Here is a 57,671-nt window from a genome sequence, read left to right as displayed (position 1 = left end):
ATTATTCATCTCTTCGAGCATGGCTTCACGGCTGATCATCGTTGTGTTAACCCGAATGCTGACAGCAGGCGGTTCATTGTTAGCTTTACAAATGGCCTCCGCCGCTTCCACCCCATACTGTTCAATCCAGCGCTCCACAAGCCACTTCGGATGAGAGTGACGAAGAGAAATCGCCTCCGCCGGAGGCAGATTCTCAGGGATAACGAGCTCTTCCTTTTGCCGGAGTATATTCCGCAGGACGCCGTTAACCATCCCCGATATTCCTTGGTGACCGCGTTTTTTAGCCAATTTCACAGCTTCGCTAACCACGGCGTGATCCGGAATCCGGTCGAGGTACATAATCTGATACAAGCTCAAGCGAAGGAGCGCCCGAACCCAGGGCTGCAGCTTAGTTGTGCCTTTTTTAACAAAGCGGTCCAGGAAATAATCCAGCGTGTTCAAACGGGATATGGTTCCATATACAAGCTCCGTTGCAAGGCCTGCATCCCCTTTTTCAAGTGCGGCTTTCTGGAGCTCCTTGTTTAAGAGCAGATTGCTGTAAGCTCCTTCTTGCTCTACCTGAGTCAGCACATTCAGGGCGAGTTCCCTTGCGGACACTGCACGTCTTTTGGGAGCATCGTTTCCTCGTCCGCTCACGTCAGCACCGTCCCGGTGGTCATGCTTGTCCCGCGGACAAATTGCGAAGCTTCCATCGCTTTTTTACCGCTTGGTTGAACCATCAATAACGTTAGTGTTCCGTCACCGGTCTTCACTACGATTCCTGTCTCTTTCAGTTCAAGCACGGTTCCCGGAGCCGCCTGGCTAGAAGATGCACTGGAACCTTCCGGAAGCGCCGACGACCATACCTTGAACACCTCGCCGTTCCAAAGTGTAAAGCCGCCAGAAAAAGGTACGAGTCCGCGGATCTGGTTGTAGATTTCCCGGGATGTTCGGCTCCAATCAATCTTCTCGTCCTCACGCGTCAGATTCGGGGCATATGTTGATTCTGCGTCATTCTGAGGTTCAGCCTGCACCTTGCCGCCGGTTAAACGGGGGAGCTGTTCCTTTAACAGAGCAGCGCCTGCAATGCTAAGCTTGTTGAACATCGTTCCTGCAGTATCGTCATCCTCAATCGGAACCTGGACACGGGCAATCATATCACCTGTATCCAGCCCCTCAGCCATATACATCAACGTAATGCCGGTAACCTTCTCGCCGTTAATAATAGAGCGCTGGATTGGAGCACCTCCCCGGTACTTAGGGAGGAGCGAGCCGTGCACATTAAGACAGCCAAGCGGCGGCATATCCAGTACCGATTTCGGCAAAATCTGCCCATATGCCGCAGTCACAATCATGTCCGGCTGATATTTAGACAGCTCTTCAACAGCTTCAGGGCTGCGCAGACGCTGCGGCTGCAGCACAGGGATACCGTGGCGAAGAGCAGCTTCTTTTACAGGTGTAGGTGTAAGCACCTTTTTACGTCCCTGTGGACGGTCGGGCTGCGTTACAACAGCCGAGATGTTATAGCCTTCAGCTACCAGCATATCGAGGCATGGCACTGCGAACGCCGGTGTGCCCATGAATACGATATTCATCGATTCTCCAGCTCCCTCCGTGGAGGACGATTCGGGTCAAATTCATACACCCGTTCAGCGACGTCGGTAAACAGCACTCCATTCAGATGATCGATCTCATGCTGAAATGCACGGGATAGAAGTCCTGTCGCTATTACAATCAACTCGTTTCCTTCGCGATCGAGACCCTTGACTTTCACCTGCTCAGCACGGCGCACATCACCGTTCCAGCCCGGAATACTAAGGCAGCCTTCTGGGCCGAACTGCTCCCCTTCGCTCTCCAGAATTTCCGGGTTAATCATCTTGATTAGTCCATGCTCATCACCAGCATCTACGACGATAAGACGTTTTAGAATCCCCACTTGAGGTGCGGCAAGGCCGACACCATCCGCATCGTACATTGTATCTGCCATATCATCGAGCAGCTTCTGAACATTGGGGGTGATTTTTGTAACTTCCTTAGCTTTCTTATGCAGTACTTCATCTGGTTCCTTAACAATAATACGTATTGCCATTATGACACCTTCCTCACGCTTTTCATTCAATATATGCAGTATTACATTAACATTTGCGGGTCCACGTCGATACTGATCTGCAAGCTCGCGTCCCCTGCTGAATCCTGCAGCTCCTCAGCAACTTGCCGGACAAGCGAGACAGCATCCATCGTTCCCCGCCATTTTATCATACATTGGAATCTGTATCTATTTTTTAACCGCGGAATAGGCGAGGCGACAGGCCCGAGAATATCCAGTGCATCTGCGGCAAACCGGTCCAGACTTCCGAACCAGCCTCTCTGATCTGCCCTGCTCTTCAGCTCCGCTGCATAATTTTCTGCCACCCGAACAAGCAGCGGAAGCTGCTCATGGGACAACGTTACCAGTATAAGTCTGCAGTATGGCGGATAATGCAGCGCTTTTCGGTGCTTAAGCTCATCCTTCACGAAAGCTAAGTAGTCATGCCCGCTCGCATGAATAATCGAATAGTGCTCCGGTGTATAGGATTGAATGACAACCTCTCCCGGCAACTGGTGACGGCCGGCACGACCTGCAACCTGAGTAAGCAGCTGAAATGTCTTCTCTGCTGCCCTGAAATCAGGCAGGTTCAATGCCGAGTCTGCAGTAATTACACCGACAAGGGTTACATCCGGAAAGTCCAGGCCTTTGGCTACCATCTGTGTTCCGAGCAGAACATCTGCCTTCTTGTCTCTAAATTGCTTCAGCAGCTTCTCGTGTGACCCCTTCTCTGTCGTCGTATCCACATCCATTCGAATGACGCGTATTCCGGGGAACAGCTTGGCCAGCTCTTCCTCGACGCGCTGTGTACCTGTTCCGAAGAAGCGAATATGCTCGCTTCCGCATTCCGGGCATGTTTCCGGCGCCTGCTCGGCATGGCCGCAGTAGTGACAGCGAAGATTATTGGATTTTTGGTGGTAGGTCAGCGAAATATCGCATTCCGGGCAGCCAGCTACATACCCGCAGCTGCGGCACATCACAAATGTAGAGTGGCCGCGCCGGTTCAAGAGCAGTACCGTCTGTTCCCCCTTTTCCAGGCGCTTTGAAATTGCCGCGTGAAGCGGACGGCTGAACATCGAGCGGTTGCCGTCTTTCAGCTCCTCACGCATATCCACAACCTCTACCTTTGGCAGACGATTCCCAAGCGCACGGCTTGGCATCTCCAGCAGCTGCGGTGCAAATCCTTCCTGGGCCTGTGACCTCGCAGCATGATAGCTCTCAAGTGACGGTGTAGCCGAGCCCAGGATAACAACCGCTCCTGTCTCAGAAGCCCGGCGGACCGCCACATCTCTGGCATGATACTTCGGTGTCTCCTCTTGCTTATAGGATGTTTCGTGCTCTTCATCCATAATAATCAGACCAAGACGTTCAAAAGGAGCGAACACCGCCGATCGCGCTCCGACAACGACCGAAGCCCGGCCTTCATGAATCTTTCTCCATTCGTCATAACGCTCACCAACCGAAAGCCGGCTGTGCATAACAGCAACCAGATCACCGAAGCGTCCTTTAAAACGTTCCACCATTTGAGGTGTAAGAGATATTTCCGGCACGAGTACGATCGCTTGCCTTTCCTGCTCCAAACAACGCTGAATGGTCTGAAGATAAATTTCCGTCTTCCCGCTTCCGGTAACCCCATGCAATAAGAACACGTCGTGAGTCAAATCATCCAGCTTATGAACAATCGTGTCATACACACGCTGCTGTTCCTGAGTAAGCACAAGCGGCTTCGTCGGTTCGAAATCCCTGCCCTTATATGGATCGCGGAATACCTCCATGTCCAGGATGCGAATCAATCCTTTGTCGGCTAACCCCTTGACGGTTCCGGCTGTCACACCGAGCGTAGCCAGCACTTCCTTCATAGAGACGGGAAGCAAGGCTTCCATCTCAACGATAAATTCAAGGACCTCTCTCTGGCGCTGAGCTTTGGCGGGAAATGATTGCAGGGCTTCTCGGGCTTCAGTGACGTCTACCGCCAGTTCCACGGCCTTCATCGTCTTTTTCTGAAGCTTGTCCTTAATTTGCTGGTGCTCTCTCAGCAGTCCCCGTGACAAGAGTGCTTTTATACGTTCCGCATGATCAGGAAAAGCCCGGTTCATCTGCTGAAGCGAAACTTCTCCGTGCTGCTTAACAAATGCAATAATTGCCTGCTCGGTATCATTCTCAGGATACAACGCAAACAGCCCGCCCTCCGGATCGTTATCCTCCTCCGGGTTTCCAAGCGAGATGTAACGCTCTGCTTTACCTTTCAGTGCAGTTGGAAGCATCGATTGTAATACTGTAATTTGCCGGCATGCATAACGATCCTTCATCCATTCACTAAGCTTGATCAGCTCGGGTGAAAGAGGAGGAGCGAAATCCAGAACCTCCTGAATCGGCTTCATTTTGGCATAACTTATCTCAGATCGGGGATGAAGAGATACCACGAACCCCTGCAGTGTCCGGTGTCCGAACGGAACACCCACCCTGCTGCCGACTTCAACCCATGGCCGTAACCGTTCGGGAATCAGGTAATCAAACGGCCGGTCGGTGTCCTTGGAAGGTACATCAACAATGACTCTGGCCATTTCCATGTGCATCAGGATTCCCCCTTTGTCATCCGTTCAGCTGCCAAGGCAAGCAGGCGCCGCGCCACATCCTCCTTGGACATTAACGGAAGATGTAAAGCGAGCCCTTCCGCATCGTAAATATGAACGCTGTTCGTATCCGTCCCAAATCCGACACCGGATTTCGTTACATCGTTCGCTACAACAAGGTCACAGTTTTTACGGCGAAGCTTATCCATGGCATACTGCTCTACAGAGTCGGTCTCTGCAGCAAAACCGATAAGGAACTGTTTCTGTTTATACTTGCCCAGCGTCTCTAGAATATCTGTCGTTTTAACCAGTTCCAGTGTCATCTTCTCTCCCTGCTTCTTCAGCTTGGAGGAAGCTGTCTTCAAAGGCCGGTAATCAGCAACTGCTGCAGCTTTAATGATAAGATCACTGTCATCGAACTCCCGCATCACCGCATCGTACATATCCTGCGCTGACTCTACCCGTTCTGTCTTTACACCCTCTGGGGGTGAAACATCGGTATGTGCCGCAATCAAATGGACATCCGCTCCCATGTCTTTAGCCGCCTTAGCAATGGCAAAGCCCATTTTACCTGAGGAATCATTCGTAATGTAACGAACAGGATCAATCCGTTCAATCGTCCCTCCTGCCGTTACAATTACTTTTTTTCCTTCCAGAAGTCCAGGTGCCTTTGCTTCGTTAGCCATCGACCACTCTGTTGTCTCCTGCTGTTCGAAGAACCGCTCAACGACTTCCACAATCGTCTCCGGCTCCTCCATACGTCCCTTACCCACATATCCGCACGCGAGAAGCCCTTCCCCCGGCTCGATCATCGATACGCCGCGTGATACCAGGGTCTCCATATTCGCAACCACGGCAGGATGGGTATACATGTGAACATTCATCGCTGGAGAAATCATAACGGGCGCTGTCGTTGCAAGCAGTGTCGTTGTTAGCATATCATCGGCAAGGCCGTGAGCCATTTTACCGATTACATTGGCAGTTGCCGGGGCCACCAATACCAAGTCTGCCATATCTGCAAGATGTATATGGGATACCACTGACGGATCACGTTCATCGAAAGTATCGCTATAAACCGGGTTTTTAGTCAACGACTGCAGTGTCAGCTCAGTAATGAACTGTTTAGCCGATTCTGTCATAATCACATGAACATCGGCCCCCTTCTGGACAAGTCTGCTGCACAGCATAGCCGCTTTGTATGCCGCAATACCGCCCGTGACGCCAAGGACAATAACTTTACCGTTTAACATGACTGCTCCCCCCCGCTTTCTATATGAAAACAACAAAGAAGCAAAGCTTTATTAACAAAGCCGCTTCTTCCGTATTCCTACTATAATCCAACTTTACTCTCCTGCAGTTCCCAAAAAAATAACAACCTTGCGGTTGTCACATTTTTGGGCATTGCGTTATGAAGCTGTTATCGAGGAAACTACTCCTCGCCTTTTTCAACGCGAAGATAATCGCCGTAAATTTCCTCAAGAGCAACGCCCACTGGCTTGTGGGACTTAGGGTTTTTAAGCTCGGAGACTTCTCCTTCACGAAGCTGACGCGCGCGGCGGGAAGCTGCAACAACGAGCGAATATTTACTGTCTACTTTGTTCATCATTTCATCAATGGATGGATATAGCATAGTTACAAGCACCTCATTTTTTTATACTGAATATCTGACACCGTAAAAATATACTTCAGTTATTACTTCATAACTTTACAGTGTTCGGCAATAATAATAGATTCTATTCGTTTGCATGCGAGATTAATTTCATCATTGACTACCGCATAATCATAATGCCGAATCAATTCCAATTCATCAACCGCCACAGACATCCGATGATCGATTGTCGCCTGATTTTCCGTGCCACGCCCTACAATCCGATCCTTCAGTTCATCCAGAGATGGAGGAGTCAGGAAAATGAATACTCCGTCAGGGAATTTTTCTTTTACTTTCAAAGCGCCCTGAACTTCAATTTCCAAAATAATATCTTTCCCACTAGCAATGGTCTCTTCGACAAAATCACGCGGGGTCCCATAAAAATTACCAACATACTCCGCGTATTCCAAGAGCTCATCGTTCTCGATCATGGACAGAAACTCTTCACGTTCTTTGAAGAAATAATTCACACCATCCACTTCGCCCATACGCGGTTTTCTCGTTGTTGCTGATACCGAGTATACCAAATTTGGAATTCGTGGACGCAACGCGCTGCATACCGTTCCTTTTCCTACACCGGATGGACCGGACAATACTATTAATAATCCCTTTGACATAATACTCCCCATCTTTATTCGTCGTTGTCATCATCTTTGCTGGATAGACGGTGAGCAACCGTTTCCGGCTGCACAGCCGATAAAATGACATGATCACTATCGGTTATGATAACAGCCCTTGTCCGGCGGCCGTAAGTGGCGTCAATCAGCATATGACGATCCCTTGCTTCTTGAATGATTCGTTTAATCGGAGCAGATTCGGGGCTCACGATCGAAATGATTCGGTTGGCCGATACGATATTCCCGAAGCCGATATTAATGAGTTTGATTGCCATATTGCGGTTGCTCCCCCTATACATTTGACTCTATTTGCCGAATAAGCCTGCTCATTCCACATTTGAGGCTTGTTCACGAATCTTCTCCAGTTCCGCTTTCATTTCGACAACACGGTTTACCAGAGTCAGATGATTGGCTTTCGATCCAATCGTATTGACTTCCCTGTTCATTTCCTGGATAAGAAAATCCAGCTTGCGTCCCGCGGGCCCATTCTGATGAAGCAGCTGCCTGCACTGTTCAAAATGACTATTTAAACGAGTCAATTCCTCATCAATATTAGAGCGTTCCGCAAACAAAGCTATTTCCATTCCAAATTTATGTTCATCGAAAGTCAACGAGCCGTCTTTCAAGACCTCCAGTCGCTGACGCAGGCGTGTCCGGTATTCCTCTGTCACCGTTGGCGCAAGGACCACCATTTCCGCTTGCAAGAGCTGCAGACGTTCAATACGCTGCTCAATATCCTTGGTTAAGTGAGATCCCTCAGTACTGCGCATCTCCACTAGCCCATCTAGTGCCTGGTTAAGTCCGCTTCGCAGCATTTCACCCCACCGCTCACGGTCCTCTTCATCCGGCTGTTCATTTCGACTAACCAAAATATCTGGCAGTGCAAGAAGTTCACTAATTGTAAGTTTTCCTTCAATGCCGTAGAGCTTCATATCATCTGCGGCTTTCAAATAAGTCTTAATCAAGGCATGATTAAGGACCGCCGAGGCGCTCTCGTCGTCGCTCTCTTTATTAACGTAAACATCGATCCGCCCTCGTGAAATGCGGGACTGTACGATCCTTCTCAAGGAATCTTCAAAGGAAGCCCATTCACGCGGCATATGAAATAAGATTTCACAATACCGGTGATTTACAGACTTCACTTCAAAGGTAATCGTATACCCCTCAAATTTGACAGCGGATTGACCAAATCCGGTCATGCTTAATGACATCGGAATCACATCCGTTACACTATTGTAATTGAAAATTATTAATGAAACAAGGGGGACAATCGGCGTCCTGATAACTCCCATACGTATTCTGTGAGCTGAACACTCATCTCATAAAACATAAACGGAGTCATCAAATATATACCATTGAAATGCTTGATTGCAACATCCAGCAATTCCTTGGCGATTTTCACTCCCATAGCCCGGCCTTCTTCACCTTCAAGCCCAGACATTCGTTCCCGTACTTCATCGGACAATTGAATACCCGGCACCTCATTGTGAAGATACTCTGCATTGCGTCCGCTTGCGAGCGGCATGATGCCGACAAATATTGGAATGTCCAAATGTTTGGTAGCCTCACGGAGCCGGCCAAAGAGCTCTGGGTCATAGATCGGCTGAGTCATAACATAGTCAGCACCGCTGGCAATTTTCTTCTCCAGACGCTGCACCGCTTTATCGAGATGCTTTACATTCGGGTTAAATGCGGCTCCTATAACAAACTTCGCTTTCTGCTTCAGCGGTTTACCGGAGAAGGCAATTCCCTCATTAAGCTGTCTGATCATTCTTATAATTTCGAAGGAGGTCAAGTCGTACACTGAACTGGAACCGGGCAAATCTCCAAAACGGGCAGGATCACCCGTTACGGCCAGCACATGATCAATACCCAGCGCATCAAAGCCCATCATATGAGATTGTGTTCCAATCATGTTCCGATCCCGGCACGCGATATGAATCAAAGGCCGGATTCCAGTACGGCTATGAGCAAGATGCCCAAGCGCCATATTGCTCATCCGTGTAACCGCGAGTGAATTGTCAGCCAGTGTCAATGCGTCAACCCCGGCTCTTTTGAGCGCCTCTGCTCCCTTCATGAACTTGGTAATATCCAGATCACGAGGAGGATCAAGCTCTACAATAACAGTATGCCGTTCTTTAACAATATCAACCAGCGTAGGTTCTCCGTTTCGTTCAGCAGCTTCACCTTGTTCCAGAGATTCATGCAGTACAAATCTGCCTCTTTCCCCTTCCTCGGGCTCCGGGAGAGGTGCAGGAACATAATTTCGGAGGGCCGCAGAAATTTCCGCGATATGTTCAGGGGTCGTCCCGCAGCATCCGCCAATGATACGTGCTCCCATTTCGGCAAACTTCAGTGACATCTTGCCGAAATATTCCGGACTGGCTCCATAACGGTACTCTCCATCCACATAATCGGCAATCCCCGCGTTCGGATATATAGACACAGGCAGCGATTTGAATCCTTGCAAAGTCTCCAATGCACGAAGCATACCGTTTGGTCCTGTCCGGCAATTGAAACCGAACACATCAGCGCCTTCCTGCTCAACGATACGAAGAGCTTCAGTCATGGTATACCCATCAAGAGTCCGGGCAATATCCTCTACTGCAAATTGCGAGATAACCGGTACATCACTGATCTGCCGCACCTGCGATAATGCGAGTATCATTTCCTCAACATCATAAAATGTTTCTAGCAATATGCCGTCCACACCCTCGGTTAACAAAGCGTGAAACTGCTGTGCGAAATGCCGCTTTAGCTCATGTGTTGATATATTATTCCGTTTGCCGCTTCGGATCGAACCAACTGCTCCCAGAACATATCCATTCTTGCCTGCAGCTTCTCTCGCGATCCGCACTCCCGCCCGGTTAATCTCTTCCACCTTGGATTCGAGCCCATACTTGGATAACTTATCGTAGTTTGCCGAGAAAGTGTTACTTTCGAGGACCTGCGCACCTGCATCCATATACTGCCGATGCACATCTCCCACAACCTCCGGTGAGATCAGATTTAACTCCTCATAAGAAATTCCAACCGGAAAACCCTTTTGATATAAAAAAGTACCCATTGCGCCGTCCCCAACCAGAACCTTATTCCCCCAAGCTTGCCGCAAATCCAGTCTCATCGTGTGCTCCCCCCGCCCTGACTTTATTTTCATATAAATGTATCATAAATGCTTTATAAAGATAAAGAGACAAAGGGAGGGCTTCTTCTTTCTCTTCCGGGAAAACTTCTAAGCAATTCGGTAATGTTCTGTTCAGGCCTTATCTTTTTCATAGGTTTCAGGTAGTCCATATTGAGGCCTATTAATCCGCCAGCAAACCTTCATACACCATTTCTGCAGAACCCGTCATGTACACATGGTTATCCTCCTCAATCCATTCGATGAACAGGTCACCGCCGTTAAGCGAAATGACCGCAGAGCGGCCTGTATTCCCGTTCAGTACCGATGCCACTAGAGTCGCACATGCACCTGTTCCACAAGCCATTGTAGGTCCGGCCCCCCGCTCCCATACACGCATATCCACGTGATCTCTCGAATGAACGGTTGCAAATTCAACATTAATCTTTTTTGGAAAAAGAGGATGACTTTCAAGCTTCGGTCCCCATAAAGACAAATCAAAATGAACAGCATCATCCACATAAATCACACAGTGAGGATTACCCATCGACACTGCGGTAAACCTGAATTCCCTGCCCTCCACCTCAATCGGATGGTCCAAAACCGGACTCAGGTTCACGGTAGTAGGAATTTTCAGGCCTTCTAATATGGGCTCTCCCATATCAACACGTACTCTTTCAACTGCATCCCCTTCGAACAGGAGACTAACCTTCTGTGCCCCTGCCCCTAATGTTTCAATCGTGATTTCACTTCTATTCGTATATCCGTAGTCATAAAGATATTTAGCCACGCAGCGAATGGCATTTCCGCATTGCTCAGCTTCTGTTCCGTCCGAGTTGATTATCCTCATTCTAAAATCAGCTCTGTCCGACGGCAAAATATATACAAGTCCATCGGCACCAATCCCAAAATAACGGTTGCACCATTTTACAGCTAGCTCAGCAGCATTAACAGGCAGTTCCGTCTCGCCATATACGATAATAAAATCATTCCCAAGCCCGTTCATTTTCGTAAAAATCATAATAAATCCCATCTCCTCTGCGGCTGTTGATAGAAATCAGCATACCGCAGCAAGATGGGATTTCAAATTTACTTTATACCGAAAGGTTTGCACTTTTCGTCATCATATTCCGCCGATTACGATGACGTCTTCCTCCCCATACGCTGCCTGCTCCCATTAAAAATGTTGGAATGCCTGCTGCAACGAGCGTAATTGCCCATTCTCTTAACCCGAGCGGAACCGTCTTGAAGATTGGCTGCAATGCTTCAATATACATAACTCCCAGCATCAGAAGCACAGATGACAGAACAGCTAATACCAAATATTTATTCTGGAACGGATTCCGGTGAAAAATGGAGCGGGAGCTCCGGCAATCAAACACATGAATCAATTGCGCCATAACAAGCGTTGCAAAAGCAACAGATTGTGCCTTGGCCAGCTGTCCGGCCTGATCAGGTGCTGTGCGAAGCGTAAGCCAGAATGCACCGAGTGTACACAAGCCGATCAGCACACCGCGGCTGATAATCTTCCAGCCAAGTCGTCTTGCAAATATGTTCTCCTTCGCCCCCCGGGGCTTATGTTCCATGAGATCCTTCTCCGGTTGATCAACACCGAGTGCCATCGCAGGAAGCCCGTCCGTCACCAGATTCACCCACAATATCTGGATCGGTACCAATGGCAGCGGCAAGCCCATCATCATCGCAAAAAACATCGTCAGTATCTCGCCGACATTGGAGGCGAGAAGATACCTGATAAACTTGCGGATATTCTCATAAATGCTTCGCCCCTCTTCGATTGCAGCAACAATCGTTGAGAAGTTATCATCACTCAGCACAAGGGCAGACGCCTCTTTTGTTACATCCGTTCCCGTAATTCCCATCGATATTCCGATATCAGCCGCCTTGATTGCAGGCGCGTCATTCACCCCGTCCCCGGTCATCGCCACAACATGGCCTTTCCGTTGAAGCGACTTCACAATTCTCAGCTTGTGCTCAGGAGAGACCCGGGCATAGACATAGATCTGATCCACCTTGGCATCCAGCTCTTTATCATCCAGCCGGGACAGCTCCTGCCCTGTCATGGAAAGGCCGTTTCGCGGCATAATTCCAAGCTGGCCTGCGATCGCTTCCGCTGTTGTACGGTGATCTCCTGTAATCATAACGGTCTTGATTCCAGCACGCCGGCATGTTGAGATTGCATCACGGACTTCACGGCGCGGCGGATCGATCATACCGGCAAGACCTGCAAATATTAACTGGGATTCCGCTTCCTTCTCCGTCTCCGGTTTATCGTATGAACGAAGATCACGGTAAGCCATGCCAAGCACTCTTAGTGCCGAAGAAGCCATCAATTCGTTCGCTGCAAGCACCTTTTGCCGAAGTGTTCCCGTCAAAGGCACAACATTGCCATCCCATAAGATATAAGCACAGGCATCCAGCAGCACATCCGGAGCACCTTTGGCGCATATCAGCCTTCCTCCCTGATGACTGACAATGACTGACATCAGCTTGCGCTCCGAATCGAATGGAAATTCCTTATCCCGCTTGTATGCTGCGGCAAGTGCATTTTGGCTGAGTCCCATCTTGGCAGATAGCGTCAACAGTGCCCCTTCTGTCGGGTCCCCCTTGAGCTCCCAGCTCGAAACCGCCTCTTCACTCTTGTTCTTCCGTTTTAACTTGCTGTCATCAGGCACAATTTCTACAATTTCTGCATTGTTGCACAGCCCGCCAATCTGCAAAAGTCTACGCAGCATCTGGTCGTTGCGAAGTTCAATAGGCTTGCCGTCCTTCAGAACTTGGCCCGTCGGCTCATATCCCTGTCCTGTAACCTCCATCATCCGTCCGCCAAGCCAGATCCGGGTTACCGTCATTTTATTCTGCGTCAGCGTCCCTGTCTTATCAGAACAGATCACAGAAGCACAGCCAAGCGTCTCTACAGAAGGTAGTTTCCTTACAATTGCTTTACGCTTAATCATTCGCTGTACACCAAGAGCAAGCGCAATCGTAACGATAGCAGGCAGCCCTTCAGGAATGGCCGCAACAGCAAGACTGACACCTGCAAGAAACATACCTGAAACCGGCTGTCCATGCAGAATACCCGCTGCAACAACGAGAATGGTAAGCGCTAGTGAGACGCCAATCAATATTTTTCCGAGCTGCTCCAAACGATGCTGAAGAGGAGTCTCCTGGGATTCGGTATTTTGAATCAAGTCTGCGATTTTCCCCATCTCGGTATTCATGCCGGTGCGGATGACCAGTCCTTTCGCGGTGCCTCTGGTGACCATTGTGCCCATGTATCCGATATTTTTAAGGTCCCCCAGCGGCACGTCCTGTTCAGCTATGGATTCCGAATGCTTGTTAACAGGCAATGATTCTCCGGTGAGTGCCGATTCTTCTACACTGCAGCTGCTTGCCTCCAGCCACCGAACGTCTGCTGGAATCCGGTCACCGCTTTCAACCAGAATAATATCGCCAGGCACTAAAGCCTTAGCCGCAATATGAATCACTTTACCTTCCCGAAGCACCTTGGACGTGGGTGCTGACAGCTGTTTCAGAGCATTGAGTGAACGTTCAGCCCGGAATTCCTGCACAAAGCCAAGCACTCCGTTAATTAAAATAATCGCGATGATGGTCACGGCGTCAAGATATTCCCCAAGCAGACCGGATACCAGCGTCGCACCTAGGAGCACCAGAACCATGAAATCCTTGAATTGATTCAACAGCAGCGCGAACGGAGAAATTCTTTTGCCTTCGGACAGTTCATTCCACCCGCTGGTTTTGCGTCTTTCAACTGCCTCCTCTTCCGTAAGGCCCTGCTGCGGATGCACTTGCATCACCTGTTGCAGTTCATCAACATCCATCTGGTGCCATAACTTTTGTTCCATGCTTCCTTTCCCTCCCGGTTGTTTCTCCAGTTCCGGCGGATGACAGCTTTTCCACCTCTCAACGTAAATGTATTCGGACAGGTCCATAATTATCACAGCATAGCACTTAAGTTTTTGCTTAAAGTATGGCATCATAGAGGAGAACGTAGGGAAGGGTAACGCTAGCAGATAGGAGAATGAACTAATGGCACTCGATGGTATCGTAACACGGGCGATCGTGCATGAGCTTGAAGCCTGCAAAGGCGCCCGGATCAATAAAATATATCAACCAAACGAACGCGATATTGTACTTCATATTCGCACACAGAACGGGAACGCCAAGCTTTTGCTTTCCGCGAACCCTACATATCCGCGGGTACACCTCACCGATGAAAGCTTCGTGAATCCTGCTGAAGCACCCATGTTCTGCATGCTGATGCGCAAGCATTGTGAGAGTGGAGTCATTGAAGAAATCACACAGGTCGGAATGGAGCGGATTATTCATATCCGAGTACGGCAGCGGGATGAGCTTGGAGACATTTCCTCCAAAATGATCATCATTGAGCTGATGGGCCGGCACAGCAACATTATTCTGACCGACCCGTCTACAGGCACCATTCTGGACGGTATTCATCATGTTACACCCGCCATCAGCAGCTACCGGGTCATTATGCCGGGATTTGCCTATACCGAGCCTCCGCAGCAGAATAAGTTAAACCCGCTTGAAACAGATCAGGAGCAATTCCGTGAAGCCTGTCTCCTAAATTCAGAAGAGCCTGTGACTTGGCTTGTCAGCTCATTTAGCGGCATGAGTCCGTTAGCAGCTCAGGAAATTACTCACAGGGCCAGACCTGCTGCTGATACAGAAGGTTTACCTGCTGAGAAGGATTGCGGCCGTCTATGGTCTGCTTTTTCTGAAATCATGGATCAGATTAGAAATAACAAGTTTACACCGATGGCAGGAGTAAATGGTAAAGGGAAGCTTGTATTTTCTGTTATTCCGCTTACTATGCTTACAGAAGAGACGAAGAGCTATGACACCGTCAGCCACTGCCTCGAGGATTATTATGGTGATAAAGCTCAGCGGGATACGGTCAAGCAGAAGGTAAGCGACCTGCTGCGATTTTTACAGAACGAGCGGTCCAAGAATATTAAGAAACTGGATAATCTGAATAAAGATCTGGAAGAGGCTGGGGATGCGGATAAATACCGTATTTCTGGAGAGCTGCTCTTTGCTTCATTGCATATGATTAACAAGGGAGATAAGGAAGTCGAACTCGTTAACTTTTACGATGAGGACCAGCAGGTTATCACCATTCCACTCGACCCGCTGTTGTCGCCATCCGATAATGCACAGCGTTATTTCAAGAAGTACAACAAGTACAAGAACAGTCTTGCCGTAATTAACGAGCAGCTCATCAAGACCCGTGAAGAGATCAATTATATCGAAAACCTGCTGCAGCAGCTGTCTCATGCCTCCATGAACGATATCGACGAGATACGGGATGAGCTTGTTCAGCAAGGCTATCTTCGTGACCGGGACCGCAGCCGCAAGGCTCGCAAAAAGAAAAAGAACGACAAGCCCACACTGCATATGTATACTTCATCTGAAGGAATTGAAATCTATGTAGGCAAGAACAACCTGCAGAATGAATATGTTACGAATCGCCTGGCCTCATCGAATGACACCTGGCTGCATACAAAGGATATTCCGGGCTCACACGTCGTGATCCGCAGCGACAGCTTTGGAGAGGACACTCTGCAGGAAGCCGCACAGCTCGCCGCTTATTACAGCCAGGCCAAGGAATCCAGCAGCGTTCCTGTCGATTACACACTTATCCGTCACGTGCGGAAACCAAGCGGTTCAAAGCCCGGGTTTGTTATCTATGACCATCAAAAGACATTATTTGTAACACCAGACGACCAGCTTATCAAAAGTCTGCCGAATGTGATTAAAAATCAGCGTAACTAGGCATCATTTCCGATAGAAAAATAATAGGGGCAGTTCCAAAAGATCATTGATCTTTCGAAACTGCCCTTATTTGTGTTGTTAGAGCTGTTAAGCTGCCAATTTATCGAGAAGAACTGCTAGCTTTATCGTCCGCGTGCAGCCTTTAACTGCTCCAGTACCTCCTCAGGCACCCTGCGGCTGCCAATGCCACCATGAAAAACGGCTCCCTGCCGCTCTCCATGATAATCAGAGCCTGCGGTTACAATCAGGTTGAACTCTTCGGCCAATTTCCTATAACGGATTTCATCCTCCGGCCCATGATCAGAGTGGAACACTTCAATGCCGGAAAGCTGTGCCTCTTTAAGTATCGACTTCACAAGTTCATCATCCCCGTATAGACCCGGGTGCGCCAAAACAGCTGCCCCGCCCGCATCCCTGATCCAGCAGCATGCTTCCTGAGGAGTAATGCGGGGCTGGGGAACATATGCAGGTTTTCCTTCAGCCAAATAACGATCGAATGCATCCCTCATATCTGCAGCGTATCCTTTCCGAACCAGTGTGTCTGCAATATGCGGACGGCCGAGACTCTCATCCGGTTTCAAATCCCGTCCAAGATCAGCAATCACTTCCTCTATCGTAATATTCATTCCCAGGCTCTGGAGCTTGGTCATAATCTTCTCATTCCGTGCATTTCTCGTATTTCTCAGATTGGACAGCCGATTCAGGAATCCCTGATTATCCGTATCAATGTAATATCCAAGGATGTGAATATCCTTTCCTCCAGCCATCGTGCTGATTTCAACACCGGGAATGACTGTGATGCCATATTGTTCCCCCGCAGCCAGTGCCTCCTGAATGCCTGAAACCGTATCATGATCGGTTATCGCCACTGCAGAAAGCCCGATTTCAGAGGCAAGACGAACGTTCTCCGAGGGCGTGTTCATTCCGTCGGATGCCTGTGTATGGGTATGGAGGTCACACCCTCCCCCAATATGGTTGCCTGATGCCAACATTTCATAATCCATTTACACGACCCCTTCCCCTGCCTTATGCCTCTTCCATTTTAGCGAAGTTCCACTTTATATACAAAAAAAAGGCACCTGTGCTCCCACACATGTGCCTATTTCCGTTTACGGCTGTTTTTAATTAAGGTCATACGACGGGAATGGCGCAGCCACGAGTAGTAGGACTTTAAATCCCTAAGTTCAATTGTCTCTGACATGCGTCCAAGAAAAGTTACTATAATCATACGGTGAAGCGGATTTCCAATCAGATCGCGTTCATGTTCCAGCTCTGAGAATTCTGCAACCACGACGAGATCGTCATCAATAAGATAAACATCCTGCTCGTTTCTGTAATATGGGATAATGCGATCCTGTTTCAAGCATTCCCACATCCATGCCCCGATTTCGTCATGTGGAGTATCCTGATGCTCGACACGGTCCATATAACGGAGTTTAGCATGGTTTGTTATCACAATGTCAGCAACCTTCTTATCATTTAACGTAATGTAAAAGGGTTCGTAGGTGCTCCACCGCTCAGTCCCTTTGTCGCGCATGGATTATCACTCTCCACCAAATGGGTCTTTGTATCTATGTATATATACCCAACATATTACATCATTCCTTAATTATGCACAAGGCAGAAACATTTCTCATTGTGAATAGTTCTTGAAAATTAAAAAAAAACAGCCTTTCGGCTGTTGTATTGCGCATCATTTATATACTATCAAGACCTGGATCCTTACATGTTATCTATCTCATGATCCGTAAAAATTGGTCTTGTCAGGCACATTGCTGCTGTACTCTGTCTTAATCTCATTCCGGTACGAACGTTCGATTTTCCGGACGTAGGAGAGTCTGCGAATATTCTTCACGGTCTCCTCGGCGCGTTCCGCATTTACATACATAACCACGTACTGCATTCGGCGCGAGATATAGTGTACACTACCATATTTCTCAAGGTTTCTAGCTGCTTTTACATCGCTAACCCAAATTATATAACCGGTCCGTTCCGCCAACATCCTGATCCCGCTCCCCTTTCATCTCCATCTACGCCTTGCTTTAGCCGCATGAGCAGCCGCCGCCGCTTCCGCATCCCTTCTTCGGAAGAACGTTATTGCTAGGAACCTTAATGGTATCGGACACCGCGTATGCGATTTTCTCCGACATATGGAACAGCAAGTCATCCAAGGTCTTCTCGGCAAGCTTAAAGCGCGCCACGGCTTCATAAGCCTCTAATTCCGCCTCCACCTTGCTCACTTCATCCTTGGCTTCATGATAATTCGGGTGGAAATGACCAAACCGCTGAGTTTCCTCAAACAATTCCTTCTTCATTTCAAGCCTGCGAACCAGAGCTTGAATCTCCGAATCATTCTCAACAGCCTGCTTCCAATATAGATAATCCGCCACCTCGACGGATGCATTAATCATATCGCCCAATTCATAGGCATAGGTGAGCACCTCGGCCATATCAACCGTGTTCATTTCCGATACGCTCATGATCTCATCCCGCTTCTATATAAATTGATCCACCCACAGGGTGGACACCCTTATCATAGCATAACAGACGCTCCTTAAGAAGGGGGAAACTAGAGTCTATTCTCGCATATACATGAACTCTCCCATGAATAACGAGCATGGGTGCCTTCCCAGAAGGATTGTTTTTACCCATAGTTAATCGGGTATAAGCAGCCTCATCTCCTGCCAATCTCCTTCACCCAGCTCTATCCATTCTGGTTCAGTCTTGCCAGGTGAATAAGCAGCCCCGTACACTCGCCACGGATTGCGTAATATTCGCTGCGGAATAAATTCCATTCTCACCTTGTTTATATAAAGCTCCACTCTAATCTTCCAATCCAGCGCTTGCTTTATTAATTGTTTTGCTGTTGTCCCATGGTAAGTACGCAAATCCCTCATCCACATGACAGGGATGTTCTCCATCCCAGGGAATAATGTGCTCTTATCCGGTATATCTGCATCCGGTTCATAGTACTGCTCGTTTCTGCCGCTGTACACCAGACTGGAGAACAGAAAATGATTAAATTCTGCGCTAAAGTAACGGCTGTGCGTTTCTTCGCCTTCAGCAACAAGCTCCCTTTCTTCGAACGATTGCACCTCTCCGGCAACCTGTTCAAAACCGCCACTCTGTCGTTTTGGCGGGAGTCCGGCAGCGCTTAAGATTTTCCGAATTTCAGACACATGATCTGGCTGTACAGCAAAAAACAGCGGACCCAGGCGATAAATCCACTCTGTTAGTTTGGGATGGGCAGCAATAAGATCTCCTTCTTCGGCTGTTTCACACCGTAAAACCGTCAAGTCTGCAAAAGAAGTTCTGCCCACTTCACGTCCCCATTGCATTAGAGCTGCTGTGATATTATCAGGCACTCCCGTCAGCGCCTGCTGTGTTATGAATTCCAAAACCTGCTCTGCAGTTGTCCCAAGATCCGATGCAAGTGCTACTGAGGCCTTGGTAAGGCGGTATACAGACATATGATCATCCGTTATATGCTCAGCACAGAGCGCAAGTCGAAAGCGGACGTTAAAGGGTGCTCCGGGCGGTACCAGGACCTCGTAATCAGGCTGAACATATAAACATCCGGAAGCCGGGGTATCCTGCTTCACCCCTGTATCCAGAAGCATATGGCTTGCATTCACCTTCCAGCGGACCGTATAGGTATCGTCACTGGACATCCCCGTGTCTATCCAACCGCAGCCAGCCAAAAAGCGGGTCCAGCCCTGTCCATCCTCATATAACTTATCTCTATGTTCTGGCCTCACCATGCCCTCGGTTATCATTTCATCCAATAATTGATTCACATCATACCAGATGTCTTCATTCAACACTTCGTGACACAACAGCTGCCGAAAATGCTGACTTTCCGGATCACAACGCCCGTATCTCTCCATGATGCTTCTAAAAAGCAAATGATTCATCTCGTCCAGCGAGAGTTCCATCCACTCCTGCAGTGCATCTGCTTTAATCACAAGCGCCTGGCTCTCCTTAATCAATAGCCCCAGGCTCAGCATGAGATCGAGCAGCACAGCAACACGCGGCGGATATACGTCCGAATGGGCATACTCCAGGCCCATAGCAGTAATATCTGCATTCGTAAGACCTTCAAGCTGGTCAAGCTTTTGAATATGCTTTTTTTGCAGGATGCCCTTGGAGGTTAACGGAAGCCCTTCATTCTTCGAGATGTACACCAATGCATTAAATACATCCAGGGCAAGCCCGGGCTTCGCTTCAAACATTAATGAGACTGTTAAGTCTTCCTTCAGTTCCATCGATGGTGTATAGAAAGCTCTCTGTACCAGATGCATTCTTTCTGAAGGAATGAAATATAACCGTTCACCCCACACTTTTTTGACCGCACTGATCCAGCCTTCCTGCCGCAGTCTCAAGAAAGCTGTCATCACCTCGGCTCCGCTTAAGGGGAGAAGATGACGAGCAAGCAGCTTTTCCTCATTGAAGACTTGGCCTGCAAAAGCCAGCCAAATATGGTGTAACACCTTTCGATCCGGCGAGGGCAGCCTTGATGGATCCTGAATTGAAATATCGTTCATGACGTACCGGCCGCCTCCTTCCCCGGATCTCCATCTTTGTAACAGGATAATGTTCTGTCTGCGGTATCGGTATAAGGTACTGTCACGGATTCGTAATGATACCCCTGTTCGATTAAAAATAATTGACGGCGAAGTGCAAAAGCTTCCTCCCGGCTGTCCTGCGAGACAAGTACATAAAAGTATGCCCTGTTCTCCCCATGTTTGGGACGCAAAATACGTCCTAGCCGCTGTGCTTCTTCCTGCCTTGATCCAAAGCTCCCTGATATCTCAATCGCCACGGAGGCGTCAGGCAGATCCACGGCAAAATTAGCCACTTTGGAAACGACCAGTACTTGCTCTTCGCCTTTCCTAAAGGCCTCATACAGCTCATTACGCTGCTGCTGCGGCATTTGGCCCGATATAAGCGGTATACCGAGCTCATCTGAGACCTGGTACAGCTGATCCAGATACTGTCCTATAATCAGTGTCTGGGCTCCCGCGTGCTGCTGAAGCAGCCGCCTTACCACATCCAGCTTCACCGGATTTTCGGATGCTAATCGATATTGTTCACGGGTATCTGCATACAGACATTGCTCCTTCAGCTTATCCGGCATGGGGACTCGCATTTCCATACAGTCTACAGAGGCAATCCAGCCTTTATTCTCCAGTGACTTCCACGGCATTTCATACCGCTTGGGCCCGATCAAGGAAAATACATCATGCTCACGTCCATCTTCTCGCACTAAAGTAGCCGTCAATCCAAGTCTTCTGGTTGCCTGAATATCTGCGGTAGCCCGAAATACCGGTGCCGGAAGTAAATGAACCTCATCATATATAATCAGTCCCCAGCTGCGCTCGTTGAACAGCTTCATATGCTGAAGTTCTTCCTCTTTCCTATGTCGATGGGTCAAGATTTGATAAGTAGCAACCGTTACCGGCCGAACCTCTTTGCGCTGCCCCGTATATTCACCGATGTCGGTGGCTTGAAGCATCATTTTATCCTGCAGCTCTGTGATCCACTGCCGGACGGATGTCGTATTCGATGTAAGAATCAAGGTCTCGCATTGAAGCTGCCGCATAGCCGCCATACCTATGATCGTCTTTCCTGCCCCGCAAGGAAGCACTAACACACCGCTTCCGCCCTTGCCTCCGTTATCCCGGAAAGCTTCTGCCGCCTCCAGCTGATAATCCCGAAGTTGAAAAGCGCTGCTATGGTTAAAAGTGCTCCCCTGCTTAGAATGCTCGATACGTTCCTGCCCATTACACGCATCCTGCTCTCCACGCCAGCGTATCTGAAGAAACTGACCATCTTGATACCCGGCATAATCCATCACAGGGTATCCAAGCCTCGTTAATTCCTGCTTCAGCATTCCTCTACGTTCTGATGAAATCTCTGCTTCCTTATTTGTCAAAAAGGTTAGGCCTGTCTTTGATAGAGATAGCTGCTTATATATTTCCTTCATGAGTGCTTCCGTATCACTATGTAGAATGAGCATTCCCTCACGTTCCGGATGCCTTAGCAGCGACAGCTGGCCATATCTTGATAGAAGACTCGTAATCTCATGAATCACAGCAGCAGGCATATCCCAGCGGGACAGGGACTTGAGACTGCAGCATATTTGCTCAGCACTCCAACCGGCGGATGCAGCGTTCCACAAAGACAAGGGAGTTATCCGGTAAGTATGAAATACAGGCGGACTTTTAACCAGCTCTGCATAGTGTGACAGCTGCTCACGGGCTTCCTCAAAGCCGCTATGGCCTACCTCCAACAGAATGGTGCGGTCCCGCTGAACAATGCACGGCTTGTCTTTTATCATCATGTATATCCTCCATAGCTATCTTTAAAGCAATTGACCTTCTTCGTAAAAAGAAGTTCATACCCGTATAATATACGGATCTGAACTTCCTAAATGTATCGTTCCCAATATTTACCGGTTCAATGCATGGCTGATGTTAACCCCTAAATCACATGTGACTCACTATAAAACGTCGTTCTGATAAGAATAGGTCATTTCAATCATCAGCTTCAATCCGTAAAGCATAGCATCCTCATCAAAATCAAACTTGGGATGGTGATGCGGGTAAACCGCATCCTTCTGTGCGTTTCCTGCTCCTACAAACATAAAGCATCCCGGGATTTCACGCAAATAGTAAGCAAAATCTTCAGCAGGCATAATCTTGGGTGACAGAAGCACATGATCCTCTCCAAAAATACGCGGTGCAGTCCTGAAGAAACGCTCTGCTTCTGTCGCGTCATTTACAACTGCGGGATAGCCTGTATTATATTGAATCGAGCACTGTGTTCCATAGGCTTCAGCGGTCGCTCTGGTTATCGTCTCGATTCGATCGCGAATAAGCGCACGTGTATCCTCATCAAAGGTACGGACAGTTCCGGTGATTCGGCAGCGGTCAGAGACTACATTTTGAGCAGATCCGCCCTGAATGGTCCCCACCGTGACAACAGCTGGCTGCAGAGGATCCACAGAGCGGCTAACCACACTTTGCAGCTGCATCACGAGTGCAGAAGCAGCAACAACCGCATCAACCGTTATATGCGGCATCCCCCCATGTCCGCCTTTTCCAATCATATCAATGAAAAATTCGTCTGTAGCTGCCATGACAGGACCAGCCGTGCTTGAAGCGAATCCAAATGCAAGCGGAGTCCATAAATGAAGGCCATAAATAACGTCCGCTCCATCAAGCACTCCCGCCTCAATCATCCCCCGTGCTCCCCCGGGGCATACCTCTTCCGCCGGCTGAAATAGAAACCGTATTTCTCCGCGCACCTGCTCCTGATGTTCCTTGAAATAAGCCGCAGCGGCCAGCAAAATCGAAGTATGACCATCATGACCACAAGCATGCATGGCTCCATCTACCGTAGACTTGTAGTCACAGCTCTTCTCATCCCGGATCGGCAGCGCGTCCATATCTGCCCGTAATACAACCGTCTTGCCCGGTTGTCCTCCTTGCAGCACAGCCAATACTCCATGACCGCCAATGTCAGTCGTAACCTCATAATTCATTTCCCGCAAACGGGACGCCACAAATGCAGCAGTCTTCTGTTCTTTAAAAGAAACCTCGGGGTGCATATGTAGATATCGACGCCATTCCACCATCTGTGGAACCAGCCCTTCCAAGTATGTTTCCTCGATCATAAAGATCATCCTTCCCCTCGCCCAACCGGCTCAATCTGGCTTCAATAATCCATGGAGCATACATAGCATCATCGCATGCCCCAGCATGCTGTCTGTACCGCCATCTCTAACTTTTCTGTAGACATCCCGCAGAGGTATCCACATCGGAGTAACGTCTTCATCATCCTCTTGCTTCCGTTCTGTAACCTTACGCACATCATCCGTAAAATAAAAGTGCACCTGCCTGTTCGCCAGTGATGCCATAGGGAAAGCGCTTCCCAAATGTTTAAACTCACCGCACAACACACCAGCTTCTTCCTCGAGCTCCCGCTGTACCGCGATCTGCTTATCTTCTCCCGGTTGAATTGTCCCACCAGGCAGCTCCCAGGTCCGTTCTCCTACGGCTTCGCGATACTGACTTACGAGCAACATACAACCCTGGTGATATACAACGACCGCAGTCGATTCAGGCAGCATATCAATTACGATTATTTCCTGTTCCTTCGTTTCTTCAATGGCGTAATACTCCGAATAATAGATAGAACGGTTCATCTTAGCCCCTCTTTTCCTATGAAATCATCATAGAAATATATAACCCTTCAGCCAGAGAACCCCAAACATTACGGATGCCTTCAATAACTAATATTGTATCAGAAAAAAGTTGGCTCATACACTCAAAATTGTCATTTACTTCTTCGCCCTCTTCGTATAACAACTTCTTGCAGGTCCTTCGAATTGGCGTCCTTCCATGCTTGCACAAGTGCTTGAAACATACTATCATATTTAAAGAACTTGGTAGGGACTAAATAAGGGGGTAACTAACGCCATGATTTTTGAAAATACGGGCTTGGATGGCTTAAAAAGTGATTTAGCTTATCTTGATGAATCTGCAGAAAAGGTAGGCTTTATCCGCTGGCAGTGGGAATACTACCGTGCTACATATGATTTGAAGATCGAAGACAAGAAGAATAATGACGAATACTTTCTTCGAATCAACACTCGCGCCGTGGAGGGTAAGCTCGAGAAGCCTGATACCGTGCTTCAGATTGAAGCCGTTTACCTTGGAAGAGGTACGTTCCCGCACGGACTAGAATATGAAACTCCGGCTCCGCAGCCTGTGATGAATATCGCTACGAAGAAGCTGCAGGAACTGAAATCGCTGCTGGAAGCGTAACGGTATTGTTATGAAAACAACAAAACCACAGCCCAAGAGAGGGACGCCGGATTTCCAGCTGCTGATCCTTACTTTGCTGTTGGTGGGATTCGGACTGATCATGGTGTTCAGTTCCAGCTCCAGCTTGACCGTTATTAGCAAAGGCTTTGGCTATGATCCGCTTTGGCATACGAAGCGGCAGCTTGTTTTTACCGCGTTAGGTATATTTACAATGCTGGTAGTCATGAACCTGAATTACAAGAAGTTTAAAAAGCTCGTCATACCTTTCTTTTTCTTAACTTTGCTGCTGCTCATTCTTGTTGTAGTGATTGGTAAGGCTACAAATGGTGCAGCGAGCTGGTTTAAATTAGGCACCCTCGGTATCCAGCCGTCAGAGCTGGCCAAAATCACTACCATTGTTTATCTCGCAGCTCTGATCTCGAAAAAAGGGGAGCGCATACGCCAATGGAAAGGCGGATTCTTTCCCCTGCTGATCATCGTCGGCATTGTAGCAGGCCTGATCATGCTGCAGCCCGATCTTGGCTCGACCTTCATCCTTGTAGCAACATGCGGACTTATCATTTATGCTGGCGGCGCGAGCCTCAAACATATTACAGCGTGTATATCTCTTGTTGCCCTTGGCCTCGCCCTAACGATCGGAGTAGGCTCCTTATTCGGATCTTCTGGTGGAGATGGCCAGATTCAAGCAGATAAAGACTACCGGATGGGCAGAATTGAGACCTTCCTCGACCCGCTTAAGGATACGTCGGGTGCGGGCTATCAGCTGGTTCAATCCATGATCGCAATCGGTCAAGGAGGCGTAACGGGAGCAGGATATGGCCAAGGTGTGCAGAAGCTCCATTACCTGCCGTATCCTTATAACGACTTTATCTTTTCTGTTATCGGTGAAGAATTCGGCTTTATAGGAACGTCTATCTTTTTGCTCGTTTATCTGTACTTCATCTGGAGAGGGATTATTGTCGCACTTCGCTGCCCAGACCCTTTCGGCACCCTGACGGGAATAGGTATTATGGGCCTGATCGCCATTCAGGCATTCATCAATATCGGCGGTGTAACGAATACCATTCCGATGACTGGTGTTACTCTGCCATTCATCAGTTATGGGGGATCTTCCTTGCTCGTGAGCATGCTTGCAATGGGGATCATGCTGAGTATTTCCAGGGAGAGCAATCGACCTGAAAAAGAAGAACATGTAAAATCCGTAATTAAAAAAGACTACCGGCCAAGCCGGTAGTCTTTTCTTGTTACTGCTTTTTGGTTTTTGTCATTACGAGAAATTACTTCGCGCGATCTTCAATTTCATCATCTTTAAAAGCAACGCCTTCTACCTTCACGTTAACTTCTACCACGCGAAGCCCCGTCATGCTTTCTACAGCTTCACGAACGTTTTGCTGAAGCATACGGCACACTTCATGTATTGGTGTCTCGTACAATACAATAATACGCAGGTCAATCGCAGCTTCAAGTTGACCTACCTCTACTGTCACACCTTTTTGTACATTTTTGCCGCTCAGGCGTTTCGCCCAACCTTCAGATAATCCGCCAGACATCGCCGCAATCCCTGGAGTCTCCAGAGCAGCCATTCCGGCAATTTTTGAGACGACATCATCCGATATTCGAATCAAACCGTTATCCAGTTGAAGTTGTTCCATCAGCCATATCCTCCTTAACCCTCATTATCCGTTATTGTAAATCCTAACTGGCCTAAAAAGCAAATACCTTGTGAAAACTCTAGTTTATTCGAAGCGCACTTTTGGTTATATTGTAATAGGTCATTAAATTTTTCCATTCATTAAGGAAGGTGTTCATATTGAAAAAGTGGCAGAGTCCATCATTTCTAGTCATTACTTTCCTGCTCAGTGCAGCAGGTCATTTCTTAGATTGGAACTTTACACTGCAATTTATTCTCTCAGCCATTTCAGTTATTTTTGTCGCGGGCTTTCTGGGAAAAGCAACAGAAAGCGTGGCTCATTACGCCGGTCAACGACTTGGCGGATTCCTGAACGCTACATTCGGAAATGCGGCAGAACTCATCATTGCCATTCTGCTCGTCAAGCAAGGACTATATGATATGGTTAAAGCCAGTATCACCGGATCGATTATCGGGAACCTGCTTCTCGTTCTTGGACTCAGCCTTTTTGCGGGAGGACTGAAATTCAAGGTTCAGAAATACAACGTTACCCTGGCAGGGCTAAATGGTTCTCTTATGATTTTGGGGATCATCGCTCTCTTTGTCCCTGCGATATTTTTAAATACCCACTCCATCACAGAATCCGATACCAAGCTTCTAAGCCTGATTGTTGCCGGTATTCTCATCGTCGCATACCTGGCTTGGCTCTTCTTCTCGATGGTCTCCCACAAGGATTATCTCAATGACGTCAGCGATGATAGTGAACAAGAGCTGCCTCATGAGCACCAACCTGCTTGGTCTAAAGGCCGCTCTGTTCTCTATCTCGTACTGGCGACAGTTATGGTCGCCTTTGTCAGCGAATGGCTTGTCGGCGTTCTGGAGCCTGTGAGTCATCAATACGGGCTAAGCGAACTGTTTGTCGGTGCATTCCTTGTAGCGATCGTAGGTAATGCAGCAGAGCACAGTGCGGCTATTATGCTGGCTATGAAGAATAAGATTGGAGCCGCAGTAGAAATCGCTGTGGGAAGCAGTCTGCAAATCGCTTTATTTGTAGCACCTGTACTTGTGTTCATCAGCTTTTTTATGGGCGATACCATGGATATCGTATTTACGACAATTGAGCTGGTTGCTATTGGTGTAGCTATATTTATCGCCAAATCCATTACACAGGACGGGGCAACCAACTGGTATGAAGGTCTGATGCTGTTAGCCGTATATATAATTCTAGGCGTATCCTTCTTCCTCGTATAATTCATTGATTATGGTCTTATATTATAATCAGCCCGTTGCCGATTTTCCGGTGACGGTTTTTTTCTGTCTCCCGGACATCAAAAAAAAACGCATGTCAGCAAATTCCTGAGCATGCGTTTCTATGTATCGCCTGTGTAAGACAGGCTAATCAGTTTGGTTCATGGCTTCATATAAAAGAGCAAGGTTGCGTTCCAACTTGCTGAGAAGCTGTTTCCCCGTTGCTTCTGAAAGAAGCCCTGCTCGTACAGCAAAGTCAACTTCTCTTGAAAATCCGTACATCTGGGTATCCAGCACTTCCTCATAGAGAGGGCAATAACGGGTTGCCAGATTCTCCATCTGCACTTCAATGAGTTTTTGAATTTTATCTGCATCTTCATGAAGAAGACTGATCGCCTTTAGATTAAGCTGTTCTTGCAAATCAGATGAAGTCATGATCTTCCCCCCTATGTCAATATCACAACACGGTACTCCCTTAATATTAGACGATATCGCATATCAATACAAGGACCACTTCAAAAAGTAAACCATAATACAATTCCAAGCTTAGCACTTTCTGTCACTTATATCTAAAAACATCCTTCCTGTACAGGAAGGATGTTTTCACTTCAATTATTCAGCAACCACATTTACATTCAAACCGTGTTTTGTAAATACGTCGATCATTGCCTTTTTCGCTTCATCAGCGTCAGGACCATGTACATGCAGTTCATAGCTCTGGTGGTTTACCAGCGTCGTGAACAAGCCCAAAATGCTCTTAACATCGATGTACTTATTCTCAGCCTGCAGAACGATAGAGGAAGAGAACTGACTTGCGGTCTGAGCAATGTCTACAATTGCCGCATTACTATTGGACATACGAATCCCTCCGTAACAAAAGATATAAAGAAAGTGCTATTGCTCCTTCATGATACCTTGAATACGTTTTCCCATGCAACTATAATTCGTATTATTTCAGATTTTCCGGATTTAACCCTTCAAGCTCCGAAATAACAAACAGGCCGTCTTTACGAATTAATACATCATCGAAATAAATTTCCCCGCCGCCATACTCTGGACGCTGAATCAACACAAGATCCCAGTGAATGGAAGAGCGATTTCCGTTATCCGTTACATCATAAGCCTGACCCGGTGTGAAGTGAAGGCTTCCTGCAATCTTCTCATCAAACAGGATATCTTTCATCGGATTCAAAATATATGGGTTAAAGCCAATAGCAAACTCACCGATATAACGGGCTCCTTCATCAGAATCAAGGATTTCATTCAGGCGTTTTGTATCACTTCCCGTTGCCTCAACAATTTTCCCGTTCTCAAAACGGAATTTAATATTTTCAAAAGTAATTCCATTGTATAAGGTTGGTGTGTTATAAGAAATCGTTCCGTTTACGGAATCACGGACAGGGGCCGAGTATACTTCACCATCCGGAATATTTTTCTCTCCTGAACATTTTTCAGCTCCAATGCCTTTAATCGAGAAGCTGAGATCTGTGCCCGGGCCGACGATGCGGACTTTATCCGTCTTTCTCATCAATTCTGCCAGTGGATCTTGAGCGCGGTCCATCTTCGCATAATCCAGGTTGCACACATCGAAATAGAAATCTTCAAACGCTTCTGTGCTCGTATTTGCCAATTGTGCCATGCTTGCATTCGGATAACGAAGAACGACCCATTTGGTACGCTTTACACGCTCTTCACTATGTACAGGATGTGAATAAAGAGCGTTGTACATCTTCATATTCTCTTCCGGCACATCAGCGAGATCATTAACATTTTCCCCCGCGCGGATGCCAATGTAGCAATCCATTTCTTTCATACGGGCTAAATCAAGTTCTGCCCAAAGGCTGAGCTGTTCTTTCGTTGCGTTCTTCAACATGGCACGCTGTACCGTTTTATCCGTAAGTTGAACGAAAGGACGTCCTCCTTTTTTTCCAACCTCTTCAATAATGGCATTGAGCAAGTCACGCTCGGAACCAATCATCTCAATCAGCACATTTTCTCCAGGCTGCATATCAACAGAGTAACCAACCAGGTTTTCTGCCAGTTTCTGAATTCTTGGATCTCGCATATTGTTAACCTCCTTAAGCTGGTTCGCCGCTCAATCTTTAATTGAACAACGGTAAATTTCATTACTATATTGTACCACGGCACAGGTTTAACGTCAGCCGTGCTTCCTGAATTTCACTTCGCATGCACTCCGTATTCTTGCATAAAGCTCATCTATAATCTAAAAACCTGGCTTTATATATCAGTGTTTCATCTTTTGGCAGCCCTGTAGAACCGCTAACCGAAATCCTTCTTTCAGAGGACAAGTTGAGGGGCAAAAAAGTTTTCTTATCAATCGTAAGATGGAGGACCGTGCTTACATTCGCATGATCCAGCAGCCGGTTTAACTCCTGAGTTTCTTTTTCGCATATGGCTTGAAGTTTTGATCGTATGATCGGGTCATTCGTATAAAGAACATCCCCCCTTTGGTCTATTCGATTCCGGAGAGCTTTCATCTGTCCGTTCAGCATTTCCTTTGTTAATCTTAGGGAAGCTTCAGGATCAAGCTCAATGCGGAGCACTTTTGTACCGCGAGCTGCCCCGGCCTCTTCCGTTATTATTTTGTCTGATATCCCAATGAACTGAAGCTGCTCTAAGGGATTCAGGCTTGATAAGTAGTCCTCTTTCTCATCCAGGGAATCAATGGATCTCCATCTCTTGCCATCGTACTTCATTATTCTCTTCGTAACTTCCTGACTTGAACTGCTGCTCGTATAACCAGCTGCTTTAGAGAATGGGATGGAGGATGCAGATGTCGTTACAGTGAGCTTCTTATAACCTTCCAGCTGGCCCTGAAAAGCAATAGACTGCTTATATATACCACGATCCCCACTCCTAAATACGGCATTTCCTTTAAAGGTTAGATTACCAATTCCTGCAAGTCCTGCAACTGCACGGTTGAATGATTCTTCAGCAGTTAATTTATCCATTCCGCAAGCTTGCAGGCTAAGAATGATAACGAGCCATAACAGTAAGTTTATGCCGCAATTTTTACCAATTTTCATTCTTGATCAGCCTTTCCTTTATTCGTCCTTCTTAGGCTATCCGCCTCCATTCCATTTATGCAGAAAAAAACCCATCGGCCTGATGATGCCGCTGGGTTGATCGTGTACATTATTCCGAAGCCTCTCTCTTCTCCACCACAATTCGATTTCTCCCGCTATGCTTGGCGTCGTACAAAGCCATATCCGCCCTGTAAAAAAGAGACTCCACACTGATTCTGTCATGCTCCCAGTTCCATTCTGAAATACCGCAAGAAACGGTAACTCTTGGATCTGTCTCATCAGCAACTCTAAGCCGTATTCGTTCAGCCACTTGCACAGCCTGTTCAATACCAAGCCCTGGCAAGTATACCGCAAGCTCTTCACCACCCCATCTGGCAGCGATATCGCTTTGACGAATAGAGGTTTTCACAATGCTGCTGACTTGCTTTAATATTTTGTCACCCCGTTGATGTCCAAAAGTATCGTTCACCTGCTTGAACTGGTCGATATCCACAACAATAAGCGAACCGCAAAAATCTCTATTCTGGCAGTCATGAATAACCTCATCAAGGTAATGGCGGGCATACAGTTCGGTAAGCATATCCCGGTTAGCCATCCACCGTACTTCTGCATGTAAAAAAGCATTGCCAACAGCAAGGCCAATATGACTGGTTAACGCTTGCAACAGCCGATAGTTGTCATAAGAAAAATAATGTCTTCTGCGGTGAGTTAATAATATAACTCCCCGTATTTCCCCATTCACAGTCAAAGGGGTGCCAATCATGGAGTTTGAGCCTGTCGAGTCCATCAGCTTGGATTCTGCAGGCCGCTCAACCGTATAATCGGCTAAAAACATAGGTTGCTTGGAATGATATATATGTCCAGCAAGGCCGTAATTCTTCTCGAATACTTCCTTGGCCAACTCAGGGACATTACATGAAACAACCTCAAGTCCGCCCAGAGCCTCGCTATAACACATAATACAGCAGTATTCTGCCGCCAGTATCTTTAATAGTTCATCGTTCGCAAATTGATAGATTTCTGAAAGCTGCAAGCTTTTATTCAATTGCTGGGTTAACTCATTGATCACCCGCAATTCGTGAATCATGAGATTTGACTGCTCATACAGCTTCGCATTTTCGAAAGCAGTTCCAGCAGCATCTGCCATCATACCAAGCAGCTCAAGATCCATTTCAGCCATCAGTTCATGCTTTATCCGAAGATAAAGAACACCATATACTCCCTGCTTGCCTCCCATAGGAACGCCGATTTCAACCATTAGATCCGGTCCTTCCAAATGCTCAGAGACCGTTAAAACCCCTTCCATAAAAGTGCGCATATAGACTTCCTCCTGCCAGTGATGAAGCAGAAGCGGACACACCAGCGGATGACTGCTATGGTGATCTTGCGACATAAAGAGGCGAACATCCACGTAAGGGTATAGACCCAGCACACTTTCCAGAACCTCTGTAAGCACTCCGTCCACATCGATCTTGGTATGCATCCGTTTCACATACTGAAACAGGTTAGATCGTCTGTTTGCTTCGTGTTCAGCCTTACGCTGAATCTGCGCCATATCTTTTATGAATATGTACTCGAATCGTCGATAAAAGCATGTTTTAAGTATAATTGCCGCTGATTCGGTCATGAACTCAATTTGGTGAGTATCGGCACCGGAGCGTGACACACTAATTAAAACAGCGAACAAATCATGATGAAACCTTGAAAATACGGGTGAAGCACATATGATTGCAGCACCATGCCGGTCCTCCCCCGGACCTGCAGCAGTCGCCTTATTTACTAAAGCTCGCTTCAATATAATGTCTTCTCCAGTAGAGAAGTAATCATACAGCTTCGGATTCCCTGTTATCCATTCCCCTTCTGGCCCCATAATGCACCAATCTGATTCGGAAACCATGGGAAGGCCTGAACTGTCTTTTTTCCATTCGTCGTAACTTTCTGTTAGCAGCTGCTGAAGATAAGGAAAATCCATAGGCGTGATATCCATCGACTCGTGCCACGTAAAGGAGTCCGTCCCAGAAATCTGTTCTGAACCAGCTAACAGAGCCGAGGAAGAGGGCGAACTTCCAAAAACATTCTGTTGTTCTCCTGACATAAAGGGCGCTCCTTTGTACAGAAATGAAATGAATCAAACAGAGCGAGCAATTAATAATAAACTTATCTTACTCTTTTCCTCCCAAGTTTGCATTAAAATTTCGGCTTTTTTACTATATTTTTTAGGCCCATGGTCCTATCGACAAAAATAGACAAATATATAATATATCTTCGCCTTGACTTTATATCCGCTATTCATATAATATTAATTGTTGATGAGAATGCATTGCATTCATTTGAATTTGGGCGGAATCGTTGTGTCACCCTCACGTTATTTGTTGCTGACAGGACAGCGGCTGAACTCTCCCGTCAGATCTGCCGAAACGGACAGAATTAAACAAATACGGCGCAAATAGAGCCCTAATTGAAACTTAATTACAAAGGAGTCTATATTACATGGCACGTTACACCGGTCCTAAATTTAAATTGAGCCGTCGCTTGGGAATTTCCCTCAGCGGTACTGGCAAAGAATTGAAACGCCCATTCCCTCCAGGCCAACATGGTCCTAACCAACGGAGAAAAATGAGCAACTACGGAATGCAGCTTCAAGAAAAGCAAAAGCTTCGTCATATGTATGGTTTGGGTGAGAAGCAATTCCGCACCCTGTTTGATAAAGCACAGCACATGAAAGGTATTGCTGGTGAGAACTTCATGGTTCTGCTTGAAAGCCGTTTGGACAACCTCGTTTACCGTCTTGGCTTCAGCAACACTCGTGCAGGCGCCCGTCAATTGGTTGCTCATGGTCACGTAACTGTGAATGGTAAAAAAGTCGACATCGCTTCTTACGCTGTAAGTATCGGCGATGTAATCGGTCTTCGTGAAAGAAGCCGCGGTCTTTCTGCAATCAAGGATGCTTTGGCTAACCGCGTACATCTTCCTGCTTACCTTGAGTTTGATGAAACTGCACTGGAAGGCAAGTACATTCGTCTGCCAGAACGTTCTGAATTGTCTCAAGATATCGATGAAAAACAAATCGTCGAATTCTACAACCGTTAAGATTGAAATCCCAAAGAAACCGGGGGCTTATGCCTCCGGTTTCTTTTTTATATTTTTGATGTATAAGACACGTCTTCTTCGAATAATCTCTTCTCTTTCTAAGAATACTTGACTATTGCATATTTTCAATTTTAACCATGCTATGGCACTCTAATCACCCGTTTCCTTAAAATGGGAACGACAGGATGTGATATGGTGATTCAAAAGCGTCAATTTATGCTATAATAGTTGCGTTAAAAGGAGGAGTAACATTCATGGTTGAGGAGAAAAAAAAGGAGCCAGAAAAGCAACGCCCTCCTAAGAGATCCATTGGACGCAGAATCGGATCCGTAGTGGGCTGGCTTTTTGTGATTGGTTTGATGGGAACGTTATTCGTCGGAGGAACCCTATTAGGTTATATAACCTCTATTGTAAAGGATGAACCAGTACGCTCACGAGAACTCATCGAACAAAAAATGAACGATAACGCCGTCACTGGCTTCGCCTATTTTGGTGATGGATCTCCAATTGGACAGCTTCGGACGGAAGAAGACCGGCGGCCGGTAAGCTTTGAACACATTCCGAAACTCGTCATTGATGCGGTTGTATCCATAGAAGATAACCGTTTTTATACACATAAAGGAGTCGACTTCAAGGGTACTGCCCGTGCTGTAAAACAGCGCCTTTTGAATGAACCCATTCAGACAGGCGGCAGCACTCTTACACAGCAGCTAGCACGACAAGCCTTTTTAAATCGTGACAAGACAAGTGACAGGAAGGTAAAAGAGATTTTTCTGGCTTTCCGTCTGGAACGCTTTTTATCCAAGGATCAAATTATTACGGCTTATTTGAACAAGGTTCCTTTTGGTAACGGTTCAAATGGTTATAACGTCTTTGGGATCAAAGCTGCAGCCAAGGGGATTTTTAATATCAATGATCTCAATAAGCTGAATATTGCCCAAGCAGCCTACCTGGCTGGACTTCCGCAACTCCCTTCTGCCTATTCGGCTTTCAACGGGATCGGGGAATTTGATGAAAAATCATTTAAGCGTGCCATGAAACGGCAAAATTTAGTGCTTGACCGTATGCTGGAAGAGGGTAAGATCACCCCGGAAGAGCATAAAGAAGCAAAAGCTTTTGATATTAAGAAATCACTTGCTCCACGTACTGAAAAGGCCTATGTAACCTATCCATATCTAATGATGGAAATCGAGCGTCAGGCTTCAAAAATCCTGATGGAGCTTAATAATCCAAATGTCGATGGTGAGCAGACCAAAGAAAACGGAGATCTCATGCAGGAAGCTCGTGTTCAGCTTAGTACCGGAGGGTATCGGATTTACACGACCATCGATCGTACGATCTACGGAGCGATGCGAAAGATTGCTGAAGATGACAGCAACTTCTGGCCCGACAGTCAGACAAAAGGGAAAGAACAGACAGCTGCAATGATGATCAACAACAAAACCGGTGCCATACTGGGAATGATTGAAGGCCGGGATTTCAAGACAGAAGAAATGAACTATTCGACCCAAATGGTTCGTCAGCCCGGATCGGCTATGAAACCGATCGCTGCTTACTTACCAGCACTTGAGGCAGGAAAAGTTCAACCAGGGAGCATTGTGGATGACTCTCCTATTATTCTGAAGGATGGTTCAACCGGATTTCATATTCCGAAAAACGTAAACTGGCGTTATAAAGGACTCATGACAGCCCGTGAAGCGTTAAACAATTCAACCAATACCGTCGCACTTGATCTGTTCAACAATGCGATCGGCATCGAGAATGCCTGGGATTTCACGAAGAAGCTTGGAATCACTACGCTTGTGGATCAAGATTATTCCGCTGCTACCGGTGTAATAGGCGGACTTACTCATGGTGTATCTGTTGAGGAATTGACAAATGCATATACCTCAATCGGTAATCAAGGTAAAATAAACGATGCCTATATGATTGAGAAGATTGTAGATGCAAATGGTAAGATTGTATATCAACACAAGAATGAACCAACTCAAGTATATTCAGCTCAGACAGCTTATCTGATGGCAGACATGATGCGAACAGTTATAACCAATGGTTCCGGGGATACGGTTCGAAACAATTACCAACATTTCAACACCGTTCCGGTAGTCGGTAAAACAGGATCCAGCCAAAACTATGGTGACAGCTGGTTTATGGGACTATCTCCCGACATTACAGTTGGCGTGTGGGTAGGATATCAAAAGCCTATTTATACCTTGGTAGACGATCAAAAGAAACATGCTCAGAAAATATGGTCTAAGATCATGAATGAGGCGATTAGCCTCAAACCGGAATTGTTCCCTACCAAGGAATTTACAAAGCCTGACGGGATCGTCTCCAAAACGGTATCCGCATATAGCGGGAAACTTCCTTCCCAGCTGACTGACAAGTTCGTAACCGATCTGTTTAATGCAAAATATGTCCCTACGGAAATAGACGACAGCTTGGCTAAAGCTAAGTACATCACTTATAAAGGTGCCAATTATATTCCAAGAGAAGGCACTCCGTCTGATTTCCTAAGAGAACAGATTGTAATTAAACGTCAAAGACCAATAGATGAATTGATCAAGGAACTTGAAGCTGCCTTTACAGTAATGAAGAAACATGAACCATTAAGCTTCTATATTCCTGAGGATGCCGAGAAAGGTATGCCGACCAAAGTTGACCCAAGAGTGGACGACGGGAAAGCCCCTACCCCTCCGAAAAACGTTAACTATTCAAATGGCGTCATCACCTTTACACCAAGCGGTTCTCCAGATGTAGTTGGCTACAGGCTCTATCGTTCAATATTTGGCGGGCTGTTTATGAATCAAGGCCAGATTGTTATGGCGGATGATGAGAAGAGATTTAATGTCAGCGGCAACGCAAGTTACTATATCGTTGCAGTCGATGTAGCAGGAAAGGCGTCGGAACCAAGCGCTATCGTTGGAAAAGCCTCGGTACCTGATCCTCTTCCTGATCCGGAGGTTAATCATCAGCCTGACGATGCTCAACCTGATGATAATACACAAGAGACGCCTGACACGAACCCTGAAGACTCTACACCCGTACCACAGCAACCTGAGCAGCCTAACACACCAGAAACACCTGAGGACTCAGAGTGACTTTAGAGGGGCCGTCCCACAGGATCCTAGATCCTTGAGGGCGGCCCCTTTTATTCGTCTTCTTCAACGAGTGCATTTACATCAGTATAATAAAAAGGGCAGCCGCAGAGTCCATATGACTCGGCAGCTGCCCTTTCAATTATTTGATTAATCTTCAATTGTGGACAAGTCACCTGTTGGCAGATCCAACTCCCACGCCTTTAGTACACGACGCATGATCTTACCGGAACGTGTCTTTGGAAGTTTATCCTTAAATTCAATCTCACGCGGAGCAGCATGTGCAGACAATCCTTCCTTTACAAAACGGTATATCTCATCCTTCAGCTCCTGGGAAGGCTCATAACCTTCACGCAGTGAGATAAAGGCTTTAATGATCTCTCCCCGCGTAGCATCAGGTTTACCAATAACTCCGGCCTCTGCAACCGCAGGATGCTCTACAAGCTTACTCTCTACCTCAAATGGTCCAATCCGCTCACCAGAGGAGTTAATAACATCATCAATACGGCCCTGGAACCAGAAGTACCCTTCCTCATCCATATAAGCAGTGTCACCGGAAATGTACCATCCAGAGATTCTGAAATATTCTTCGTATTTCGATGGATTATTCCAAATCTTTCTCATCATCGATGGCCAAGGGCTCTTAATCGCCAGGTTCCCCATAGTATATGGAGCAACCTCTTGTCCTTGATCATCGAGGATAGCTGCTTGTATACCTGGCAGCGGTTTGCCCATAGACCCTGGCTTGATTGCCATGCACGGATAGTTACAAATGAGTTGTCCGCCCGTCTCCGTCATCCACCAAGTATCATGGATACGTTGCTTGAAAGCTTTATACCCCCACCGTACTACTTCAGGGTTAAGCGGCTCACCCACTGACATTACATGACGGAGATTACTTAAATCATATTGGGAGATCAGTTCTGAGCCTGCACCCATGAGCATACGGAAAGCGGTTGGAGCACTGTACCATATCGTTACTTTATATTTCTCAAGCGTTGCATACCAATCCTGCGGGCTGAAACGGCCGCCGCGAATGACATTGGTTACACCATTAAGCCAAGGAGCAAAAGCTCCATAGGATGTTCCCGTAACCCATCCGGGATCTGCCGTACACCAATACACGTCATCCTCTCGCAAGTCCAAAACTACTTTACCGGTGTAGTAATGCTGAATCATTGCATTCTGCACGTGGTATACTCCCTTAGGTTTGCCCGTGGAGCCGGATGTATAATGCATAATCAATCCATCTTCACGATCAAGCCATTCTATCTCCAGATCAGAAGATGCACTTTCCATCTCACTATAGTAATCAATAATGCCTTCTTCCGGTGAAATATCCTCGCCCACAACGAAAATATGCTTCAGTTCCGGAAGTTCTGCGCGTTTAACGCGTGATAATAATGCAGGAGTTGTAATCAGGGCCACAGCACCGCTATCTTCAAGCCGGTCCTTCACTGCAGTTTCCATGAATGCTTCAAACAACGGCCCTACTACGGCACCAATTTTCAGGATACCGAGCATGCTCGCATAAAGCTCAGGACACCGCGGCATAAAAATAAATACCCGATCTCCCTTCCCGATTCCATAGCTTCGAAGAATATTACCGAATCTATCAGACTTCTCTTTCAGATCAGCATAGGTGAGAGATTCATCACGGGAGGCATCACTATAAAGTAACGCAATCTTGTCCCCTCTGCCCTCAACTACATGCCGGTCAATTGCTTCATAAGCCATGTTGACTTTACCTGTCTCGTACCAAGTAAAGTGACGCTCGATCTCTTCCCAAGAAAACTGAGCAACCGTCTGTTCATAACTGCTCATATTCGAGACAGAGACTTCGCTAGGCAATACTTCAGTATGCGTTTGATTCATCATTACATCCTCCTCATTCTTAAATCGTTCTCCTATTGCGGACAGCGCTTACAAATGATATGAATGATACATTAGAATTCACAAACTGCAGGTCATCGTGTGGATCAAGGATCATCGGGAATTGACCTAAGGATTTTCGAGAGGAATGCTCGAAAGTCAATGTACTAATTGTGAAGGTTTTATGTCGAAAAGATTATATCATAGGATATGATTTCCTGCCATTGCTTTTCATTTTTTTATTTTTTTGCTATAAGTAGGTTATGTACTTGAAAGGAGCGTACCGGATGGAACACTGCAAGCTGTATAAGTCTCACCTCTTGTTTCCTGAAGACCGCCGCCTAATCATAGAAGGCCCTGTACCGCCCCAGCGGCTCTCCGAGCTGTCGATGCATCCTGATCTCAATGCTTTCCGCCGTCCTGCCGAACAGCATGATGCGCTTGTGGAAATTGCGGGTCTGCCCGAAGGAAGAATTATTATTACGAGGGACGAGGAAATGATTGTAGGTTATGTAACCTTTCATTATCCCGATGAACAAGAACGGTGGTCACAAGGAGAAATGGAAGATTTGATTGAGCTTGGAGCCATTGAAGTCGCGAATGATTACCGCTCATTAGGACTCGGCCAAAAAATGATCCAGACCGCTTTTGAAGATGGACAGATGGAGCAGTATATCGTATTCACGACCGAATACTACTGGCATTGGGATCTCAAAGGAAGCGGGTTAAATGTATGGGAATACCGAAAAATGATGGAGCGGCTGATGAAGGTCGTAGACATGGAATGGTATGCTACCGATGACCCAGAAATATGCTCTCACCCCGCCAACTGTCTGATGGTGAAGATCGGTAAGCAGGTACCTCTATCCTCACAGGAGCAATTTGACCGAATTCGTTTCCGGCAGCGATTTATGTATTAGATATATTCATGAAACAAAAACGGCATCGCCTCTTTGATGGGCGATGCCGTTTTTGTAAGCACTATTCATCTTAATCTAAGATATGGATCAGATAGAAAAAATGCTACCTACTCCAAATGATTTAAAATATGAGTCACGATAGAATGAGAGCGCCGGGACGCCTTTACCGTAAATTCCGCGAAGTTCATATGTGCTGACCCATCAGCTTTATCGCTCATGGACCGTATGACCACATATGGAACTTCATTCATCCAGCACACTTGTGCCACTGCAGACCCCTCCATCTCCGCACAGGCACCATCCATCTGTTCATACAGGCTCTGTACGGTGTCTCTGCTGGCGATAAACTGATCGCCAGACAGCACCTTGCCAACAAGATAGCCATCCGCAGCAAGCTCTTTACATGCTTTCTCAGCCAGATTAATCAAATATGTATCTGCAGGAAAATCAGAAACGCTCTGGTATGGAATTACACCTCGTTCAAAACCTAGCGGGGATACATCCATATCGTGCTGCATGCATGATGAAGAAATAACGATATCACCAATATTCAGTCTTGGATCCAGTGCCCCGGCAACACCTGTAAACAGCACCTTTGATACTCCAAAATGATCGATTAATATTTGAGTAGTCACTGCAGCATTAACCTTGCCTACGCCCGATTTGCATACGACAACCTCTCTGCCATGAAGTGTCCCTCTTACATATTTCACTCCAGCTTTTGAGACTATTTCACTGCTTTCCATCTGAGCCAAAAGCAATTCAATCTCTTCATCCATAGCACCGATTAGACCAATTACCGATGTAGTCATGATTCTACGATCCTCCTGTTCTTTCATATACCTGCATTAAGTCCTCTTATAATGACAGGCCAAAAGTTGTACATCAATTCTAGTTCAATACATCAGAAAGAAGCTCCTTGAAGGAGCTTCTTTCTGAATTTCAAATAATTATGCAAGTTATACAAGACTACTCGTTAACATGGCTGACAGAAAGTCTAAGGATCGTCTCATGCGGCAAAATAACATGAGTATTCTCCACATTTTCTTTCTTCATCAGCTTAGTAAGCAGACGCATTGCAACAGCTCCCAAATCGTACATAGGCTGCGCAACGGTTGTCAGCTGCGGACGAACCATAGATGCCATACGAATGTTATCGACACTTATGATTGAAAAATCATCCGGAACTTTATAGCCTTCATCCTGAATGCTGTGGATTGCGCCAATAGCCATTTCATCTGTTGCCGCAAAAATGGCTGTCGGTTTCTTTTTCAAGCCTAAGAAGTATTTCATGGCTTCTACTCCGGATTCATAACGATAGTTACCGATACGAACCAGGTCTTCCTGATATTCAATACCAGCCGTTTCAAGTGCTCTCTTATATCCATGAAAACGAGCATATCCATTAGCCGGATCTTGTAATGTTCCGCTGATCATAGCGATTTCGCGGTGACCATGACGAATCAAGGTATTAACCGCATCGAAAGCTGCTTGTTCATGATCAATATCAACAGAAGGATATGACCCCTTCTCATCGCTAGTCGCACACAGAACAATGGGTACTGCTGAAGTCTGGAATGCCTGGATATGTTCATCAGTCACCGTTCCACCCATAAACAACAGCCCGTCCACCTGCTTCTCAAGCAAGGTGTTGATGACACGAATTTCTTTTTCCTTCCGCTTATCCGCGTTACACAAAATAATATTGTAATGGTACATGTTGGCGATATCTTCAATACCACGGGCAATTTCCGCGAAAATAGAATTCGAGATATCAGGGATTACAACACCTACAGTCGTTGTTTTCTTGCTGGCCAAACCTCTCGCAACTGCATTCGGCCGATATCCCAATCGTTCTATTGCTTCGTATACTTTCTTCCGGGTCTGAGGCTTAACGTTGGGGTTATTGTTGACAACCCGCGACACCGTTGCCATTGAAACGCCTGCTTCACGCGCCACATCGTAAATGGTTACCGTCAAATTCCTTCTCTCCATTGCCAATAAATTTTAAATCATAATTCACACATACGTTCGACAGCCAATTAAATTCATGATACGACAAATTACTGCAATGTGCAATGACACTGCTTTATAGGCTGTCCAATTTGTCTCTCAGCGCTTCAGTTGTAATATTAGAATGGGAAGTATGCCAGACCGGCACTCCTTGGCTGACTAAGATAACTTGCGGCGATTCATGCTTAACGTTTAAAGAAGCGGCAGCTGCATCCGAAATTGGACGATCAGCTATCACATCAATCATTACGTAATCGATCTTTTCATTCGGCTCGTTCTGTAAATATACTTGCACTTCTTTATAGGCTCTCGTACTGATCGGACAACGCGTGCTGTGCTTGAACAGTAGAACAGCCTTCTGATCGGATATTTTCAGTGCATGAAGTAATTGCTCGTCTGTTGTCATTTTCGTCATAGTCGCCATCGGATATACATTCCCTCCATTATATTGAAGTTCCTTATTATATCCTAACAAAATGAACGTGAAAAATCCAACAAACCGGGCTGAATCTATGGATTAATTCATACAATATTCTAAATATTCTTTTTGTATTTTCATAAATGCCGTTAATTTTCTAAGGCGGGTTTGAATCTCCGCAATCCACACCGAGTCTCCTTTTATCTTGGCAACACGGTATAGATCCAATAACATATTGATGCGATCATCAAATGCTATATTGCATTGTTTCTGAATTTCTTGAACAGAGTCTAATGATAAAGACAATACTTCCCGCAGGACAGCAGCAGGTTCATAAGTATCGGCAAAAGATACATTCATCCTGCTATCCACTTCTCCTAGAGAATGGATATAGCAGACTAAATCCGGTTTTATGGAAGGTACGAGTTCATAGGCTGAACAATCTTGACAAGCATAAACAGGGACATGACTAATACGTACTTTACGCAAATATATCAGGCTCCTGAGCTCCACCTTCATTATCTGTCCACAGTTACAATTCATGTACATTGGGGCCACCTCAAATCCTATCGCTTGAAGTCTAAAATACTCTATGATATAAGTTGTGCTATTCGACTATAATACTAGGAATTCCTTTAAATTTTAATTATTAAATTTTCCCATTTCCTATGTAATTTCGGCCTTGCTTATATCAACTAAAAAACACAAAAAAACCGTTTCGAATGAGCCTCACTCATTCGAAACGGTTTTTTCATTATTCATAAATGCCTAAACACAGCTTGTCTATCCAAAAAAACCTAAAGTTGATTTTGTTTAATGAATCGGGTAAGACGATCCTCAATCTCATTGCTTCTGCGAAGCTTGAAGCAAGCGGCCGCCTCTTGTCTTGCTTCTTCCGCATCAGTATTCAAAATCCGGTGTTTAACTTTCAATAAGGATAACGGGGACATGCTTAAATTCTGGACACCCAATTCCAGCCAGAGCGGAATAGCGCGTTCATCCCCGGCAAGTTCCCCGCATACGCTGACAGGTATTTCGGCCTGTTTTGCCGCTTCCACCGTGGTCCGAAGCATACGCAGCACCGCAGGATGGAACGGCTGATACATGTGAGCGATTTGCTCATTCATTCGATCTACAGCAAGAACATACTGTACCAAATCATTCGTTCCAATACTGAAAAAATCCACCTCATCAGCTAACAGATCAGCTATAGTTACTGCAGCCGGAACTTCAATCATGATACCGACTTTAATATCAGGATTATAAGAAATTCCCCGGCTATCAAGATCAGCCATTGCCCGTTTAAGGATCTCATTAGCCTGGCGAACCTCATCTACCGATGAAATCATAGGATACATTACTTTAACATCCCCGTAAATGCTTGCCCTTAAAATAGCGGTTAACTGTGTTTGAAGCAGTTCTGTCTGATCCAGGCAGATACGGATTGCCCGGTAACCCAGGACCGGATTTTCTTCTTCCGGCAGCGAGAAATAATCGAGCTGTTTATCGCCTCCGATATCCAAGGTACGAATGACAACCGATGATCCTTTCGCTTTCTCTGTTACTTGGCGATATACTTCAAACTGCTCATTTTCAGTAGGGAATGCCGCTCGGTCCATATAGAGAAATTCGGTTCGAAAAAGGCCAACACCATTTGCCCCATTATTAAGAGCCATATCCAATTCCTTCAGGGAATTCATATTTGCAGCTAGATGGAAGTACGATCCGTCCTTCGTCACCGCATCCACAGAAGACAGCAGCTGAAGCTGCTCTTTCTTCTTCCGCTGTTCAGCGTGAATGCTTATATACCGTTCCAGAACATGCTCTTCCGGATTGATATACAAATGCCCATGATCACCGTCTACGATAAGGAACTCCCCTGTCTGAATCGGCTTATCGAGGCGGCTTTCGATACCGGATACAAGCGGAATTCCGATCGCTCTTGCCATGATGGCGGAATGTGATGTCATACCCCCTGACATCGTCACGATCCCTAATACATGAGAAGGGTTGAGATGTGCGAGCTGGGATGGTGAAAGTTCTCTGGCCACCAAAATATATGGCTGTGTATCTGACGGCAAGGTCACTTCAGGTGCACCTAATAAATGCTTGAGAAGACGATTGCCAACATCCTTGATGTCGATTGCCCGCTCTTTCATATATTCATCATCCAGCAAATCGAACATCGAGACGAAATGGTCAATTGCTTCCTTTACGGCAACCTCAGCCGCTTTATATTGACGTTCAATCAAGCCCTGAATCTCATTCATAAATACCGGATCTTCCAAAATAGCAAGATGGGCATCAAAAATATGAGATTCCTCATCCCCCACCATTTCCTTGAATTCGTTCTTGATATATTCTATTTCATTCTTGGAGGTCCGTATGCCTTCATAAAGGCGCTCGAACTCTTTGGCTAAATCGACGGCGTCAATTTCAGTATCCGGCAGATCAAGCTCCCAATGGGGAAGCACAAATGCCTTTCCGAACGCAACGCCTGCTGCTGCGCCAATGCCCTGTATCATGATTCTCTACCCCCAGCGTGACTTTCATTTAGTACGACTGACATAACCGAAGACTGTCCTTTTTTAACCGATTTGAACGGTGCATAATTCCAGGACCTTACCTTATCCGGATTCGTGATCACCATAGGTGTAGCCAGTGATGCCGCATGTGTCTTTAAATATGCCAGATCGAATTTCACAAGCAGCTGCCCCGGCTCCACGGCGTCTCCCTCGCTGACAACAGCCGTAAACGGCCCTTTCAGCTGTGATGTATCAATACCGATGTGAATAAGGACTTCCAGACCCTCCTGTGTAGAAATGCCGATAGCATGCATTGTAGGATATACATGCATGACCGTTCCGTATACAGGGGAAACCAATTCCCCCTTCTCCGGGATAAAAGCCACACCGCTGCCAACCAGCTTCGCGGCAAAAATATCATCCGGCACGTCCTCAATCGGAAGCATTTTTCCCTGGACCGGAGCGCTGAACAGTACCCGCGGAAGATCACGCTGCATCAGCTTATTGATTTCCTCCCGGATCAGTTCCGAATACGTTCCGAACACGACCTGAACATTGCCGCCGCCCAGCTTAATAATACCTGCTGATCCAAGCAGTTTAAGTGCATTCGTATCGATTTGACGATCATTGTAAACGGTCAGCCTCAGTCTTGTCATACAGGATTCCACCTGAACGATGTTCTCCTTCCCTCCCAGTGCATCCAGAATCAACGGAGCCTGATAAGGAATATTGCCAGCCCAACCTTCAAGCGCAGACCCTTCCTCCCGCCCTGGTGTCGGAATACCAAACCTTCGAATGGCCCAGCGGAACAGGAAATAATATATGAGCCCGTAGACGACTCCAATCGGAATCAGAAGCCAAGCATTGTGCGATAAGTGAAAGTTGATGACGTAATCGATAAATCCTGCAGAATATGAAAAACCATGATGAATATTAAATATGTACGTCAAAACCATCGCAAAGCCAGCCATTAATGAATGCAGCACATATAAATATGGTGAAGCGAACAGAAAGGCAAACTCAATCTGCTCTGATACACCCGTCAGGAAACATACAAGCGCAGAGCGCATAAATGTTTTCTTAACTTTTGGCTTCAAATCTTCCCGGGCTTCCTGAATAATTGCAAATGCAATAGCCGGAAGAGCAAACATCATAATCGGGAACAATCCGGCCATAAAATCTCCGGCTGTCGGGTCCCCTGCGAAGAAACGGGGCAAATCCCCTTGAACGATGACCCCGTCTGAGGTCTCATAAGTCCCTAACTGGAACCAATACACGTTATTTAAAATATGGTGGAGACCAAAGGCCGTTAACACACGATATAAAATACCGTATAAAAACAAGCCAAATCCACCCATATGCACGGTTAACGAATAAAAAGCTTCAAACCCTCTTTGAATAACTGGAGCTGCACTTGTCATTCCCCATGCAAATACAGCTGAAAACAATCCCATAATCAGCAGTACAAAACGAGAGCCTCCAAAAAATTGTATCGCTTCTGGAAGCTTAATATGTTTAAAACGATTGTAGACGATACTCGAAACAACGCCGAATATAATACCAATCAAGGTTGACGGCTGTACACTGCCATCGCCGGTTACCGAGATGACCTGACCGTAAATAAACATACCTGCCAGCGCAGCAAGCCCTGCAGGTCCACCCTGATTCGACAGTCCCCAAGCAACCCCGATCGCAAATAAATAAGGCATGAAATAGAATACACCGTGACCAGCCGCAGAAGCGACCTCACCCAGGGATTCTACTCCCCATGAAGCCCATGGCAAGCTTCCTATACTAAGCAGAAGAGCTGCCGCAGGAAGAGCCATCGTAGGAAGCATGACCGCTCTGCCTAATTGCTGTAGAGATCCCAACCAATTCAAGGCGAGCCCTCCTTTCTATTCTAGATGGTAAGCGCTGGACTGCATTTTGTCAAAATAAATGGGGTCCATAAAAAAAGACAGGCCCTTGTGTTAGGAACCTGCCAGAGTCAGATTAAAACAACTGATTATTTCCCGCCTAGTGTGATGGAATCCTCTACCTTTATACAGCGGTCCATGATTGCTGTCATTCCATGCTCATCCGCTATAGAAGCAGCTTCATCGCTCACTATTCCTTGCTGAAGCCATAATACCCTGGCCCCGATCTGTGCAGCTTCACGGGCTACCTCAGCGCAGTACTCGCTTCTTCTAAACACATTAACGATATCAACAGGCTCAGGAATGTCCTGAAGGGAGGAATAACACTTCTCCCCCAAAATTTCGTCTGCGTTCGGATTCACCGGAATAATCCGGTATCCCCGGTTCTGCATTGCCCGGGAAACCATATATGAGGTGCGGTCAGACTTGTCTGATAAACCGACTACGGCTATGTTTCCGGCATTTCGTAATATTTCTGCGATTTGTTCACGTGAAGGATTTTCAAATGCCATCTTCTAGTCCTCCTAGACCTTTATTCATTCTTATTTACCCAATCAACATTAGCACCAAGCGCCTTCAAATGGTCAAAGTACTGTGGATATGACTTGGCAACATGGTGAGCATCTTTAATCACAAGAGGCTTCCTGGAACGCAGTCCTACGACGGTCAGAGCCATAATCACCCGGTGGTCGTAGTGTGCGTTAATCTCTACACCGCCTTCAACACCTTCGGGCCGTCCATGAACAATAATTTCTGACTGCTTCTCTTCTACTAATGCCCCGGCTTTTCGAAGCTCATTCAGATAATCCGTAATCCGGTCACATTCTTTATACCGAAGATTCTCCACATTGTAAAAACGGGAGGTTCCATCCGCGAACACCGCTGCAGCCACCATAGCCAGCACCGCATCCGTTGCGGTATCGCCGTCGAATTCCAGTGCATGCAGTTTGCCGTTCCCCTGTACACGTACATTACCATTCTCATGTGTCAGAGGGACATTCATCATTTTTAGAACATCAATAATCGCTCGTTCACCTTGTTTGCTGTCTTCGGAGAGATTTCGGATGGTTACGTCTGATTGCGTGACCGCTGCTGCGGCAAGCACGGCTGCTGAGCCGGGGTAATCCCCTTGAACCGTATAGGTCTTGGCCTGATAAGCTTGTCCTCCCGGCACCCGGAAATGCATATAATCATCAGAAGCATGAATCACAATACCTGCCTGTTCCAATACCTCAAGCGTTTGTCCGATTACCACTTTGGATTTCAGGTCCCCAGTAACTGTAATTTCACTGTCCTCAGACAGCAGCGGAGTTACAAAAAGCAGTGCACTCAAGTACTGTGAGCTCACCGAACCCGATACGGAAATGTGCCCGCCTTTCGGCTGACCGCCCCGAATCGTAATGGGAAGCCGTCCATTATTATGCTCTACCTGAATCCCCAGTTGACCAAGAGCTTCAATCAGATCATCATGAGGACGCTTGCCTAATGAATCCGGATATGTATTCACAAAGGTTACTTCTCTGGACAGCGAGGTGACGCCCATTAAAAATCGAAGCACCGCTCCGGCATTACCGACATTCAGCTCTTTTACCTCTTTCGGAGAACGGCCGAAACCTCTGATAACCGCTTTCTCTTCATCCTCGTAAAGGTCAGCTCCCAAATCCTGAATGCAGCGTCTCATCGCATCGCTGTCTTCGCTGTGGGCCGGGTAATAAATCGTGCTCTCACCTTCTGCAAGTGCGGCAACAAGCAGATAACGAGTCGTATAGTTCTTGGAGGATAAGGCTCCAATTTCCCCTTTTAATTCCGCAGTCGGTCTTACGATAACATCCATTTATGTATTCTCTCCTTCTTTGAAATAAACATTAGTCTCCATCTTGTCCAATCTAAAAAACGTTAAATTGACAGGCAATTCTCCACTTCTGTATCATGAAAATATAGATAAAGACATACTACCTTTTGAAAAGAGGGACATTTAATGAAGCCCATTCCCCAAATTGAACCTTCCGAGCTCAAACGCCGGCTCCAGAACGGAGAGAAAATCCACATGATTGATGTTCGGGAAGACGATGAAGTTGTACATGGAATGATCGCCGGTGCCAAGCATATCCCCATGGGAGACATTCCAAGCCGGTTCAATGAAATTCCCCGAGGCTCTGAAGTTGTTTTCGTCTGCCGCAGCGGCGCGCGCAGTCAGCGTGTATGTGAGTTTTTGAGCCAGCAGGGAATCGACAATGTTGTCAATATGAAAGGCGGCATGCTTCAGTGGAATAACGAAGAATAATGCGTGCTGCGAATCTATTCTTCGACGTTTGCAGGGCGGGAATGCCCCCGCTCTCGCTGATCCAGAATCAGCCGATGAAGCTCAGCCGCGGTAATGCGCTAAAATATTTAGGGCTACTTCATTGGCGGAATAGCCTGTTGTATCTACCGTAACATTGGCAAATTGATAGCAATCTTTCCGCTCTTCCATTATCTTTCGCACTCTCTCCTTCAGATCCCCCGCCAAGAGCGGACGGTTCACATCACCGCGAACACGCTCGACGATAACAGCTTCTTCAGCCGTCAGTGCGGCAACCCAGCCCTTGCAGCTCATGAGCTCACAGTTTTCTTTGCGAAGCACAGCGCCGCCTCCGGTAGCGATAACGACTCTGTGACGCTGCAGAACTCTTTTCAGAACGGCAGCCTCGGCGTTTCGAAAAAACAGCTCGCCCTCCGCCTCAAACATGGCCGGTATCGATTTCCCTACCGCTTTCTCAATTTCGGAGTCCAGATCTACAAGCGTATAATTCAAGTGCTGTGCGATAATACTTCCCACGGTGCTTTTTCCTGTTCCCATCATGCCGATTAGAATGATATTGCGGTCTGTCTGATTCAATTCCTCACCTCGTTTATTGCATTCATCCTATTAAACTTTTTCATATCATACCACAGGCCGAAAAGATTGGACAATCCAAGGGTTCCAGGCGAATAGAAGTTACTTGCAGTGCTTCATACATTTATAATCTATAAGTCTATGTAATGAATTTTCATCATATAAATGAAATACAAGCGGTCTTAAACAAAGTGCCGAAGTGTATTCAAATTGTGATGAATCAGGAGTGATCTAGAACCCATGTCCTATGACAAGAACACAAGACCAGAACTACCTAAAAGACTCAGTACGATTCTCGGCCCCTCACACCCTCTATGCCGGGAGGATATCATCTGGGTTCTCCATTATGCACAAAAAAAAGTGGCCTTGAAAGACCCAGCGCTGCTGGAGCTCTCAAAGCCACGTATACTTCAAATATTTAACAGCTACTGCGAAGCAGCGATGCTGCTTCTAGGCAGCCATGCGCATTTCCACGCCGACGATGATGATATTCGCGCTTGTCTGCGTGATCTTGTTTTCGGATTAACCGATATTAATCCATCCAGTTAAAATGGAACACGCCTTCCTTGTCTACACGTTTAAAGGTATGCGCTCCGAAATAGTCACGCTGAGCTTGAAGCAGGTTCGCAGGGAGATTAGCCGTACGATAACTATCGTAATATGCCAGTGCGCTCGCGAAGCCTGGTACCGGAATACCAAGAGTTACTGCGGAAGCAACCACTTTGCGCCATGCATCTTGGTAATTATCGATAATATCTTTAAAGAACGGATCCAGAAGCAGGTTCTTTAGCTCCGGATTGTTATTGTATGCATCGGTAATATTTTGCAGGAAGCGGGAACGGATGATACATCCCCCACGCCAGATTTTTGCAAGTTCACCATACTTGAGATCCCAGTTGTATTCATCCGAAGCTACGCGGAGCTGTGCAAAGCCTTGAGCGTAAGATACGATTTTGCTCGCAAACAGTGCTTTGCGGACATTTTCAATAAATTCTGCTTTGTCGCCGGAGAAGCTTTCTGTTTTTGGACCGTTCAGAATCGTGCTTGCGTGTACACGCTCCTCTTTCATTGCAGAAAGGAAACGGGAAAATACGGATTCTGTAATCATGGATAATGGTACGCCGAGATCCAGGGAGCTTTGGCTTGTCCATTTACCCGTACCTTTTTGACCAGCTGTGTCTAAAATAACGTCAACCATTGGCTTGCCAGTCTCTTCATCATATTTCGAGAAGATATCTGCTGTAATTTCAATCAAATAGCTGTCCAGCTCGCCTTTATTCCATTCGGAGAAAATAGCTTGTAATTCCTTGGCATCCAGTCCCAGTACATCTTTCATGAGTTGGTAAGCCTCGCAAATCAGCTGCATATCCCCGTATTCAATTCCGTTATGAACCATCTTCACATAGTGGCCGGCACCATCCGGTCCGATATATGTACAGCAAGGCTCTCCGTTTACTTGGGCAGAAATCGCCGTCAGAATCGGTTCAACCAGTTCGTATGCACTCTTCTGGCCGCCAGGCATAATTGAAGGACCCTTAAGCGCGCCTTCCTCTCCACCAGAAACCCCGGTTCCGATAAAACGGAAGCCTTTAGCTTCAAGCTCTTTATTCCGGCGTACGGTATCAGGGAAGTAAGCATTTCCTCCATCAATGATGATATCCCCTTGATCGAGGTGTGGTAGAAGCTGTTCTATCGTAGCATCGGTAGCTTGTCCAGCCTGAACCATAATCAGAATTTTACGTGGAGTTTCAAGTGACTCGACAAATTCTTCGATTGAATAGGTTCCCTTCAAGTTCTTACCTTCTGCTTCCTTCATCAAATCCTCTGTTTTTTGCGGAGAACGGTTAAATACGGAAACGGTGAAGCCTTTGCTCTCGATATTAAGAGCCAAATTTTTACCCATTACAGCAAGGCCGATCACACCAATTTGTTGTTTATTCATCTGGTTCTCATCCTTTACTCCATTATATTTATACGCAGCTCATCCTTGACAACATCTCGTCACGGATGATTAACAATACACCTATATTAACGTTTTTACGCGGAGAAGTGAACCCCTGACCGAAAACAGACCGCGCGAAAACACCCCTTAACGTCCGAGGTGTTATTCGTGCATTTTAGTTTGCAACAGAAAATCTATTACCATTCAAGACGCAAAAGCTCCAGTGAGAGCTCACGAAGTCTTTTTTTGCATTCCTCTGCGGCAGTTTCATCTCCTGTTTGGATCGCCAGATGCAGCTTCTCCAGCTCGTCATCAGCTTCCAGCCTGCACAAAAGCACTCGCCGCTCGCCTTCCTTCGACTCGAACAGACGAACCATCTCCTGCTCCGTCATTGGCGTTCCTTTCTGAAAAAGCACGCGCTGCCGGTATCCGGAAATTTCGACGAGCCTGATCACCTCACCGAATAAGATATTTTCAATTAATATCTGGCGGTCCTTGAACCTCTTTACGACGGCATGGCCCCGCGTATTCTCAATTAATTTCTCCATCCATTCAGCAAGCTTCGGATCCCTGATCATATAGTCTCCCACTAGTTTATACCCTCTGCCTGTTCTCTGAAACCGCAGCTTTACAAGCTTCCGACCCGTTCGAATCGATATGACAAACTGGACATCGTTCTCACTCCAATAAAGGGAATACCCTTCTTGGATCAATTCTTTAATCAAGACTTGGATATGCCGGCGGTCAAACCGGAGCTCCAGATTGCAATACTCCACTTCCTCGCTCTTATTCACGGCACTCCCTCCCCGTAGTCTTTCTTCTATTTAACGCGGCTTCGAGTGATGATCCTGATGAGCTGCTTTTGACGTTGTCTTATCTATATCTTATACTTCATCTTATGTAACGGTAACTTGGTTTATTGACTATTTTTACGGTCCATTGAAAAGACCCTGCCTTGAATCAACCCGGCTGCCGGGATGCCGCTTTCGGTGATCCTGCCAGTAACATTCAGTAGTTGTCCCATAACCTGCGTTATAACTTCACACAAGGGGGTTAATATATGAGTTTTACAGGATTCAATACAGATGATTTTGATGTGTTTACAGTTCCAGGGCTGGAAAGCCGAATGGAGGTTCTGATTGAACGGGTCCGCCCGAAGCTTGAAAACATTGGTGCTGAGCTTGCTCCATACATATCCGCTCTGTGCGGCGAAGAAATGTTTGTCCATGTTGCCAAGCATGCACGGCGCACGGTCAATCCACCTATTGATACTTGGGTCGCCTGGGCTGCAAATAAACGCGGTTACAAGGCGCTGCCGCATTTCGAGGTCGGCATGTTCGAATCCCATCTATTCATCATTTTCGCCATCATCTATGAAAGTCCTAACAAAACGATATTCGCCGGCAATCTTGAAAAAGAACTGTCAAATATTCAATCCATGCTGCCTAAGAAATATTACTGGTCAACCGACCATATGAATCCGGACGGGATATCGCATGCAGATATGAATGAAGAGCGTTTAGGCGCCCTGATCAACAAACTGAAGCAGGTAAAAAAAGCCGAGGTCATGTGCGGTCTTCGTATTCCCCGCGAGGAAGCGGTTAAGCAGAGCGGTGACCAATTGATTGAAACGATCCAGGAGACGTTCGAGACGTTGCTGCCTTTATATCGAATTGCATTTTAGTCTCTAACACCTGATTAATTCCAAAAGCAGGCCCCTCAAGATTATATCCTGAAGGGCCTGCTTATTTTTGTTTAACCTGTCTGAACGGGAGGAGCATGACGCCGGGACAAAAAGAGATGAATGATAAACAGAATCCCCATAATTATACCGCTAGCCACGAATGGCGCCCCATGTCCAACTCCGTCCCAAAGCCAGCCAGACAAGATGGGTCCAAACACCATTCCTGAGCCTTGCAACGTTAAGAAGAAGCCCCACACCGTACCCCGCTCTCCTTTTGGAACCAAATTGGCGACAAATGTATTCCACGCCGGCAAAATCATAGCGTAAGCGATACCGACTAAGCTTACTAAACCAAACACTATCGGCAATGATTTGAAGCTTGTGAATATGCACAAGGTAATTGCGCAGAGCAAAAACCCCGCATTCAGAAACCGGGTTGTCCCAAACCGGTCAACAAGCTTTCCTGCCGGAATAAGTGCAAGTACCGTAATTCCTCCACCGACGATAAGCAAGAGGCTGTATTGATTCGGAGAAATACCAAGCTCATTACTTACATATAGCGTTATAACGGGACTCAGCAGACCAATCACAGAGGATTGCAAGAATAACGCGGGGTAAACCAGCCAGCTGACATTCAGCGTTGCCTTTACCTCATGCAGTGTAGCTTTAACGCTTGTCCGCAGCTTGCTCAAGCTGTTTCTCAATCTGTTTCCTTGTACGTGTACAGCATCATACCCCTCTGCTATAGAAGGACGCTTGATTTTACCCGGAAGCAGCAGCGCAGTAAGCACGAGCACAATGCCCACCCCAATCATGATCAAGAAAGCGGTCTGATAATTTTTGGAGGTATGCTCCATTATAAAATTCATTGTGATTGGACCTGCACCGGTACCGGCAAGTGCCGCCGTCTCCAAGGCTCCCATAGCCGTACCATTGCTGTTATTCGGGCCTGAGATTTCTGTAGCTCCTGTCATAGCACATGGCCACAATGGAGCTGTACCTATCCCCAGAATCAGGCATGCCAGCGAAAGCCAAAAGGGCCCGTCTGTAAACGCAATGATGACCACCCCAGCAACCACCATAAACAGAGCAGCAGCCATGGTGGTTTTGAATCCAAGACGCTCTGCAATCCACCCTGAAGGACTGCGAAACAGATTATCACCCAGATATTGAAGAGCAAAGGAAATCCCGATGATTGTGCCCGATACACCAAGAACATTTTTCATATATACCGGGAGAATTGCAACAAGTAAAGAGCCTTTAATAAATTCGACTAAAAAAATGATCGCTAGCAGTTCTAAGAAAAACGGCGACAATAATCTGCGTTTGCCGGCCGAAGAAATGACTTCTGTCATCTGCTCACATCCCATCCTCCATACTATAATAGCGCTTATGTGTATTGTTTCCTGATCTCCGGAAGAAATGCCTGAAGATTCCTTTGCTTGCATTCCCCCCTTATTTTGCTATACTCAATTTTGTTTATATGAAACATAAATCGACCATCTTAAACTATTTCACACACACAGAAAGGTTGTGACAGCGCCCATGGACCATAGCCGTACACCGCTCTTCACTGCGCTCAAGGAACACGCGGCCAAAAACCCCGTGCAATTTCATATTCCCGGTCATAAAAAAGGTATAGGTTCTGATGCCGAATTTCGGGATTTTATAGGGGATAACGCCCTATCGATAGATTTAATTAATATCGCTCCACTCGATGACCTGCATCAACCTACAGGTGTGATCGCAGAAGCGCAGCAGCTTGCGGCAGATGCTTTTGGAGCCGACTATACCTTCTTTAGCGTACAAGGAACAAGCGGCGCTATTATGACAATGATCATGACCGTCTGCTCCCCAGGGGATAAAATAATTGTTCCCCGTAATATCCATAAATCCGTCATGTCTGCTATCATTTATTCCGGGGCTAAGCCAGTATTCGTATCCCCTGCGCAGGACCCTAACATAGGGATCGACCATGGTATTACAATCAGTTCAGTTCGCAAGGCGCTGAAAAGACATCCTGATGCGAAAGCCGTACTTGTCATCAATCCGACTTATTTCGGTGTGAGTGCTAACCTGAAAGAAATTGTAGATCTTGCACACAGCTTTAATGTGCCGGTGCTGGTTGACGAAGCACACGGTGTGCTGATTCACTTCCACGAAGACCTTCCAATGTCAGCAATGCAAGCTGGAGCCGATATGGCTGCAACAAGTGTGCATAAGCTTGGAGGATCCATGACACAGAGCTCTGTGTTGAATGTAAATACTAAGAATGGTTATGTAAATCCGTTCCGGATCCAAACGGTTATCAGTATGCTTACCACAACGTCAACTTCATACATTTTACTCGCCTCACTCGATACGTCACGGCGAAACCTGGCACTTCACGGGCATGAGATCGCTGCCAAGGCCATTGAGCTTGCACAATATGCACGCCAGTCTATCAACCAAATCGAAGGCCTGTACTGCTTTGGAGCGGACATACTGGGAGGAGAAGCCACATACAGCTATGATCCGACCAAGCTAACCATACATGTCCGTCATCTGGGGATTACCGGCTATGAAACAGAGAACTGGCTTCGCGAACATTACAACCTTGAGGTTGAGCTTAGTGATATGTACAATATTTTGTGCTTGGTTACACCAGGGGACACGCAAGAATCTATTGAAATTCTGCTTACAGCCCTGCGTGATTTATCCAAGACCTACAATAATGTTAATGAAATTAACGAGCTGGTTGTCAAAATTCCGGAAATCCCTCAACTTTCCCTGATTCCCCGGGATGCATTCTATGGAGATACAGAAGTCATTCCATTCAGGGAATCAGCCGGACGAATTATTGCCGAATTTATTTATGTATATCCGCCAGGCATTCCGATCCTTCTGCCAGGCGAGGTTATCTCTCAGGATAACATTGATTATATTGTGGACCATGTAGATGTTGGCCTGCCGGTTAAGGGACCGGAGGATCGCAGCATTGAGAACGTTAAGGTTATCGTTGAAGCGGATCCAATCTTCTAACTGGCCAAACAAAAAGCCCCGGTGTAATTCACCGGGGCCTTTATAATTACACAATACCTATTCTTGAGCTGCTACAAGCTCGTTATAAGCTTCTTCAACTGCATTCCATTCTTCTTCATCTTCAATATTGTAGAGAACCATTTCTTCATTCTCTTCTTCCATACGCAGAATAACGCCGTCTGCTCCTGGATTATTACGTTCAAGAAGAAGCGCATACAGTTTCTCACCGACATCAAATGTTTCTACAAGCACCATTTCTACGTCGTTGCCCTGCTCATCCGTCAAAGTAAGCACAAACTCTTCATGCTCATGGTCGTGGTCATGATCGTGACCGCAGCCACAGTCAGCTCCGTGTTCATGTTTGTGATCGCTCATTGAAAAAACCTCACTTCGGTTAAATTATCATACTTCCGTATGGTAACACGGAAGTATAACAAGGTCAATTTGTCAAGCCCTGCTGTATTACTTCAGAACGGTAATAACTTTCTCTGAAACTTTAACAAACTCAGAATCAGACGAAGATTTGATGTAGAATCCAACCGAGTATTTACCGATTGTATTAAAATCATAGGTGAAATCATAGGTGCGGAACCAGAAATTATCACTTTTATTGTCTTTAATATCTTGAGATTGTATATCCCTCACTTTTCCTGACGGATCTGCTATGGCCACTTTCACCGAATGTATGTCATCCGTTAAAGTATCAATCTGACTAAAAACATTAAATTTCAGCTTTCCACGGTTTACATTCCCGAATGCAGTATCTCCTTTAAACAAGAAGATATGTACATTGGGCTTGATGATATTCACTTTTCCATGCTTTTTATCCCATGTCACAGCACTGTCTGTATCCCGGGCCGGAATATATATTTTGTTGTCAATCAGATAACCGCCATCTTTCAGTTCTTTGCCGTTGAACCAAACACGGACATGTTCATCAAATGAGTCGGCAAACAGAAAGGATCCCCCGCCCATTAATGATATAAGCAAAGTGCAAATGGCTATTTTCTTCCATTTATTTTTCATATAAAAAATAACCTCCGTATTACTTTTTCTAGTTGTTATATGTTTATACTACAAGGCAAAAAGCAAAGTTGCGCGGTTGCTTAGAATTCCTTGGAAATTTTTTTGGACGTGGTTTAAAATTCCTGTTCACCAGCCTATCATCAGATAGTTCGGCAGGTCCATACCGGGATTAATCCGAATAACCCGTGTAAATATTTATGAGATCCGATAAAATATACGTATACCTAATCAAGACATCCTAATTACATCTGGAGGTTGAGTATATTGTCACTGCATTTACAAATGTTAGGTACCGGTGGTGCTTTTGCCAAAAATTATTTTAACAACAACGCCCTTATCTTCGATGAAGACTTCACTCTTCTTCTCGATTGTGGAGTAACGGCGCCTAGAGCGCTGCATCAACTGGGGCGATCCTTTGAATCCATTGATGCGGTGCTCATCACACATATCCATGCGGATCATGTCGGCGGTCTGGAAGAAATGGCATTCAAGCTAATGGCGCAGTACAGCCACAAAAACAGACAGAAAATCCCGTTATACATAGCTGAATCGCTCGTCAAACCCCTATGGGAGAACACCTTGCGCGGCGGGTTATATCAGGAAGGCTACATTACTTGTCTGGAGGATATTTTTGATGTTCGCCCGTTAACGGCAGG

The 57,671-nt window shown here is 46.4% G+C and carries 53 protein-coding genes (1 of these 53 running past the window's edge); 12 read left to right on the top strand and 41 right to left on the bottom strand.

Annotation, left to right across the window (positions count from 1 at the left end):
- The 12 genes from rsmB to BN1234_RS19855 form a co-directional block, all read right to left on the bottom strand.
- Window positions 1-636, bottom strand: the 5' portion of a protein-coding gene (gene rsmB / locus BN1234_RS19910) for a 16S rRNA (cytosine(967)-C(5))-methyltransferase RsmB (RefSeq protein WP_082423294.1). It extends 750 nt beyond the left edge of the window; the window shows 636 of its 1,386 coding nt (coding positions 1-636); the start codon lies at window positions 634-636; the stop codon falls past the left edge of the window.
- On the bottom strand, window positions 633-1,574 hold the full coding sequence (fmt, locus tag BN1234_RS19905) for a methionyl-tRNA formyltransferase (protein WP_054958379.1): 942 nt from the start codon (window positions 1,572-1,574) through the stop codon (window positions 633-635). The genes rsmB and fmt overlap by 4 nt, the downstream gene beginning before the upstream one ends.
- Entirely contained in the window at window positions 1,571-2,068 is a 498-nt protein-coding gene (gene def / locus BN1234_RS19900) for a peptide deformylase (RefSeq protein ID WP_054958378.1), read from the bottom strand. Before def ends, fmt begins: the two co-directional genes overlap by 4 nt.
- Window positions 2,069-2,109: 41 nt before the next feature.
- Entirely contained in the window at window positions 2,110-4,635 is a 2,526-nt protein-coding gene (priA, locus tag BN1234_RS19895) for a primosomal protein N' (protein WP_054958383.1), read from the bottom strand.
- A gap of 5 nt (window positions 4,636-4,640) precedes the next feature.
- Window positions 4,641-5,888 carry a bifunctional phosphopantothenoylcysteine decarboxylase/phosphopantothenate--cysteine ligase CoaBC gene (coaBC, locus tag BN1234_RS19890; RefSeq protein ID WP_054958377.1) on the bottom strand — a complete coding sequence of 416 codons (1,248 nt, stop codon included), beginning with the start codon at window positions 5,886-5,888 and terminating at the stop codon, window positions 4,641-4,643.
- 179 nt (window positions 5,889-6,067) lie between these two features.
- Entirely contained in the window at window positions 6,068-6,268 is a 201-nt protein-coding gene (rpoZ, locus tag BN1234_RS19885; RefSeq protein ID WP_054958376.1) for a DNA-directed RNA polymerase subunit omega, read from the bottom strand.
- A gap of 62 nt (window positions 6,269-6,330) precedes the next feature.
- Window positions 6,331-6,903 carry a guanylate kinase gene (gene gmk / locus BN1234_RS19880; protein ID WP_054958375.1) on the bottom strand — a complete coding sequence of 191 codons (573 nt, stop codon included), beginning with the start codon at window positions 6,901-6,903 and terminating at the stop codon, window positions 6,331-6,333.
- A 14-nt stretch (window positions 6,904-6,917) separates the two neighbouring features.
- Window positions 6,918-7,178 (bottom strand): extracellular matrix/biofilm regulator RemA, encoded by a 261-nt coding sequence (remA, locus tag BN1234_RS19875; protein ID WP_006209218.1) that lies wholly within the window; start codon window positions 7,176-7,178, stop codon window positions 6,918-6,920.
- Window positions 7,179-7,229: 51 nt separating this feature from the next.
- Window positions 7,230-8,114, bottom strand: coding sequence for a YicC/YloC family endoribonuclease (locus tag BN1234_RS19870; protein WP_054958374.1), 885 nt, complete (start codon window positions 8,112-8,114; stop codon window positions 7,230-7,232).
- Window positions 8,115-8,152: 38 nt separating this feature from the next.
- Window positions 8,153-10,027, bottom strand: a complete 1,875-nt coding sequence (locus BN1234_RS19865) for a bifunctional homocysteine S-methyltransferase/methylenetetrahydrofolate reductase (protein WP_054958373.1) — start codon at window positions 10,025-10,027, stop codon at window positions 8,153-8,155.
- A 181-nt stretch (window positions 10,028-10,208) separates the two neighbouring features.
- Window positions 10,209-11,045 (bottom strand): diaminopimelate epimerase, encoded by an 837-nt coding sequence (gene dapF, locus BN1234_RS19860; RefSeq protein WP_054958372.1) that lies wholly within the window; start codon window positions 11,043-11,045, stop codon window positions 10,209-10,211.
- A 73-nt stretch (window positions 11,046-11,118) separates the two neighbouring features.
- A complete protein-coding gene (locus BN1234_RS19855; protein ID WP_054958371.1) occupies window positions 11,119-13,908 on the bottom strand; it encodes a calcium-translocating P-type ATPase, SERCA-type in 2,790 nt (929 codons plus the stop codon).
- A gap of 184 nt (window positions 13,909-14,092) precedes the next feature.
- Between BN1234_RS19855 and BN1234_RS19850 the strand changes: the two genes are divergently transcribed.
- Window positions 14,093-15,859, top strand: coding sequence for an Rqc2 family fibronectin-binding protein (locus tag BN1234_RS19850; protein WP_054958370.1), 1,767 nt, complete (start codon window positions 14,093-14,095; stop codon window positions 15,857-15,859).
- A gap of 122 nt (window positions 15,860-15,981) precedes the next feature.
- Here the strand turns inward: BN1234_RS19850 and BN1234_RS19845 are convergent, their stop codons facing one another.
- The 8 genes from BN1234_RS19845 to BN1234_RS19810 form a co-directional block, all read right to left on the bottom strand.
- Window positions 15,982-16,863 carry a PHP domain-containing protein gene (locus tag BN1234_RS19845; RefSeq protein WP_245640230.1) on the bottom strand — a complete coding sequence of 294 codons (882 nt, stop codon included), beginning with the start codon at window positions 16,861-16,863 and terminating at the stop codon, window positions 15,982-15,984.
- A 95-nt stretch (window positions 16,864-16,958) separates the two neighbouring features.
- Window positions 16,959-17,396, bottom strand: coding sequence for a hypothetical protein (locus BN1234_RS19840; RefSeq protein WP_054958369.1), 438 nt, complete (start codon window positions 17,394-17,396; stop codon window positions 16,959-16,961).
- 201 nt (window positions 17,397-17,597) lie between these two features.
- Window positions 17,598-17,861, bottom strand: a complete 264-nt coding sequence (locus BN1234_RS19835) for a YlbG family protein (protein WP_054958368.1) — start codon at window positions 17,859-17,861, stop codon at window positions 17,598-17,600.
- A gap of 40 nt (window positions 17,862-17,901) precedes the next feature.
- Window positions 17,902-18,339: a YlbF/YmcA family competence regulator gene (locus tag BN1234_RS19830; RefSeq protein WP_054958367.1), complete on the bottom strand. Its 438-nt coding sequence runs from the start codon at window positions 18,337-18,339 to the stop codon at window positions 17,902-17,904.
- A gap of 174 nt (window positions 18,340-18,513) precedes the next feature.
- Window positions 18,514-20,403: a helicase-associated domain-containing protein gene (locus BN1234_RS19825; RefSeq protein WP_054958366.1), complete on the bottom strand. Its 1,890-nt coding sequence runs from the start codon at window positions 20,401-20,403 to the stop codon at window positions 18,514-18,516.
- Entirely contained in the window at window positions 20,400-22,199 is a 1,800-nt protein-coding gene (locus BN1234_RS19820) for a DNA repair helicase XPB (protein ID WP_082423295.1), read from the bottom strand. The genes BN1234_RS19825 and BN1234_RS19820 overlap by 4 nt, the downstream gene beginning before the upstream one ends.
- 162 nt (window positions 22,200-22,361) lie before the next feature.
- The gene (locus BN1234_RS19815) at window positions 22,362-23,537 is read right to left on the bottom strand and encodes a M20 family metallopeptidase (protein WP_054958365.1); all 1,176 of its coding nucleotides are present in this window, start codon (window positions 23,535-23,537) and stop codon (window positions 22,362-22,364) included.
- A 30-nt stretch (window positions 23,538-23,567) separates the two neighbouring features.
- Window positions 23,568-24,068, bottom strand: a complete 501-nt coding sequence (locus tag BN1234_RS19810; protein WP_054958364.1) for an NUDIX hydrolase — start codon at window positions 24,066-24,068, stop codon at window positions 23,568-23,570.
- A 274-nt stretch (window positions 24,069-24,342) separates the two neighbouring features.
- Here BN1234_RS19810 and BN1234_RS19805 point away from each other — a divergent pair, with 274 nt between their 5' ends.
- Together BN1234_RS19805 and ftsW are read left to right on the top strand one after the other, a co-directional pair.
- Window positions 24,343-24,690 (top strand): YugN family protein, encoded by a 348-nt coding sequence (locus BN1234_RS19805; RefSeq protein ID WP_054958363.1) that lies wholly within the window; start codon window positions 24,343-24,345, stop codon window positions 24,688-24,690.
- Between the two features lie 10 nt (window positions 24,691-24,700).
- Entirely contained in the window at window positions 24,701-25,924 is a 1,224-nt protein-coding gene (ftsW, locus tag BN1234_RS19800; protein WP_054958362.1) for a putative lipid II flippase FtsW, read from the top strand.
- Between the two features lie 43 nt (window positions 25,925-25,967).
- Here the strand turns inward: ftsW and BN1234_RS19795 are convergent, their stop codons facing one another.
- On the bottom strand, window positions 25,968-26,345 hold the full coding sequence (locus BN1234_RS19795; protein WP_054958361.1) for an Asp23/Gls24 family envelope stress response protein: 378 nt from the start codon (window positions 26,343-26,345) through the stop codon (window positions 25,968-25,970).
- Window positions 26,346-26,500: 155 nt separating this feature from the next.
- Between BN1234_RS19795 and cax the strand changes: the two genes are divergently transcribed.
- A complete protein-coding gene (gene cax, locus BN1234_RS19790; protein WP_054958360.1) occupies window positions 26,501-27,571 on the top strand; it encodes a calcium/proton exchanger in 1,071 nt (356 codons plus the stop codon).
- Window positions 27,572-27,715: 144 nt separating this feature from the next.
- On the opposite strand, the gene BN1234_RS19785 is transcribed toward cax, so the two are convergent.
- The 5 genes from BN1234_RS19785 to BN1234_RS19765 form a co-directional block, all read right to left on the bottom strand.
- Window positions 27,716-28,003 carry an Fpa/YlaN family protein gene (locus BN1234_RS19785; RefSeq protein WP_054958359.1) on the bottom strand — a complete coding sequence of 96 codons (288 nt, stop codon included), beginning with the start codon at window positions 28,001-28,003 and terminating at the stop codon, window positions 27,716-27,718.
- Window positions 28,004-28,180: 177 nt separating this feature from the next.
- Window positions 28,181-28,426, bottom strand: coding sequence for an HPr family phosphocarrier protein (locus BN1234_RS19780; protein ID WP_054958358.1), 246 nt, complete (start codon window positions 28,424-28,426; stop codon window positions 28,181-28,183).
- A 91-nt stretch (window positions 28,427-28,517) separates the two neighbouring features.
- On the bottom strand, window positions 28,518-29,633 hold the full coding sequence (locus tag BN1234_RS19775; RefSeq protein WP_054958357.1) for an aminopeptidase: 1,116 nt from the start codon (window positions 29,631-29,633) through the stop codon (window positions 28,518-28,520).
- Window positions 29,634-29,781: 148 nt separating this feature from the next.
- The gene (locus tag BN1234_RS19770) at window positions 29,782-30,615 is read right to left on the bottom strand and encodes a hypothetical protein (protein WP_054958356.1); all 834 of its coding nucleotides are present in this window, start codon (window positions 30,613-30,615) and stop codon (window positions 29,782-29,784) included.
- A gap of 109 nt (window positions 30,616-30,724) precedes the next feature.
- The gene (locus BN1234_RS19765) at window positions 30,725-32,710 is read right to left on the bottom strand and encodes a sensor domain-containing diguanylate cyclase (RefSeq protein WP_054958355.1); all 1,986 of its coding nucleotides are present in this window, start codon (window positions 32,708-32,710) and stop codon (window positions 30,725-30,727) included.
- A gap of 395 nt (window positions 32,711-33,105) precedes the next feature.
- Between BN1234_RS19765 and rpsD the strand changes: the two genes are divergently transcribed.
- Complete coding sequence (gene rpsD / locus BN1234_RS19760; RefSeq protein WP_054958354.1) at window positions 33,106-33,705, top strand: 30S ribosomal protein S4; 600 nt, start codon at window positions 33,106-33,108, stop codon at window positions 33,703-33,705.
- 254 nt (window positions 33,706-33,959) lie between these two features.
- Entirely contained in the window at window positions 33,960-36,806 is a 2,847-nt protein-coding gene (locus tag BN1234_RS19755) for a transglycosylase domain-containing protein (RefSeq protein ID WP_082423293.1), read from the top strand.
- A 147-nt stretch (window positions 36,807-36,953) separates the two neighbouring features.
- Here the strand turns inward: BN1234_RS19755 and acsA are convergent, their stop codons facing one another.
- A complete protein-coding gene (acsA, locus tag BN1234_RS19750; RefSeq protein ID WP_054958353.1) occupies window positions 36,954-38,678 on the bottom strand; it encodes an acetate--CoA ligase in 1,725 nt (574 codons plus the stop codon).
- Window positions 38,679-38,962: 284 nt separating this feature from the next.
- Here acsA and BN1234_RS19745 point away from each other — a divergent pair, with 284 nt between their 5' ends.
- The gene (locus tag BN1234_RS19745) at window positions 38,963-39,595 is read left to right on the top strand and encodes a GNAT family N-acetyltransferase (RefSeq protein WP_054958352.1); all 633 of its coding nucleotides are present in this window, start codon (window positions 38,963-38,965) and stop codon (window positions 39,593-39,595) included.
- A 107-nt stretch (window positions 39,596-39,702) separates the two neighbouring features.
- Here BN1234_RS19745 and BN1234_RS19740 read toward each other — a convergent pair whose 3' ends face one another.
- The 8 genes from BN1234_RS19740 to aroA all read right to left on the bottom strand — a co-directional run bounded on the left by BN1234_RS19740 (window position 39,703) and on the right by aroA (window position 48,301).
- Window positions 39,703-40,407 carry a 5'-methylthioadenosine/adenosylhomocysteine nucleosidase gene (locus tag BN1234_RS19740; protein ID WP_054958351.1) on the bottom strand — a complete coding sequence of 235 codons (705 nt, stop codon included), beginning with the start codon at window positions 40,405-40,407 and terminating at the stop codon, window positions 39,703-39,705.
- A gap of 157 nt (window positions 40,408-40,564) precedes the next feature.
- Window positions 40,565-41,575 (bottom strand): catabolite control protein A, encoded by a 1,011-nt coding sequence (gene ccpA / locus BN1234_RS19735; RefSeq protein WP_054958350.1) that lies wholly within the window; start codon window positions 41,573-41,575, stop codon window positions 40,565-40,567.
- A 109-nt stretch (window positions 41,576-41,684) separates the two neighbouring features.
- Window positions 41,685-42,032 (bottom strand): bacillithiol system redox-active protein YtxJ, encoded by a 348-nt coding sequence (gene ytxJ, locus BN1234_RS19730; RefSeq protein ID WP_054958349.1) that lies wholly within the window; start codon window positions 42,030-42,032, stop codon window positions 41,685-41,687.
- A gap of 93 nt (window positions 42,033-42,125) precedes the next feature.
- The gene (locus tag BN1234_RS19725) at window positions 42,126-42,515 is read right to left on the bottom strand and encodes a hypothetical protein (protein ID WP_245640229.1); all 390 of its coding nucleotides are present in this window, start codon (window positions 42,513-42,515) and stop codon (window positions 42,126-42,128) included.
- Between the two features lie 308 nt (window positions 42,516-42,823).
- Entirely contained in the window at window positions 42,824-44,551 is a 1,728-nt protein-coding gene (gene ptsP / locus BN1234_RS19720; RefSeq protein WP_054958347.1) for a phosphoenolpyruvate--protein phosphotransferase, read from the bottom strand.
- Window positions 44,548-46,431 carry a glucose PTS transporter subunit IIA gene (locus BN1234_RS19715; RefSeq protein WP_054958346.1) on the bottom strand — a complete coding sequence of 628 codons (1,884 nt, stop codon included), beginning with the start codon at window positions 46,429-46,431 and terminating at the stop codon, window positions 44,548-44,550. The genes ptsP and BN1234_RS19715 overlap by 4 nt, the downstream gene beginning before the upstream one ends.
- A gap of 125 nt (window positions 46,432-46,556) precedes the next feature.
- Complete coding sequence (locus BN1234_RS19710) at window positions 46,557-46,979, bottom strand: CoA-binding protein (protein WP_054958345.1); 423 nt, start codon at window positions 46,977-46,979, stop codon at window positions 46,557-46,559.
- A gap of 20 nt (window positions 46,980-46,999) precedes the next feature.
- Window positions 47,000-48,301 (bottom strand): 3-phosphoshikimate 1-carboxyvinyltransferase, encoded by a 1,302-nt coding sequence (gene aroA / locus BN1234_RS19705; RefSeq protein WP_054958344.1) that lies wholly within the window; start codon window positions 48,299-48,301, stop codon window positions 47,000-47,002.
- A gap of 144 nt (window positions 48,302-48,445) precedes the next feature.
- Here aroA and BN1234_RS19700 point away from each other — a divergent pair, with 144 nt between their 5' ends.
- Complete coding sequence (locus tag BN1234_RS19700) at window positions 48,446-48,751, top strand: rhodanese-like domain-containing protein (RefSeq protein WP_054958343.1); 306 nt, start codon at window positions 48,446-48,448, stop codon at window positions 48,749-48,751.
- Between the two features lie 81 nt (window positions 48,752-48,832).
- On the opposite strand, the gene BN1234_RS19695 is transcribed toward BN1234_RS19700, so the two are convergent.
- On the bottom strand, window positions 48,833-49,345 hold the full coding sequence (locus tag BN1234_RS19695; RefSeq protein WP_245640228.1) for a shikimate kinase: 513 nt from the start codon (window positions 49,343-49,345) through the stop codon (window positions 48,833-48,835).
- Between the two features lie 237 nt (window positions 49,346-49,582).
- On the opposite strand from BN1234_RS19695, the gene BN1234_RS19690 reads away from it, so the two are divergent.
- Window positions 49,583-49,891, top strand: a complete 309-nt coding sequence (locus tag BN1234_RS19690; RefSeq protein WP_054958342.1) for a hypothetical protein — start codon at window positions 49,583-49,585, stop codon at window positions 49,889-49,891.
- Here BN1234_RS19690 and gnd read toward each other — a convergent pair.
- Together gnd and BN1234_RS19680 are read right to left on the bottom strand one after the other, a co-directional pair.
- Window positions 49,875-51,284, bottom strand: a complete 1,410-nt coding sequence (gnd, locus tag BN1234_RS19685; protein ID WP_054958341.1) for an NADP-dependent phosphogluconate dehydrogenase — start codon at window positions 51,282-51,284, stop codon at window positions 49,875-49,877. The two genes, BN1234_RS19690 and gnd, sit on opposite strands and share 17 nt — an antisense overlap.
- A 197-nt stretch (window positions 51,285-51,481) precedes the next feature.
- Window positions 51,482-52,078, bottom strand: coding sequence for a YkzI domain-containing protein (locus tag BN1234_RS19680; protein ID WP_054958340.1), 597 nt, complete (start codon window positions 52,076-52,078; stop codon window positions 51,482-51,484).
- Between the two features lie 266 nt (window positions 52,079-52,344).
- Between BN1234_RS19680 and BN1234_RS19675 the strand changes: the two genes are divergently transcribed.
- A complete protein-coding gene (locus BN1234_RS19675; protein ID WP_054958339.1) occupies window positions 52,345-52,968 on the top strand; it encodes a YktB family protein in 624 nt (207 codons plus the stop codon).
- A gap of 71 nt (window positions 52,969-53,039) precedes the next feature.
- Here BN1234_RS19675 and BN1234_RS19670 read toward each other — a convergent pair whose 3' ends face one another.
- On the bottom strand, window positions 53,040-54,323 hold the full coding sequence (locus tag BN1234_RS19670; RefSeq protein WP_054958380.1) for an MFS transporter: 1,284 nt from the start codon (window positions 54,321-54,323) through the stop codon (window positions 53,040-53,042).
- Between the two features lie 190 nt (window positions 54,324-54,513).
- Here BN1234_RS19670 and BN1234_RS19665 point away from each other — a divergent pair, with 190 nt between their 5' ends.
- The gene (locus BN1234_RS19665; protein ID WP_054958338.1) at window positions 54,514-55,989 is read left to right on the top strand and encodes an aminotransferase class I/II-fold pyridoxal phosphate-dependent enzyme; all 1,476 of its coding nucleotides are present in this window, start codon (window positions 54,514-54,516) and stop codon (window positions 55,987-55,989) included.
- Window positions 55,990-56,046: 57 nt separating this feature from the next.
- On the opposite strand, the gene BN1234_RS19660 is transcribed toward BN1234_RS19665, so the two are convergent.
- Together BN1234_RS19660 and BN1234_RS19655 are read right to left on the bottom strand one after the other, a co-directional pair.
- Window positions 56,047-56,364: a DUF1292 domain-containing protein gene (locus BN1234_RS19660; RefSeq protein WP_054958337.1), complete on the bottom strand. Its 318-nt coding sequence runs from the start codon at window positions 56,362-56,364 to the stop codon at window positions 56,047-56,049.
- An 87-nt stretch (window positions 56,365-56,451) separates the two neighbouring features.
- On the bottom strand, window positions 56,452-57,015 hold the full coding sequence (locus BN1234_RS19655) for a hypothetical protein (protein WP_054958336.1): 564 nt from the start codon (window positions 57,013-57,015) through the stop codon (window positions 56,452-56,454).
- A gap of 264 nt (window positions 57,016-57,279) precedes the next feature.
- Between BN1234_RS19655 and BN1234_RS19650 the strand changes: the two genes are divergently transcribed.
- On the top strand, window positions 57,280-57,671 hold a 392-nt coding region (locus BN1234_RS19650; protein WP_156337282.1), incomplete at its 3' end, for an MBL fold metallo-hydrolase.

Source organism: Paenibacillus dakarensis (assembly GCF_001373415.1).
GTDB lineage: Bacteria > Bacillota > Bacilli > Paenibacillales > Paenibacillaceae > Paenibacillus_AQ > Paenibacillus_AQ dakarensis.
The sequence above is the reverse complement of the archived record's forward strand: the minus strand, read 5'-3'. Positions and strand labels throughout refer to the sequence as shown.

Excerpts from the sequence above, each read along its gene's own strand:
- fmt (WP_054958379.1), bottom strand. The coding sequence starts at position 1,574 with ATGAATATCGTATTCATGGGCACACCGGCGTTCGCAGTGCCATGCCTC.
- def (WP_054958378.1), bottom strand. The coding sequence starts at position 2,068 with ATGGCAATACGTATTATTGTTAAGGAACCAGATGAAGTACTGCATAAG.
- priA (WP_054958383.1), bottom strand. The coding sequence starts at position 4,635 with ATGGAAATGGCCAGAGTCATTGTTGATGTACCTTCCAAGGACACCGAC.
- coaBC (WP_054958377.1), bottom strand. The coding sequence starts at position 5,888 with ATGTTAAACGGTAAAGTTATTGTCCTTGGCGTCACGGGCGGTATTGCG.
- rpoZ (WP_054958376.1), bottom strand. The coding sequence starts at position 6,268 with ATGCTATATCCATCCATTGATGAAATGATGAACAAAGTAGACAGTAAA.
- gmk (WP_054958375.1), bottom strand. The coding sequence starts at position 6,903 with ATGTCAAAGGGATTATTAATAGTATTGTCCGGTCCATCCGGTGTAGGA.
- remA (WP_006209218.1), bottom strand. The coding sequence starts at position 7,178 with ATGGCAATCAAACTCATTAATATCGGCTTCGGGAATATCGTATCGGCC.
- BN1234_RS19870 (WP_054958374.1), bottom strand. The coding sequence starts at position 8,114 with ATGTCATTAAGCATGACCGGATTTGGTCAATCCGCTGTCAAATTTGAG.
- BN1234_RS19865 (WP_054958373.1), bottom strand. The coding sequence starts at position 10,027 with ATGAGACTGGATTTGCGGCAAGCTTGGGGGAATAAGGTTCTGGTTGGG.
- dapF (WP_054958372.1), bottom strand. The coding sequence starts at position 11,045 with ATGATTTTTACGAAAATGAACGGGCTTGGGAATGATTTTATTATCGTA.
- BN1234_RS19855 (WP_054958371.1), bottom strand. The coding sequence starts at position 13,908 with ATGGAACAAAAGTTATGGCACCAGATGGATGTTGATGAACTGCAACAG.
- BN1234_RS19850 (WP_054958370.1), top strand. The coding sequence starts at position 14,093 with ATGGCACTCGATGGTATCGTAACACGGGCGATCGTGCATGAGCTTGAA.
- BN1234_RS19845 (WP_245640230.1), bottom strand. The coding sequence starts at position 16,863 with ATGGATTATGAAATGTTGGCATCAGGCAACCATATTGGGGGAGGGTGT.
- BN1234_RS19840 (WP_054958369.1), bottom strand. The coding sequence starts at position 17,396 with ATGCGCGACAAAGGGACTGAGCGGTGGAGCACCTACGAACCCTTTTAC.
- BN1234_RS19835 (WP_054958368.1), bottom strand. The coding sequence starts at position 17,861 with ATGTTGGCGGAACGGACCGGTTATATAATTTGGGTTAGCGATGTAAAA.
- BN1234_RS19830 (WP_054958367.1), bottom strand. The coding sequence starts at position 18,339 with ATGAGCGTATCGGAAATGAACACGGTTGATATGGCCGAGGTGCTCACC.
- BN1234_RS19825 (WP_054958366.1), bottom strand. The coding sequence starts at position 20,403 with ATGAACGATATTTCAATTCAGGATCCATCAAGGCTGCCCTCGCCGGAT.
- BN1234_RS19820 (WP_082423295.1), bottom strand. The coding sequence starts at position 22,199 with ATGATAAAAGACAAGCCGTGCATTGTTCAGCGGGACCGCACCATTCTG.
- BN1234_RS19815 (WP_054958365.1), bottom strand. The coding sequence starts at position 23,537 with ATGATCGAGGAAACATACTTGGAAGGGCTGGTTCCACAGATGGTGGAA.
- BN1234_RS19810 (WP_054958364.1), bottom strand. The coding sequence starts at position 24,068 with ATGAACCGTTCTATCTATTATTCGGAGTATTACGCCATTGAAGAAACG.
- BN1234_RS19805 (WP_054958363.1), top strand. The coding sequence starts at position 24,343 with ATGATTTTTGAAAATACGGGCTTGGATGGCTTAAAAAGTGATTTAGCT.
- ftsW (WP_054958362.1), top strand. The coding sequence starts at position 24,701 with ATGAAAACAACAAAACCACAGCCCAAGAGAGGGACGCCGGATTTCCAG.
- BN1234_RS19785 (WP_054958359.1), bottom strand. The coding sequence starts at position 28,003 with ATGACTTCATCTGATTTGCAAGAACAGCTTAATCTAAAGGCGATCAGT.
- BN1234_RS19780 (WP_054958358.1), bottom strand. The coding sequence starts at position 28,426 with ATGTCCAATAGTAATGCGGCAATTGTAGACATTGCTCAGACCGCAAGT.
- BN1234_RS19775 (WP_054958357.1), bottom strand. The coding sequence starts at position 29,633 with ATGCGAGATCCAAGAATTCAGAAACTGGCAGAAAACCTGGTTGGTTAC.
- BN1234_RS19770 (WP_054958356.1), bottom strand. The coding sequence starts at position 30,615 with ATGAAAATTGGTAAAAATTGCGGCATAAACTTACTGTTATGGCTCGTT.
- BN1234_RS19765 (WP_054958355.1), bottom strand. The coding sequence starts at position 32,710 with ATGTCAGGAGAACAACAGAATGTTTTTGGAAGTTCGCCCTCTTCCTCG.
- rpsD (WP_054958354.1), top strand. The coding sequence starts at position 33,106 with ATGGCACGTTACACCGGTCCTAAATTTAAATTGAGCCGTCGCTTGGGA.
- BN1234_RS19755 (WP_082423293.1), top strand. The coding sequence starts at position 33,960 with ATGGTTGAGGAGAAAAAAAAGGAGCCAGAAAAGCAACGCCCTCCTAAG.
- acsA (WP_054958353.1), bottom strand. The coding sequence starts at position 38,678 with ATGAATCAAACGCATACTGAAGTATTGCCTAGCGAAGTCTCTGTCTCG.
- BN1234_RS19745 (WP_054958352.1), top strand. The coding sequence starts at position 38,963 with ATGGAACACTGCAAGCTGTATAAGTCTCACCTCTTGTTTCCTGAAGAC.
- BN1234_RS19740 (WP_054958351.1), bottom strand. The coding sequence starts at position 40,407 with ATGACTACATCGGTAATTGGTCTAATCGGTGCTATGGATGAAGAGATT.
- ytxJ (WP_054958349.1), bottom strand. The coding sequence starts at position 42,032 with ATGGCGACTATGACGAAAATGACAACAGACGAGCAATTACTTCATGCA.
- ptsP (WP_054958347.1), bottom strand. The coding sequence starts at position 44,551 with ATGATACAGGGCATTGGCGCAGCAGCAGGCGTTGCGTTCGGAAAGGCA.
- BN1234_RS19710 (WP_054958345.1), bottom strand. The coding sequence starts at position 46,979 with ATGGCATTTGAAAATCCTTCACGTGAACAAATCGCAGAAATATTACGA.
- aroA (WP_054958344.1), bottom strand. The coding sequence starts at position 48,301 with ATGGATGTTATCGTAAGACCGACTGCGGAATTAAAAGGGGAAATTGGA.
- BN1234_RS19700 (WP_054958343.1), top strand. The coding sequence starts at position 48,446 with ATGAAGCCCATTCCCCAAATTGAACCTTCCGAGCTCAAACGCCGGCTC.
- BN1234_RS19690 (WP_054958342.1), top strand. The coding sequence starts at position 49,583 with ATGTCCTATGACAAGAACACAAGACCAGAACTACCTAAAAGACTCAGT.
- gnd (WP_054958341.1), bottom strand. The coding sequence starts at position 51,284 with ATGAATAAACAACAAATTGGTGTGATCGGCCTTGCTGTAATGGGTAAA.
- BN1234_RS19675 (WP_054958339.1), top strand. The coding sequence starts at position 52,345 with ATGAGTTTTACAGGATTCAATACAGATGATTTTGATGTGTTTACAGTT.
- BN1234_RS19670 (WP_054958380.1), bottom strand. The coding sequence starts at position 54,323 with ATGACAGAAGTCATTTCTTCGGCCGGCAAACGCAGATTATTGTCGCCG.
- BN1234_RS19665 (WP_054958338.1), top strand. The coding sequence starts at position 54,514 with ATGGACCATAGCCGTACACCGCTCTTCACTGCGCTCAAGGAACACGCG.
- BN1234_RS19660 (WP_054958337.1), bottom strand. The coding sequence starts at position 56,364 with ATGAGCGATCACAAACATGAACACGGAGCTGACTGTGGCTGCGGTCAC.
- BN1234_RS19655 (WP_054958336.1), bottom strand. The coding sequence starts at position 57,015 with ATGAAAAATAAATGGAAGAAAATAGCCATTTGCACTTTGCTTATATCA.